The 54,939-nt window shown below is 69.6% G+C and carries 54 protein-coding genes and 1 pseudogene (1 of these 55 only partly in view); 25 read left to right on the top strand and 30 right to left on the bottom strand.

The genetic code is table 11. The annotated features are described in order from the left end of the window. The first annotated feature begins 62 nt into the window (after positions 1-62). The gene (locus G5B46_RS12045) at positions 63-2,036 is read left to right on the top strand and encodes an acetyl/propionyl/methylcrotonyl-CoA carboxylase subunit alpha (RefSeq protein WP_165258973.1); all 1,974 of its coding nucleotides are present in this window, start codon (positions 63-65) and stop codon (positions 2,034-2,036) included. Between the two features lie 101 nt (positions 2,037-2,137). Beyond that, the gene (locus tag G5B46_RS12050; RefSeq protein WP_165258974.1) at positions 2,138-2,506 is read left to right on the top strand and encodes a MerR family transcriptional regulator; all 369 of its coding nucleotides are present in this window, start codon (positions 2,138-2,140) and stop codon (positions 2,504-2,506) included. Between the two features lie 142 nt (positions 2,507-2,648). Here G5B46_RS12050 and G5B46_RS12055 read toward each other — a convergent pair whose 3' ends face one another. Continuing rightward, complete coding sequence (locus G5B46_RS12055) at positions 2,649-3,827, bottom strand: VWA domain-containing protein (protein ID WP_109100331.1); 1,179 nt, start codon at positions 3,825-3,827, stop codon at positions 2,649-2,651. 129 nt (positions 3,828-3,956) lie between these two features. On the opposite strand from G5B46_RS12055, the gene G5B46_RS12060 reads away from it, so the two are divergent. Further along, positions 3,957-5,408: an MFS transporter gene (locus G5B46_RS12060; RefSeq protein ID WP_346764909.1), complete on the top strand. Its 1,452-nt coding sequence runs from the start codon at positions 3,957-3,959 to the stop codon at positions 5,406-5,408. A gap of 164 nt (positions 5,409-5,572) precedes the next feature. On the opposite strand, the gene G5B46_RS12065 is transcribed toward G5B46_RS12060, so the two are convergent. From G5B46_RS12065 to G5B46_RS12095, 7 genes are all read right to left on the bottom strand, one after another. Continuing rightward, complete coding sequence (locus G5B46_RS12065; protein ID WP_165258975.1) at positions 5,573-6,634, bottom strand: Glu/Leu/Phe/Val dehydrogenase; 1,062 nt, start codon at positions 6,632-6,634, stop codon at positions 5,573-5,575. A 143-nt stretch (positions 6,635-6,777) separates the two neighbouring features. Next, positions 6,778-7,812: an alpha/beta hydrolase gene (locus G5B46_RS12070; protein WP_165258976.1), complete on the bottom strand. Its 1,035-nt coding sequence runs from the start codon at positions 7,810-7,812 to the stop codon at positions 6,778-6,780. After that, positions 7,809-8,393, bottom strand: a complete 585-nt coding sequence (locus G5B46_RS12075) for a uracil-DNA glycosylase family protein (RefSeq protein WP_165258977.1) — start codon at positions 8,391-8,393, stop codon at positions 7,809-7,811. The genes G5B46_RS12070 and G5B46_RS12075 overlap by 4 nt, the downstream gene beginning before the upstream one ends. 47 nt (positions 8,394-8,440) lie before the next feature. Continuing rightward, on the bottom strand, positions 8,441-9,550 hold the full coding sequence (locus G5B46_RS12080; protein WP_165258978.1) for a phage tail sheath family protein: 1,110 nt from the start codon (positions 9,548-9,550) through the stop codon (positions 8,441-8,443). Between the two features lie 60 nt (positions 9,551-9,610). Continuing rightward, positions 9,611-10,267, bottom strand: coding sequence for a glutathione S-transferase family protein (locus G5B46_RS12085; RefSeq protein ID WP_165258979.1), 657 nt, complete (start codon positions 10,265-10,267; stop codon positions 9,611-9,613). Between the two features lie 90 nt (positions 10,268-10,357). Further along, on the bottom strand, positions 10,358-10,660 hold the full coding sequence (locus G5B46_RS12090; protein ID WP_165258981.1) for a DUF3253 domain-containing protein: 303 nt from the start codon (positions 10,658-10,660) through the stop codon (positions 10,358-10,360). Further along, a complete protein-coding gene (locus G5B46_RS12095) occupies positions 10,657-11,505 on the bottom strand; it encodes a hypothetical protein (RefSeq protein WP_165258983.1) in 849 nt (282 codons plus the stop codon). The genes G5B46_RS12090 and G5B46_RS12095 overlap by 4 nt, the downstream gene beginning before the upstream one ends. A gap of 141 nt (positions 11,506-11,646) precedes the next feature. Here G5B46_RS12095 and G5B46_RS12100 point away from each other — a divergent pair, with 141 nt between their 5' ends. Further along, positions 11,647-12,108 carry a PaaI family thioesterase gene (locus G5B46_RS12100; RefSeq protein ID WP_165258984.1) on the top strand — a complete coding sequence of 154 codons (462 nt, stop codon included), beginning with the start codon at positions 11,647-11,649 and terminating at the stop codon, positions 12,106-12,108. A 12-nt stretch (positions 12,109-12,120) separates the two neighbouring features. On the opposite strand, the gene phaH is transcribed toward G5B46_RS12100, so the two are convergent. From phaH to rlmJ, 3 genes are all read right to left on the bottom strand, one after another. Next, positions 12,121-12,810 (bottom strand): phasin PhaH, encoded by a 690-nt coding sequence (gene phaH / locus G5B46_RS12105; protein ID WP_165258985.1) that lies wholly within the window; start codon positions 12,808-12,810, stop codon positions 12,121-12,123. 84 nt (positions 12,811-12,894) lie between these two features. Next, the gene (gene chrA / locus G5B46_RS12110) at positions 12,895-14,175 is read right to left on the bottom strand and encodes a chromate transporter (protein ID WP_165258986.1); all 1,281 of its coding nucleotides are present in this window, start codon (positions 14,173-14,175) and stop codon (positions 12,895-12,897) included. A gap of 4 nt (positions 14,176-14,179) precedes the next feature. Continuing rightward, complete coding sequence (rlmJ, locus tag G5B46_RS12115; protein WP_165258987.1) at positions 14,180-15,004, bottom strand: 23S rRNA (adenine(2030)-N(6))-methyltransferase RlmJ; 825 nt, start codon at positions 15,002-15,004, stop codon at positions 14,180-14,182. Positions 15,005-15,100: 96 nt separating this feature from the next. Here rlmJ and G5B46_RS12120 point away from each other — a divergent pair, with 96 nt between their 5' ends. Further along, a complete protein-coding gene (locus tag G5B46_RS12120; RefSeq protein WP_346764910.1) occupies positions 15,101-16,120 on the top strand; it encodes a DNA topoisomerase IB in 1,020 nt (339 codons plus the stop codon). Positions 16,121-16,144: 24 nt separating this feature from the next. Here G5B46_RS12120 and G5B46_RS12125 read toward each other — a convergent pair whose 3' ends face one another. Next, on the bottom strand, positions 16,145-17,125 hold the full coding sequence (locus G5B46_RS12125) for a YafY family protein (RefSeq protein WP_165258988.1): 981 nt from the start codon (positions 17,123-17,125) through the stop codon (positions 16,145-16,147). Positions 17,126-17,199: 74 nt separating this feature from the next. Between G5B46_RS12125 and G5B46_RS12130 the strand changes: the two genes are divergently transcribed. Next, entirely contained in the window at positions 17,200-17,544 is a 345-nt protein-coding gene (locus tag G5B46_RS12130) for a hypothetical protein (protein ID WP_165258989.1), read from the top strand. Positions 17,545-17,864: 320 nt separating this feature from the next. Beyond that, a complete protein-coding gene (locus G5B46_RS12135; protein WP_165258990.1) occupies positions 17,865-18,686 on the top strand; it encodes a flagellin in 822 nt (273 codons plus the stop codon). Positions 18,687-18,765: 79 nt separating this feature from the next. Here G5B46_RS12135 and G5B46_RS12140 read toward each other — a convergent pair whose 3' ends face one another. Then, entirely contained in the window at positions 18,766-19,317 is a 552-nt protein-coding gene (locus G5B46_RS12140; RefSeq protein WP_165258991.1) for a GNAT family N-acetyltransferase, read from the bottom strand. Positions 19,318-19,449: 132 nt separating this feature from the next. Between G5B46_RS12140 and G5B46_RS12145 the strand changes: the two genes are divergently transcribed. After that, on the top strand, positions 19,450-19,815 hold the full coding sequence (locus G5B46_RS12145; RefSeq protein ID WP_165258993.1) for a cytochrome c: 366 nt from the start codon (positions 19,450-19,452) through the stop codon (positions 19,813-19,815). A gap of 172 nt (positions 19,816-19,987) precedes the next feature. Here G5B46_RS12145 and G5B46_RS12150 read toward each other — a convergent pair whose 3' ends face one another. From G5B46_RS12150 to ftsQ, 10 genes are all read right to left on the bottom strand, one after another. Next, complete coding sequence (locus G5B46_RS12150; protein WP_165258994.1) at positions 19,988-20,977, bottom strand: hypothetical protein; 990 nt, start codon at positions 20,975-20,977, stop codon at positions 19,988-19,990. 74 nt (positions 20,978-21,051) lie between these two features. Further along, on the bottom strand, positions 21,052-21,426 hold the full coding sequence (locus G5B46_RS12155) for a Rieske (2Fe-2S) protein (RefSeq protein ID WP_165258995.1): 375 nt from the start codon (positions 21,424-21,426) through the stop codon (positions 21,052-21,054). Beyond that, the gene (locus G5B46_RS12160; RefSeq protein ID WP_165258997.1) at positions 21,423-22,427 is read right to left on the bottom strand and encodes a fumarylacetoacetate hydrolase family protein; all 1,005 of its coding nucleotides are present in this window, start codon (positions 22,425-22,427) and stop codon (positions 21,423-21,425) included. Before G5B46_RS12160 ends, G5B46_RS12155 begins: the two co-directional genes overlap by 4 nt. A 25-nt stretch (positions 22,428-22,452) precedes the next feature. Further along, the gene (gene hmgA / locus G5B46_RS12165) at positions 22,453-23,730 is read right to left on the bottom strand and encodes a homogentisate 1,2-dioxygenase (protein WP_165258998.1); all 1,278 of its coding nucleotides are present in this window, start codon (positions 23,728-23,730) and stop codon (positions 22,453-22,455) included. Positions 23,731-23,891: 161 nt separating this feature from the next. Beyond that, positions 23,892-24,953, bottom strand: coding sequence for a 4-hydroxyphenylpyruvate dioxygenase (hppD, locus tag G5B46_RS12170; RefSeq protein ID WP_165258999.1), 1,062 nt, complete (start codon positions 24,951-24,953; stop codon positions 23,892-23,894). A gap of 23 nt (positions 24,954-24,976) precedes the next feature. After that, on the bottom strand, positions 24,977-26,095 hold the full coding sequence (gene hisC, locus G5B46_RS12175; protein WP_165259001.1) for a histidinol-phosphate transaminase: 1,119 nt from the start codon (positions 26,093-26,095) through the stop codon (positions 24,977-24,979). 295 nt (positions 26,096-26,390) lie between these two features. Further along, a complete protein-coding gene (locus G5B46_RS12180) occupies positions 26,391-26,861 on the bottom strand; it encodes an Lrp/AsnC family transcriptional regulator (protein ID WP_165259002.1) in 471 nt (156 codons plus the stop codon). A 261-nt stretch (positions 26,862-27,122) separates the two neighbouring features. Then, positions 27,123-28,676 (bottom strand): cell division protein FtsZ, encoded by a 1,554-nt coding sequence (gene ftsZ / locus G5B46_RS12185; RefSeq protein WP_165259004.1) that lies wholly within the window; start codon positions 28,674-28,676, stop codon positions 27,123-27,125. A gap of 430 nt (positions 28,677-29,106) precedes the next feature. Beyond that, positions 29,107-30,432, bottom strand: coding sequence for a cell division protein FtsA (ftsA, locus tag G5B46_RS12190; protein WP_165259379.1), 1,326 nt, complete (start codon positions 30,430-30,432; stop codon positions 29,107-29,109). 33 nt (positions 30,433-30,465) lie between these two features. Further along, the gene (gene ftsQ, locus G5B46_RS12195; protein WP_165259006.1) at positions 30,466-31,371 is read right to left on the bottom strand and encodes a cell division protein FtsQ; all 906 of its coding nucleotides are present in this window, start codon (positions 31,369-31,371) and stop codon (positions 30,466-30,468) included. 397 nt (positions 31,372-31,768) lie between these two features. Here ftsQ and G5B46_RS24430 point away from each other — a divergent pair. Further along, positions 31,769-31,886 (top strand): annotated as a pseudogene (locus tag G5B46_RS24430) (hypothetical protein); the annotation flags it as partial. A gap of 45 nt (positions 31,887-31,931) precedes the next feature. Here the strand turns inward: G5B46_RS24430 and G5B46_RS12200 are convergent. Both G5B46_RS12200 and G5B46_RS12205 read right to left on the bottom strand, forming a co-directional pair. Continuing rightward, positions 31,932-33,338, bottom strand: a complete 1,407-nt coding sequence (locus G5B46_RS12200; protein WP_165259380.1) for a M20/M25/M40 family metallo-hydrolase — start codon at positions 33,336-33,338, stop codon at positions 31,932-31,934. Positions 33,339-33,444: 106 nt separating this feature from the next. Continuing rightward, positions 33,445-34,527 (bottom strand): serine hydrolase domain-containing protein, encoded by a 1,083-nt coding sequence (locus G5B46_RS12205; RefSeq protein ID WP_165259007.1) that lies wholly within the window; start codon positions 34,525-34,527, stop codon positions 33,445-33,447. Between the two features lie 149 nt (positions 34,528-34,676). Between G5B46_RS12205 and G5B46_RS12210 the strand changes: the two genes are divergently transcribed. From G5B46_RS12210 to spt, 10 genes are all read left to right on the top strand, one after another. Continuing rightward, complete coding sequence (locus G5B46_RS12210; protein WP_165259009.1) at positions 34,677-35,339, top strand: TetR/AcrR family transcriptional regulator; 663 nt, start codon at positions 34,677-34,679, stop codon at positions 35,337-35,339. 182 nt (positions 35,340-35,521) lie between these two features. Then, positions 35,522-36,796: a D-arabinono-1,4-lactone oxidase gene (locus G5B46_RS12215; RefSeq protein WP_165259010.1), complete on the top strand. Its 1,275-nt coding sequence runs from the start codon at positions 35,522-35,524 to the stop codon at positions 36,794-36,796. A 3-nt stretch (positions 36,797-36,799) separates the two neighbouring features. Further along, positions 36,800-37,948 (top strand): DSD1 family PLP-dependent enzyme, encoded by a 1,149-nt coding sequence (locus tag G5B46_RS12220; protein ID WP_165259012.1) that lies wholly within the window; start codon positions 36,800-36,802, stop codon positions 37,946-37,948. A gap of 87 nt (positions 37,949-38,035) precedes the next feature. Further along, positions 38,036-38,650 (top strand): LPS export ABC transporter periplasmic protein LptC, encoded by a 615-nt coding sequence (gene lptC, locus G5B46_RS12225; RefSeq protein ID WP_165259013.1) that lies wholly within the window; start codon positions 38,036-38,038, stop codon positions 38,648-38,650. Between the two features lie 10 nt (positions 38,651-38,660). Beyond that, the gene (locus G5B46_RS12230; RefSeq protein ID WP_165259015.1) at positions 38,661-39,821 is read left to right on the top strand and encodes a glycerophosphotransferase; all 1,161 of its coding nucleotides are present in this window, start codon (positions 38,661-38,663) and stop codon (positions 39,819-39,821) included. Beyond that, positions 39,818-41,218: a lipopolysaccharide biosynthesis protein gene (locus tag G5B46_RS12235; protein ID WP_165259016.1), complete on the top strand. Its 1,401-nt coding sequence runs from the start codon at positions 39,818-39,820 to the stop codon at positions 41,216-41,218. Before G5B46_RS12230 ends, G5B46_RS12235 begins: the two co-directional genes overlap by 4 nt. Continuing rightward, on the top strand, positions 41,215-42,927 hold the full coding sequence (locus G5B46_RS12240; RefSeq protein ID WP_240903455.1) for a fatty acyl-AMP ligase: 1,713 nt from the start codon (positions 41,215-41,217) through the stop codon (positions 42,925-42,927). The genes G5B46_RS12235 and G5B46_RS12240 overlap by 4 nt, the downstream gene beginning before the upstream one ends. A gap of 1 nt (position 42,928) precedes the next feature. Next, positions 42,929-43,885, top strand: coding sequence for an NAD-dependent epimerase/dehydratase family protein (locus tag G5B46_RS12245; RefSeq protein WP_346764911.1), 957 nt, complete (start codon positions 42,929-42,931; stop codon positions 43,883-43,885). A gap of 79 nt (positions 43,886-43,964) precedes the next feature. Continuing rightward, complete coding sequence (locus tag G5B46_RS12250) at positions 43,965-44,216, top strand: acyl carrier protein (RefSeq protein ID WP_101711242.1); 252 nt, start codon at positions 43,965-43,967, stop codon at positions 44,214-44,216. A 3-nt stretch (positions 44,217-44,219) separates the two neighbouring features. Further along, the gene (gene spt, locus G5B46_RS12255; protein WP_165259019.1) at positions 44,220-45,434 is read left to right on the top strand and encodes a serine palmitoyltransferase; all 1,215 of its coding nucleotides are present in this window, start codon (positions 44,220-44,222) and stop codon (positions 45,432-45,434) included. Between the two features lie 63 nt (positions 45,435-45,497). On the opposite strand, the gene G5B46_RS12260 is transcribed toward spt, so the two are convergent. From G5B46_RS12260 to G5B46_RS12275, 4 genes are read right to left on the bottom strand one after another with little or no spacing between them, the layout of a single operon-like run. Continuing rightward, positions 45,498-45,842 carry a hypothetical protein gene (locus tag G5B46_RS12260; protein ID WP_165259021.1) on the bottom strand — a complete coding sequence of 115 codons (345 nt, stop codon included), beginning with the start codon at positions 45,840-45,842 and terminating at the stop codon, positions 45,498-45,500. 60 nt (positions 45,843-45,902) lie between these two features. Continuing rightward, positions 45,903-46,829, bottom strand: coding sequence for a hypothetical protein (locus tag G5B46_RS12265; protein ID WP_165259022.1), 927 nt, complete (start codon positions 46,827-46,829; stop codon positions 45,903-45,905). Further along, a complete protein-coding gene (locus tag G5B46_RS12270; protein WP_165259024.1) occupies positions 46,826-47,737 on the bottom strand; it encodes a diacylglycerol kinase family protein in 912 nt (303 codons plus the stop codon). Before G5B46_RS12270 ends, G5B46_RS12265 begins: the two co-directional genes overlap by 4 nt. Then, positions 47,737-48,789, bottom strand: a complete 1,053-nt coding sequence (locus G5B46_RS12275; protein ID WP_165259382.1) for a CDP-alcohol phosphatidyltransferase family protein — start codon at positions 48,787-48,789, stop codon at positions 47,737-47,739. The genes G5B46_RS12270 and G5B46_RS12275 overlap by 1 nt, the downstream gene beginning before the upstream one ends. 150 nt (positions 48,790-48,939) lie before the next feature. Between G5B46_RS12275 and G5B46_RS12280 the strand changes: the two genes are divergently transcribed. Beyond that, complete coding sequence (locus G5B46_RS12280) at positions 48,940-49,827, top strand: metallophosphoesterase (protein ID WP_165259026.1); 888 nt, start codon at positions 48,940-48,942, stop codon at positions 49,825-49,827. 140 nt (positions 49,828-49,967) lie between these two features. On the opposite strand, the gene G5B46_RS12285 is transcribed toward G5B46_RS12280, so the two are convergent. Next, entirely contained in the window at positions 49,968-50,339 is a 372-nt protein-coding gene (locus G5B46_RS12285) for a DUF2141 domain-containing protein (protein WP_346764912.1), read from the bottom strand. A 188-nt stretch (positions 50,340-50,527) separates the two neighbouring features. Here G5B46_RS12285 and G5B46_RS12290 point away from each other — a divergent pair, with 188 nt between their 5' ends. The 5 genes in view from G5B46_RS12290 to G5B46_RS12310 are tightly spaced (at most 41 nt apart) and all read left to right on the top strand, a layout consistent with a single transcriptional unit that may run on beyond the window. After that, the gene (locus G5B46_RS12290) at positions 50,528-50,965 is read left to right on the top strand and encodes an HIT family protein (protein WP_165259030.1); all 438 of its coding nucleotides are present in this window, start codon (positions 50,528-50,530) and stop codon (positions 50,963-50,965) included. A 41-nt stretch (positions 50,966-51,006) separates the two neighbouring features. Then, positions 51,007-52,191, top strand: a complete 1,185-nt coding sequence (locus G5B46_RS12295; protein ID WP_165259383.1) for an LptF/LptG family permease — start codon at positions 51,007-51,009, stop codon at positions 52,189-52,191. Continuing rightward, a complete protein-coding gene (locus G5B46_RS12300; RefSeq protein ID WP_165259032.1) occupies positions 52,188-53,249 on the top strand; it encodes an LptF/LptG family permease in 1,062 nt (353 codons plus the stop codon). Before G5B46_RS12295 ends, G5B46_RS12300 begins: the two co-directional genes overlap by 4 nt. After that, positions 53,249-54,403: a ceramide synthase gene (bcerS, locus tag G5B46_RS12305; protein WP_165259034.1), complete on the top strand. Its 1,155-nt coding sequence runs from the start codon at positions 53,249-53,251 to the stop codon at positions 54,401-54,403. The genes G5B46_RS12300 and bcerS overlap by 1 nt, the downstream gene beginning before the upstream one ends. Further along, positions 54,404-54,939: the 5' portion of a nucleotidyltransferase family protein gene (locus tag G5B46_RS12310; protein WP_165259036.1), read on the top strand. It continues 226 nt past the right edge of the window; 536 of the gene's 762 nt are visible here — the first part of the coding sequence; its start codon is at positions 54,404-54,406; its stop codon lies beyond the right edge, outside the window. It abuts the gene before it with no gap.

A 54,939-nucleotide genomic window follows, 5' to 3' on the forward strand; every position in this document is an offset into this window, starting at 1 on the left:
CGCGATCGCCTCCCCCACAGGGGGAGGTTCCTCAAAGACCGAACCGCCAAGGACCGCCGCTGATGTTCAACAAGATCCTGATCGCCAACCGGGGCGAGATCGCGGTGCGGGTGATCAAGACGTGCCGACGGCTCGGGATCGCCACGGTGGTGGTCTATTCGGACGCCGACGCCGACAGCCTGGCGGTGGAGATGGCCGACGAGGCGGTGCACATCGGCGCCTCGCCGGCCGCGCAGAGCTATCTGGTGGCCGACAAGATCATCGCCGCCTGCAAGCAGACCGGCGCGCAAGCCGTGCACCCGGGCTTCGGCTTCCTGTCGGAGAAGGCCGAGTTCGCCCAACGCTGTGCGGATGAAGGGATCGTGTTCATCGGCCCCAACCCCGGCGCGATCTCGGCGATGGGCGACAAGATCGAGAGCAAGAAGTTCGCCGCCGCTGCGGGGGTCTCCTGCGTGCCGGGCCATATCGGCGAGATCGCCGATGTCGCCGAGGCCCTGAAGGTGTCGGAGACCATCGGCTATCCGGTGATGATCAAGGCCAGCGCCGGCGGCGGCGGCAAGGGCATCCGCGTGGCCTGGAGCCGCAAGGACGTCGAGGAGGGCTTCCCGGCCGTGCGGGCCGAGGCCGCCGGCGCCTTCGGCGACGACCGCATCTTCATCGAGAAGTTCATCGAGAGCCCGCGCCACATCGAGATCCAGGTGCTGGGCGACAAGCACGGCGCCGTCGTCCACCTGTTCGAGCGCGAATGCTCGATCCAGCGGCGAAACCAGAAGGTCATCGAGGAGGCGCCCAGCCCCTTGCTCGATCCAGAGACCCGCGCGGCCATGGGCGCCCAGGCCGTCGCTTTGGCCAAGGCCGTGAACTACGACAGCGCCGGCACCGTCGAGTTCGTGGCCGGCCAGGACAAGAGCTTCTACTTCCTGGAGATGAACACCCGCCTGCAGGTCGAGCACCCGGTCACCGAACTGATCACCGGCCTTGACCTGGTCGAGCAGATGATCCGCTCGGCCTATGGGGAGAAGATGGCTTTCGGCCAGGACGATCTCTCGATCAACGGCTGGGCCATCGAGAGCCGGATCTACGCCGAGGACCCCTACCGCAAGTTCCTGCCCAGCATCGGCCGCCTCGTCCGCTACGCCCCGCCCGAAGAGGGCGAGAAGGCTGGCTACGCCGTGCGCAACGACGCCGGCGTGCGCGAGGGCGACGAGATCTCGATGTACTACGACCCGATGATCTCCAAGCTCTGCACCTGGGCCCCGACCCGCACCGAGGCGGTGGCGGGCATGGCCCGGGCGCTGGAGGACTTCCACATCGAGGGCCTGGGCCACAACGTGCCGTTCCTGGCCGCGGTGATGGACCAGGACCGCTTCGTCTCCGGAAAGCTGGCCACCAGCTACATCAAGGACGAGTTCCCCGACGGCTTTGCCGGAACCGAGCCCACCGCCTTCCAGCAGGATCTCCTGACCGCCGTCGGCTGCGCCATGCAGCGCCTCCAGGCCCAGCGCCTGGGTCGCGCCCGGGCCGACTGGACGGTGGTGATCGGCCACGGCAAGCAGCGGGTGCATCTGTCGGGCGAGGGCCAGTCCCTGACCGTCGAGCTGCTCGACGAGGGCCGCACGCTGAACCTGGCCGACATCGCCTGGCGGCCGGGCCAGCCCACCTTCCGCGGCGTGCTGGACGGCCAGGCCTTCACCGCCGAGGTCGCACCGGCGCCCGAGGGCTTCACCATCCGCCACCGCGCCGCCAAGGCCCGGGTGCTGGTGCTGACCGCCCGCAGCGCCGAACTGCACGACAAGCTGCCCGCCAAGGCCCCGGCCGACACCTCCAAGCTGGTGCTCTCGCCGATGCCGGGCCTGGTGGTCTCCATGGACGTCGCGGTCGGGCAAGCTGTCCGCGAGGGCGAGGTCGTCTGCGTGCTCGAGGCCATGAAGATGCAGAACATCCTCCGCGCCGAGCGCGACGCCGTCGTCAAGACCGTCAACGCCAAGCCCGGCGATCCCGTCGCCGCCGACCAGGTCCTCGTGGAGTTCCAGTGAGCGTTCCCGACCTCGCCATCCCCGGTCCGCGGACAAAGGCGGCGCTCGCGCTGGCCGAACGCCGCCGCCGGGCCCAGACGACCGTTCGCAAGGGAGTTTCGATGCCTGCCGCCCAGACTGCCGTCGCCCATAACGCCCCGCGCTTCTCGGTGCGCGCGTCCGAACTGCCGATCGGCGACGTCGCCGAACAGCTGGGCCTGACCCTGCGGGCCATCCGCCACTATGAGGAGATGGGCCTGATCGCCTGCGGGCGCGGCCCCAAGAACGTCCGCACCCTCGGAACCTCGGCCCGGGCTCGCCTGGCGGCCATCGCCGACCTCAAGGCGCTGGGCCTGCCGATCTCGGAGATCGTCGATCTGCTGGGACCGGACGGGGCGTGCCCCGACCGCCTGAAGGCGCGGCTGCGGGCGCAGCTGGAGGCGCTGGACGCGCGGCGGACGGCGATAGCGGGGTATCTGTCGGGGCTGTGAAAACCCTCCCCCTGAAGGGGGAGGTGTCGGCGAAGCCGACGGAGGGGGATGTGGCCTGTGAGACAGCCGCCACATCGACCTCAGTAGGGACTTCCCCCTCCGGCCCTCCGGGCCACCTCCCCCTTCAGGGGGAGGGTCTGGGCTACCCCCGCACCAGCTCCCGCATCGCCTTGTCCAGCCCGTCGATGGTCAGCGGGAACATGCGGTCGTTCATCAGCTGCTTCATGACGCCGATCGACTGGGTGTAGTCCCAGTGGCGCTCGGGGGTGGGATTGAGCCAGACGCAGCTCTGGTAGATGTCGGTGACCCGGCTCATCCAGATCGCGCCGGGCTCCTCGTTCCAGTGCTCGACGCTGCCGCCCGGATAGGTGATCTCGTAGGGGCTCATGGTCGCGTCGCCGACGAAGATCACCTTGTAGTCAGCCGGGAACTTGTGGAGCACTTCCCAGGTGGCGACCTTCTCGGTGTGCCGGCGCTTGTTGTCCTTCCACACGCCTTCGTAGAGGCAGTTGTGGAAGTAGTAGAACTCCAGGTTCTTGAATTCCGTCTTGGCCGCCGAGAACAGCTCCTCGCAGAGCTTGATGTGGCCGTCCATCGAGCCGCCGATGTCGAAGAAGATCAGCACCTTGATGGCGTTGCGGCGCTCTGGGCGCAGCTGGATGTCGAGATAACCCTTCTCGGCCGTGCCGCGGATCGTGCCGGGCAGGTCCAGTTCCTCGGCCGCGCCCGTGCGGGCGAACTTGCGCAGGCGCCGCAGCGCCACCTTGATGTTGCGGGTGCCCAGCTCGACGCTGTCGTCGAGGTTCTTGTACTCGCGCTTGTCCCAGACCTTCACCGCGCGGCCGTGGCGGCCCTTGTCCTGGCCGATGCGCACGCCTTCGGGATTGTAGCCGTTGTTGCCGAACGGCGAGGTTCCGCCCGAACCGATCCACTTGTTGCCGCCCTGGTGGCGCTCCTTCTGCTCGGCCAGGCGTTCGCGCAGGGTCTCCATCAGCTTCTCGAAGCCGCCCAGGGCCTCGATCTGGGCCTTTTCCTCGTCGGTGAGGAACTTCTCGGTGAGGGCCTTCAGCCATTCCTCGGGAATATCGGCCGTGATCCCCTCGCCCACCGTCTCCAGCCCCTTGAAGACGTGGCCGAACACGCGGTCGAACTTGTCGAGGTTCTTCTCGTCCTTCACCAGGCTGGCGCGCGACAGGAAGTAGAAGTCGTCGATCGAGCGGTCGATAACGCCCTTGTCCAGCGCCTCCATGAGCAGGAGGTATTCGCGCAGGGACACCGGCACCTTGGCCTGGCGCAGCTCGGAGAAGAAGCGAAGGAACATCTGCGGGGGTCTCGAACGTCTGTTTGGCAGGATGAAGCCTTCCGCCTTCCGACGCAACGGTGACCGCTCCCGCGGTCGTGAACGCCGGAAGGTTGAAGCCTGACCGGTAGGGGCGTAACCCCCTCTCCCGTGTCCGACCTCGCCTCAGATCCCCGCCAGCCTCCCCTTGCCGAAACCGAGGCGATAGAGGCGCCGATCTCGCCCTGGACCACCCGCCTTGTCTCGCTCGCCGTCGCCAGCGCGCTCTTGATGGAGTTCATCGACTCCACGGCCCTGTCGACCGCCTTGCCGCGCCTGGCCCAGGCCTTCTCGGCCGACCCGATCCACCTGAAGCTGGCCCTGACTTCCTACATCCTGGCCCTGGCGGTCTTCACCCCGGCCAGCGGCTGGGCGGCCCAGCGCTATGGCGCGCGACGGGTGTTCCTGATCGCCATGCTGGTGTTCCTGGCCGGCTCGGCGCTGTGCGGCCTGTCGCAGAGCCTTGGCCAACTGGTCGCGGCCCGCATCGTCCAGGGGATCGGCGGGGCGATGATGACGCCGGTGGCGCGGCTGATCGTCGTGGGCTCGACGCCCAAGGACAAGCTGATCAGCGCCATGGGCTGGTTCACCATGCCGGCCATGGTCGGGCCTCTGATCGGCCCGCCGATCGCCGGCTTCGTGCTGTCGGTCGCCGACTGGCCGTGGATTTTCTACCTGAACCTGCCGATCGGCGTAGTCGGGGCGATCGCCGTGCGGCGCTTCGTGCCCAAGGGCGCGCCCGATCCGGAGGCCGGCCGCTTCGACACCCAAGGCTTCGTCATGAGCGCGATCGCCCTGTCGGGGCTGATCGGTCTGGCCGAGACAGCGGGTCTTTCCCTGCTGCCGCCGCTGGTGCAGGCGCTGCTGCTGGCCGTGTCGCTGGGCGCGGGCTGGCTCTACCTCAACCACTGCCGGGCCCAGGCCAAGCCGATCCTGGATCTCACCCTGCTGCGCTATCCGACCTTCCGCGCCAGCCTGGTCGGCGGCACCTTCGTTCGCCTAGGCATCGGCGCCAGTCCGTTCCTGATGCCGCTTCTGCTGCAGGTGGCGCTGGGCTGGAGCCCGCTGAAGGCCAGCGGCGTGACCATCGCCACGGGCCTGGGCGTGCTGGTCGCCCGCCCCTTCGCCGGCGCGCTGCTCAAGCGCTACGGCTTCCGCACGGCGCTGGCGGTGTTCGTGGCCGCGACGGCGCTGATGACCGCCGTGCCGGGCTTCTTCACGGCCTCGACCCCGATGTGGCTGATGATCGCTCTGCTGCTGGTGGGCGGCTTCGCCCGGTCGAGCCAGTTCATCGCCGCCAACACCATCGCCTATGCCGACGTGCCCCAGCCGCGCGTGGCCGCGGCCTCGACCCTGGCTGCGGTCAGCCAGCAGGTGGGCCTGGCCCTGGGCGTCAGCTTCGGTGGTTTGATGCTGCACCTGACGCGCGGCGCTGGCGGCCAGGCCCTGACGCCGCAAAGCTTCGTCTGGCCGTTCGTGGCGATCGGGGTGGTGACGCTGCTGGCCCTGCCGGTCTATCTGCGGCTGGACAAGGACGCGGGGGCGAGCATCAGCGGCAGATGATCCCTCTCCCCTTGCGGGAGAGGGTGGCCTGCAAGGCAGGTCGGGCGAGGGGCCGCACGAACGCAAAACGCCGCGACGGCGGTGAGGCTGTCGCGGCGTTCTATTTCTGAGAGACCCCTCATCCGTCGCCTATGGCGACACCTTCTCCCGCAAGGGGAGAAGGATCAGGGACGCGCCGCGGCGATGCGGGCGCGGGCGATCTCGTCGGCGACCAGGTTGGCCGGGCGCTTTTCGGCCAGCGACTGGTCGAGCACCTCGCCCAGGGTCAGGGCCAGACGGTCGAGCTTGGTCGCCACCCATTGCGGATCGAAGGCGCCGCCGGCTTCCAGGGCGCGAATCTCGGCGGCCACGTTGATGATGCCGCCGCCGTTGATGACGTAGTCGGGGGCGTAGAGGATGCCGCGGTCGAACACGGTCTGGCCGATCATGGCGTCGGCCAGCTGGTTGTTGGCGCCGCCGGCGATGACCTTGACCTTCAGGCGCGGCAGGGTCGCGGCCGAGATCGCCCCGCCCAGGGCGCAGGGCGCGAAGACGTCGGCTTCGACGTCGAAGATGGCGTCGGTCGGCACGATTTCGGCGCCCGTCTTGGCCGCCACTTCGTTCAGGGCCACCTGGTTGACGTCGGCGATGATCAGCTTGGCGCCGGCCGCGTGCAGCTTTTCGGCCAGGTAGGCGCCGACATGGCCGACGCCCTGGATGGCCACCTTCACGCCCGTCAGGTCACGGCCCAGCGCGCGCTCGACGCACAGGCGCACGCCGCGGAACACGCCCTCGGCGGTGACCGGCGAAGGATCGCCCGAGGCGGCCGCATGGCCTTCCAGGCCGGCGACGTAGCGGGTGGTCTTGCGGGTGCTCTCAAGGTCGGTCGGCGAAACGCCGACGTCCTCGGCGGTCCAGTAGCGGCCGCCCAGACTGTCGACCGCGCGGCCGAAGGCCTCGAACAGTTCCGGCGTCTTCTGGCTGCGGCTATCGCCGATGATCACGGCCTTGCCGCCGCCGAAGTCCAGATCGGCCATGGCGTTCTTGTACGACATGCCGCGCGACAGGCGCAGCGCGTCGGTCAGGGCCGCCTCGCTGCTGGCGTAGTCCCACATCCGGCAGCCGCCGGCGGCCGGGCCGCGCGCGGTGGAGTGGATGGCGATGATCGACTTGAGGCCGGTCTTTTCGTCGTAGAACGAGTGGACGCCTTCATGCCCTTCGAAATCGGGCAGATCGAACAAGGTCATTGCCGTGGGCCTCGCCTCAGCCTGGAAAACAGTGCGCCGGGGTGTACGCCGCCCCGAGCGCCGCCGCAAGGATCACTTCATCGGCTTTTTGTCACATAGGCCGATGATCATTCATACCGCACTGCAATATGCCGGACGTTCAACTAGCGTCCGGCCGGAACACCCTGAACTTTGACCACATTCGGCGCGGTCGGCGCGCCCGGGATCGGCGGCGCGCCAGACGGCAGGTCGGCCTGCGGATCCTTCAGGAACGCGGCCGCGTCGCGCCACACCACCTCCGCCTGCTTGTCGACCAGCAGCAGGTGGTAGCCGTTGGCGTAGAAGGCCGAACGATCGTCGGGCTTCAGGCGGCGGGCGGCCTGCTTGGTCGGCTCCTCGGGAATGATCTCGTCGCGCTCGCCATAGAAGTAGGCGACCGGAACCCGCACCTTGCCCAGCGACGCCCAGGCCCGCTCCATCAGCCCGACCAGGCCATAGAGGGTGTCGGACCGCGCGCCCCAGATCATCAGCGGGTCACGGCCCATGCGCCGCAGCTCTTCCATGTTGTCGGTCGGCAGCACCTTCTGCACCAGCCATTCCGGCGGCTTGACCACCCAGCTGCGGGCGGTGTGGGCGCTGATCCACAGGCTGGTCTTGTAGGGCAGAGGCTGGGCAGACCAGCCCCAGACGGCCGGGGCGAACAGCAGCAGAGAGTCGGCGGCCGGCGGATTGTCGGTCGCCATGGCGGCGATCGCGAGCCCCCCGCCCATGCTGACCCCGGCCAGCGAGACCTTGGCCTCGGGATGGGCCTCGCGGACCAGCGACACCAGGGTGCGGACGTCCTCGATCATCAGGTCGGTCGAGGCCCAGACGCCCCGGCGGGGCGAGCGGCCAAAGCCCCGCAGGTCCAGCGCGTAGGTGGCGATGCCCTGCCCCGCCCACCAGGCGGCGGCCAGGTGGTAGGCGTTGGAGTAGTCGTTCATGCCGTGCAGGCCGACGACGACGTGGGTGACGGTCCCGTCCTGCGGCAGCCAGCGCTTGAGCCCCAGCTTCGCGCCGTCGAAGGCGATCATCCAGTCGTCCTGCAGCCGCGCGCCGCGCAGGCCGAGCGGCGCGAGGGCGGGACGCTGGGTGATGGGGACGCAGGCGGCGGCGAGGCCGGCGGCCCCGACGGTGAAGAGAAGGCTCCGGCGGTTCATCGCGCCAGAATGCCCGCGACACGACGGCGAAGATAGGGCGTGACCTCGTCCTCGAACCATGGGTTGCGCTTGAGCCAGGCGGTGTTGCGCCACGAAGGGTGCGGCAGAGGCAGAACGCCATGGGCGACGTATTCGCTCCAGGCGGCCACGGTCTCGGTCATCGAGGGCTTCATGGCGTCGCCCAGCGCCCAGGCCTGGGCGTAGCCGCCGACCAGCAGGGTCAGCTCCACCTTGGGCAGGCGGTCCAGCAGGTCCCTGCGCCACAGGGCGGCGCAACGCGGCGGCGGCGGATAGTCGCCGCCCTTGGGATTGGTCCCCGGAAAGCAGAAGGCCATGGCCGCCACGCCGATCTCCGGCCGATCGTAGAAGGTGTCGCGGTCGACGCCCATCCACTGGCGCAGGCGGTTGCCGGAGGGGTCGTTGAACGGCAGGCCGGTCTCGTGCACCAGCCGTCCCGGCGCCTGGCCGCAGATCAAGAGGCGCGTCTCCTCGCCCACCCGCACCACCGGGCGCGGCTCGGGAATCTCGCCGACGCAGGCCCGGCAGGCGCGGATCTCGGAAAGCAGGGCGTCGAGCGACATGGCCGGCAGTTAGGACGCCGCCGGCCACGCGCCAAGAGGCGCCGTCGTCAGGACGCGGCGACCTCGACCAGGACCGACACCGGAACGAACTCGGCCGTGTGCTGCACGGCCAGCCCCATGTCCACGCGCAGCACGCCCTGGCCCATGTACTGGGCGTTGTTGCTCATGTCGCAGACGACGTAGAACGACTCCGCCGCCTTGGAGCCCATCAGGCCGCCCGCCTTCCAGATGTCGGTCAGGAAAGCCGACACCTGCGCGTGCGCCGTGGCGAACATCGCCGGCGACGGCGGCTCGGTCGACGCCCAGGCCAGGCCGCCCTCGACGCTGTCCTCGATATGGTCGACCAGCCGGCGGGCCGGCACGTAGCGGAAGGTGTCGCTGACGGACGAGAGGGTCCGCACGCCCCAGATGACGGCCTCGTGCCCCGGGAAGCTTCGCAGCGCGTTGAGCCCTCGCGCCGACAGCGCCGCATTGTCGCCGTCGGTCAGGAAGCGCTGGGGAATGCCGCTGGCGAAATCGGCGCGGATGCCGGCTGGCGCGGTCCAGACGCCGTCCTTGCGGTCGGTCCGGGCCCAGATGCCGGCGACGGCGCCCCCCGACGGGCGCGACCCGCTCTCGTCCTGCAGGCGCGAGGCGTAGCAGGCCATGCGCGAGCGCTGCGGTTCGGGAAAGTCGCCGAGCGCGTCGACGGTCATCTCGTCGATCTTGGCGGTCGCCCAGGCGGCCGGCGCTTCGAGGATCATCATCGCTTCGCGTTCGAGCACGAAGGCCGCGGCCGTCTGGCGGGCGAAGACCGGGACGTCGCCCTCTATCTGGTCGGGCGACAGGTAGAGGATGTTGAAGGGCGTCTTGTTCAGCGCAGCCAGGGCGCTGTCCAGCCCGGTCTCTGTGGTCGCGTCTCCGGGCAGGCGGACGACCACCGCCGCTTCGCCGCCGTTCGCGAAGAAGTCGGCCACGGCCAGCGTCAGGGGATAGGCCCGATCCGTCGGCCCGTAAGCGGCCTCGAAGGCCGCCTGACCTGCGACAGGCACGGCGACGCCCGCCGGGCCGCGGCCCGCCCGGCCGACGAAAGCCGTCACCGCCGTGGGCAGGCCCACGATCGGCTGAACCGGGGCGATCTCCTGGACGAACACGCCCGGGGTCTTCAGTTGCGACATCAAGGCTACTCCATACTCGAGGTCGCAACCTCCGATAGCCGCCCCCGGCTTGGCAAGACGTCAGGCGGCTTCTGGCGGAGCGAAGGCCGCCAGAAGGGCCTCCTCGCCGGCGATCAGAGCCGCATAGGCCGGCCGGGCCAGGATCGCGTCGGTGTAGGCCTTGGTGCGCGGCCAGCGCGACAGGTCCAGCTTCAGGTGACGCAGGTTGGCGAACGGGCTGGCCACGGCGAGGTCGGCCAGGGTCAGGCGGTCCTCCAGCAGGAAGCCGCCCGCGTCCGGCACGATGCTCTCCAGGTAGTCGAGCACCGGCGGCAGCTCCTCGGCCTCGGCCTTGGCGGCCACGGCCTCGTCGCCCGGCCGGCGCATGAAGCGCGGCGCGACGATGCGGTTAAAGAAGATCTTGCCGCCGGCCGCCACCAGGATGGTGTCGGCGTACTCCTCGAACCAGACCGCCCGGGCGCGGGCGCGCGGCTCGGCCGGGATCAGGTTCGGCTCCGGATGCAGGGCTTCCAGATAGGTGATGATCGCCGTGGAGTCCGAGATGCGGAAATCACCGTCCTGGAAGCCCGGGATCTTGCGGAACGGGCTGCACTCGGCGAACTCGGGATCGAGGGTTCCGGGCGGCGAGACCCGGTTCTCCAGCTTCAGGCCCTTCTCGGCTCCGAAAGCCAGCGTCTTGCGCACATAGGGCGACAGCGACGAACCGAAGACGATCATGAGCGAACCTCCCCTGATGTATTTGGGAGGCTCATAGTTCATCGAACAGGTTTCTTTTCAAGACCCACCTTTCGGCGGGTCTTGAGGCGATCAATCCTCGGCGTCGTCCGCGCCGTCTTCGACCACGTCCGGGAAGCTGGTCGGATCGCCTTCCATCGGCAGGCGCAGGCGATAGACGCCCCGGAACTTCTCGGGATTGGCCGGCTTGTTGTGGCGCAGGATGACGATCTTGCCTTCCTTGGCCAGTTCGACGGCGTCGGTGCGGATATGGCCCAGCAGGCGCTGCCAGCGCTCGGGCTGGATGGCCTTGGCCACCGACATCGGGTCGATGGACTTGCCGGCGGGCAGCCCGGCCAGCTGCGAGAGGATGGTGTCTTGGATCGGGGTCGTCATTTGCTCCGCTCTAGCACCGACCAGTTTCCATGGCGATAAAGGAAAACGTCCGTTGATATCACCTCGGGCTCGCCGGCGCTGCCCTGGACGAACCGCAGGAAGCGTGAAAGCCGCGCCGGATCGGACGTGTCGGCGATCAGCAGGACGTTGCGCTGCAGGAAGACGACGGCGGCTTCGTCCTTCACCTCAATCCCCTGCGCGGCCCAGCGCTCCGGCATCGAGACCAGGTTCAGCGCGAGGCTGGCGCTGTCGGTGACGAACCAGACCCCGGGCTCCAGGGTGTTGACCGTGAAGGGTCCAATCTTCTCGCCAGTATTCCTGCGCGCCGAGGCCCAAGCGTCGGCCGCCGGGACGCCGGCCTTGGCCAGTTCGTCCTGGGTGGCCAGGCGGAAACTCTCGCCCTCGTCGACCGCCAGCACTTCCAGAAAGTCGCCGACCAGCGGCCGCTGCTCGACCGAGACGCCGCCGCCCGAGCGCACATAGTCCTCGGGCCGGATCAGCACGACCAGCCGCGACGCCTCCAGCGGCAGCCGATCGGTTTTCTGGACGAGCAACCGCGTCAACTGACCGATGATCGCCTGCAGCTGGTCGGGCTTGTTGCGATAGCGGTCGTAGGCGTTGTCCAGAAACAGTGACAGCGCGTCCTCGGGGTCGTCCGTCGCGTTGACCTTCAGCGTGTCCTCGCCGACCAGATCGACCTTCAGCTTGGGATCGGCCTTCAGCAGCGCCGCGCGCATTTCCAGCTGAAACTCCGACATCGGCATGATCATCGGGGCCTGCTGCGCCCGAGCCGACATCCCCAGGGCCGACGTCCCCAGGATCATCGCCGTCAGACCGGCGATCACCACCCTAACCCACACAGCCTCACCCCCGCTCTTTGCACGGGAACCGTGCCCTGGTTCGAAGCCCGCGACCAGACGGCGACTTGCGCGAAGGCGCGCCCAAGGCCTAGCTGGGTGAAAACAGAAAGTACGGGAGCCCTGCGCATGGACGGCGGCAACGAGATCATCAGCGGCCCCAGGCTGATCGAGGACGGCGAGTGGGCCGGCTGGCGCACCTGGGCGGGGCTGGATCCGTTCGAGGACCAGACCGGGCCGTTCTATTTCCGCGAGGACGACAGCAAGGTGCGCTGCGCCTTCCGGGCCGAGCCACGCCACATGAACGGCGGCGGCTTCATGCACGGCGGCTGCATGCTGACCTTCGCCGACTTTTCCCTGTTCGCCATCGCCTGGCGCGAGCTCGACAACGCCAAGGCCGTCACCGTCTCGCTGAACGGCGATTTCGTCGGCCCGGCCAAGGCCGGCGATCTGGTGGAGGCGACCGGCGAGGTTGTCCGCGCCGGCGGCTCGATGATCTTCGTGCGCGGCCTGCTCTCGACCGGCGGCCAGCCGATGCTGACCTTCTCGGGCGTGATCAAGAAGATCTGGACGATGGGCGGGCCCGCGTAAGGCGGCGGGGCCTCAGGCCCCTTCCGCCAGCCGCTTGGCCTGGGCCACCCAGGCGTCGCGCTCGGCGCGGCCCTTGAGGCTTAGCAGCTTGTCGAAGCTGTCGAGCTCGTCGGCGCTCCAGGCGGCGATCTGGCTGAAGCGGGTGACGCCCAGGTCGGCCAGCGAGGCGGCGAGCTTGGGCCCGATGCCGACCAGCAGAGTCAGGTCGTCGGCCACGGCCTTGGCGGTCTCGACCACCGGCTCGGCGGCCTTCTCGACGATCTCGACCGGCTTGGCGACCACTTCTGCGACGGGTTCGGGAACGGTCTCGATCACGGCTTCGACCACCTCGACCGAGGCTTCGGCCACGGCCACCGGAACCTCGGCGGCGGCTTCGACGACCTCGGCGGTGGCCGTGGTCACGGTCTCGACGACCGGCTCGACCTCGGCCACCACGGCCTCGACCACCTTGACCGGCGTCTCGGCCAGCGCCGGCGCAGGCTCGTCGATCACCCCGCGCGACACCGGTTCGGGCGCGATGGCGATCAGGGCTTCAAGGTTGACCGCCTCGCGCCAGCGGTTGGACCACCACCACCAGGCCGCCCCGGCGGCGGCCGCGCCGCCGAACACCGCCCACAGGGGCGAGGCCGCGCCCATGAGCACGTTGGTGGAAGGCGTTTGGGAACTTTCGGAAGACGAGGGCGGGAAGGACGAGGAAACCATGGCCGTTCACTCCGTCGATCGAGATTGTGCGGCGCAGCATAGCATGGAACGCCGTTTCGCAAGCGCAAAAATGCTACCCTTGCGTCAGCCTCCGAGAAGCACCGAGCAGGCCACGCCCGCCAGCGACATCACGCCCACCAGCGCCAGGATCGGCAGCCGCAGGGCGAACGTCAGGCCGCAGGCGAGCGCCACCAGGCCCAGGGCGGCGGGATCGAGGCTGGCGAGGTCGGGCAGCATCGCCCGAAACGGCCCCCAGGCCGCCTCGTTCCCGCTCCGAAACAGCAAGTGAACGGCGAACCACAAGGCCAGGCTGGCGATCACCCCGACCACCGCCGCGCCCACCCAGGAAAGCGCCGCCGCCGCCCGGGCGTGACCGCGCAGCCGCTCGACGAAAGGCCCGCCGGCGAAGATCCACAGGAACGACGGCGCGAAGGTCGCCCAGGCCGCCATCAGCCCGCCCAGCACCGCCGCCGGCCAGGCGAACACCGGATCGGCGTCGCGCCAGGCGGCCAGGAAGCCGACGAACACGAACACCAGCACCAGCGGCCCCGGCGTCGTCTCAGCCAGGCCCAGGCCGTCCAGCATCTGGTTCGGCGTCAGCCAGCCAAGGTCGCCGGCGACCTGTCCCACATAGGCCAGGGCCGCGTAGGCGCCGCCAAAACTGACCACCGCCAGCCCGCTGAACACTCCGCCGATCTGGGCCAGGGCCGAGCGCGGCGCGACCATGAAGGCCAGGGCCAACGGCGCAAGCCACGCGGCCAGGCAGACCAGCGCCGCCCTCCCCGCCCTCTTGAGCGACGGCGCATCGGCGCCCGAAGCAACTTGCCCGCCGCGCGCGCCCCAGAGCCAGCCCGCCAGCCCCGCCACGACGATGACCAGCGGGAACGGCGCGATCGTGAAGGTCAGGGCCAGGAAGGCGAGGGTCGCCGCGACGGCGCCGGCCCGTCCTCGGGCCGCCCTCCCCGCCATCCGCAGCAGGGCCTGCAGCACCAGCGCCACGACGGCGGCCTTCAGCCCCAGCAGCACCGGCGCGGCCCAGCGCGCTTGCCCGTGCACGACATACAGCGCCGACAGGCCCAGCATGGCCGCAAGACCCGGCAGCACGAACAGCAGGCCCGCCGCCAATCCGCCGCGCACGCCGTGCAGCCGCCAGCCCAGCCAGGTGGCCAGCTGCTGCGCCTCGGGGCCCGGCAGCAGCATGCAGAAGCTCAAGGCGTGGGCGAAGCGGTCCTCGTCGACCCAGCCGCGCCGCTCGACCACCTCGCGGTGCAGCAGGGCGATCTGTCCCGCCGGTCCGCCGAAGCCCAGGCAGCCGACCTTCAGCCAGACGGCGCAGGCCTGCCTGAGGCTGGGCGCGCCGTCCACGTGGTCAGGCGCGCCAGACGCGGGCGGCCGCGCCGGGCTCGCCCAGCCGTTCGGCCAGGAAGCTCGTGATCTGCGAGACCTGCGGCTCGATCGCCGCCGGCGCGCCGACCAGCACCATGGCGCTGCCGTTCATCTTCATCGGGTCTCGCAGGGGCCGCAGGCGGAGCTCGGCGATTAGCGCGTCGTCGGTGACGTTTTCTAGCGCGCGCACAAAGGCGTCGAAGGTCTCCAGGTCCTTCAGCGGCGTCCAGATGGCCAGCACCGCGGTGGGATCGACCTTGCGCACGGCACGCACCGTGGCCACGCACTGGGCGTAGTCGTCGGGACGCTCGAACGGCGGGTCGATCAGCACGAAGGTGCGCCCGCCGCGTCCGGCGCGGGCCTCGGCCGTGGCGTAGCCATCGGCCTTCAGGGGTTGGGCGAAGGCGTAGGGCCCCAGCACCTTGCGAAGCTGGTCGAAGTCGTCGTCGCGCAGTTCGCAGGCGGTGTAGCGATCGCTGCGCCGCAGGCCGCGGGCGATCAACAGCGGCGAGCCGGGATAGAGCGGCGCGTCGGCAGCGCCGACGTTCAGCTCCTGCACCGCCTTCAGCAGCGGCGCGAACGGTTCGGGCGCGTCGCCTTCTGCCAGCAGGCGGCCGATGCCGGCGGCGCCTTCCTTCGACTTCTGGGCCATGTCGCCGCGCAGGTCGTAGGCGCCGGCGCCGGCATGGGTGTCGATCACCGCCAGCGGCGACTCGTCGGCGGTCAGGGCGCCCAGCAGGGCCAGCAGGATCGCGTGCTTCTGCAGGTCGGCGAAGTTGCCGGCGTGGAAGGCGTGGCGGTAGTTCATCGAAGCTCCCCGGAACGGACGAACCCTCTACCACGTTGGCCGGAATTAGGTTGGGAGCGAACGCATGGCCCGGCATTTTTCCGTCTTCGGCGCACGGTGAGCGCCTTGGCCCGCGACACCAGCGAGACGCCGGCCGCCGAAAAGACCCTGCTGGCCTATGTCAACGACCAGGAGCAGGGCCTGGCCCGGATCGGCAAGCCCGGCGCCTTTTCCTATGCCGACGCCGACGGCCGGACGGTGAAGGACGAGGCGACGCTTGCGCGCATCCACGCCCTCGTCATCCCACCGGCCTGGACCAGCGTCTGGATCTGCCCGGATCCCAACGGCCACATCCAGGCCGCCGGCCGCGACCAGAAGGGCCGCAAGCAGTATCGCTATCACCCCGACTGGCGGGCCGATCGCGACGCACGCAAGTACGAGCGCATGGCCGCCTTCGGGCGCGCCCTGCCCCGCCTGCGCAAGCGGGTCGAGGCCGATCTCTCCCGCCGCGGCCTGCCGCGCGAGAAGGTGCTGGCCGCCGTGGTGCGCCTCTTGGAGCTGACCCTGATCCGGGTGGGCAACGACGAGTACGCCAAGACCAACAAGAGCTTTGGCCTCACCACCCTGCAGAAGCGCCACCTGAAGCTGGCCGGCGGCGGGGCGGTGTTCGAGTTCAGGGGCAAAAGCGGCAAGACCCACCGCACGGGCTTTCGCGACCGGCGCCTGGCCCGCATCATTCGCGCCTGCCAGGACCTGCGCGGCCAGCGGCTGTTCCAGTATCTCGACGAGGACGGCCAGCGTCGTTCGATCGAGAGCCACGACGTCAACGACTATATCCGCGCCGTCGCCGGCGAGGACTTCTCGGCCAAGGACTTCCGCACCTGGTACGGCTCGCTGGCGGCGCTGGAGGCGCTGAGCTTGCAACCTCTCCCGGCCACGAAGACCGAGGCGAAGAAGGCCATGAACCTCTGTATCAAGGCGGTGGCGGGCCTGCTGGGCAACACCCCCGCTGTCTGCCGGGCGGCCTACATCCACCCCCGCGTGCTCGAGGCCTTTGAGACCAGCGCCCTGCCCCGGCGACGGCCGCGCTCGGCCAGGGCGCGGGAGTTGGCGCTGTTGAGGCTAGTGGCGGGCTGAGGCAAAACGGCGATGCGCCCGACGCTAGCGCCGATGCGCGGCCAGCGCCTTCTCCAGCTCCTGCACCATGATCGTCTTCAGGCTTTGCGGTGAGACGATCTCGATCGCGTCGCCCCAGGTGAACAGGTGCCAGGCCAGCTCCAGCATGCCGCTGGCCCGGAAAGCCACGGTCACGACGCCACCCGGCCCCTGCGTCACGATCTGGTTGGAATGGAAACGCCAGCGCAAGGCGTCCTCGGCCCGCTCGGCCTTGATCCGCAGGACCACGTCCTCGATGTCGCCGTGATAGATGCCGAAGCTTTCGTCGGCGAAGGCCTGCAGCGAGAAATCGGCCGGCGGCGAGGCCGGCGCGTTCAGCGCCTCGACGTCGCTCATGCGGTCCAGGCGGAAGGTGCGCGGGCGCGGGCTCTGCCCTTCGAGCGAGACCAGATAGTTGCTGCGGCCGAACAGGATGCCCAGCGGCGTCACCGTGCGCGTCCGCCCCGGCTGGCTGCCGCCGTCGTAGCGGAACGACAGGGCCGTCAGCCCCTTCACCGCCGAACGGATCTGCGCCAGCACGCCCTGATCCTCGAACGGGCGCGGGCCGGCGTGGACGGCGATGGTCTCGGCCTGGACCAGGGCCTCGACGTCGGGGGCCACGCGCCTGCGCGCAGACCCTTTCAGGGCCGACAGCAGCTTGCCTTCCAGGGCGTACAGCGCCGCCGCCCGCGCCTCGGCCCCGGCCGCGGCGTTGGAATCGGCCGCCGTGCGCAGCGCCGCCAGTTCCTCGGCGGTCGGGGTCTGGAACAGGCTGTCCAGGCCCGACGGAATGCGAAACCGGCGGGTCGGCGGATCCTCGATCGCCTCCATCTGCGGAAAGGCCGTCCAGACCGCATCGCGCATGCGCTCGGCGGTGCGCCGCCCCACCTCCATCACCTGGGCCATCTCGTCCAGGGTCAGCCCCTCGGCGGAACTGGCCAGCCGGCGGGCCAGGTCGAGGAGCTTCGTCGCCTTCTCATGTCTCATTCCGGATCATTACGACCGTTTTTGACGCAACGCACGTGGAAAAGAGGTCATCAAGATCGTTCGGAGAAACCGACATGAGCCGCCTCGCCTGCCAGCCCTGGCACGTCCGCCCGGTCAGCGCCGCGATGATCTCCGCCGTGCTCGGCTTCGCCGACATCCACCGCGACCTGGGCGGCGGGCGCACCCTGATGCGCCTCAGCCCCGAACGCGCGGCCCAGGCCGACGTGATCCTTCTGCTGGGCGGCGACGCCGAGCGGGCGACCGACGTCGGACTGGTCTGGAACGACCGGGAAGACCAGCTGGTGCGGGTGATCGACGATGCGGCCCTGCGCGAGAGCCGCCTGGCCGCCTGGGAAGAGGCCTTCGACCTTTTCGACGCCGACGATCACGCGCCGGAACCCGCTCGCCTGTGCGCATGACGCCTCCCGGCGCCGCCATGGCGAGAAAAACTTAAATTTTCGAACATCAGAGCCGGGCCGCCAGCCCGGCTTTCGCCGTCTTGGCCAAGGCTTCCCGAGACTAGACGGCGTGCCCGAGAGTCTACGGGAGTCACCCCGCCTTTCACCTCGATTCAGCCGAGGCGGCTGCACCAATCGAGGTTAACAAACATCTACAGTAAACGCGCCGGTAACCGCGACATTTTCACTCAATGTCAAGGAGATTACGAAACATTGCAGCAGGGCAAAAAGCCCTCCGGCCGTCAAAATGACGTCGGACACCTCAAGAAGGAGTCTTCGTAATGGCGCTGAACAGCATCAACACGAACTCGGGGGCGATGATCGCCCTGCAGAACCTGAACTCGACCAACAGCGAACTGCAGATCTCGCAACAGCGGATCAACACCGGCAAGAAGATCGGCTCCGCCAAGGACAACGGCGCGATCTGGGCCACCGCCAAGAACCAGTCGGCCACCTCGTCCTCGATCAACGCCGTGAAGGACTCGCTGCAACGCGGTCAGTCCACGATCGACGTCGCTCTGGCCGCCGGCGACACCGTCACCGACCTGCTCGGCAAGATGAAGGAAAAGGCCCTGGCCGCTTCCGACACCTCGCTGAACACCGCGTCGTTCAACGCGCTGAAGGCTGACTTCAACTCGCTGCGCGACCAGATCACCAAGGCCGTCTCGAACGCCAAGTTCAACGGCGCCAGCATCATCGACGGCAAGACCACCAAGCTGACCTATCTGGCCAACTCGGACGGCTCGGGCATCACCGTCAACTCCAAGACCCTGTCGCTGGCCGGCATCGGTCTGTCGACCACGACCACCTTCACGACCGCCGCCGCGGCCAAGACGATGATCACCACCATCGACACGGCCCTGCAGACGGCGACCAACAAGCTGGCCTCGCTGGGCACCAGCTCGACCGGCCTGGACACCCACCTGAACTTCGTCGGCAAGCTGCAAGACAGCCTCGACGCCGGCGTGGGCAACCTGGTCGACGCCGACCTGGCCAAGGAAAGCGCCAAGCTCCAAGCCCTGCAAACCAAGCAGCAGCTGGGCATCCAGGCGCTGTCGATCGCCAACCAGTCGTCGAGCTCGATCCTGAGCCTGTTCCGCTAAGCGGGACCCGGAGCGCGGCTCGTCCGCGCTTCGACGACCTGGACTATGAGGGGCGGGCCGCAAGGTCCGCCCTTTTTCGTCAGCGCGCCGGAGCCGGCCCCAGCGCCTTGCCCATCCGCGCCAGCGGCACCTCGTAGCCCTTGGAGGTCGGCGCGCTGAACGGCTCGATCAGGGCGTAGCCGCAGGCCTCGTACAACGGCACGCCGCCCATGGTGGCCGCCATCTCGGCCCGGGCGAACCCCTCGCCCGCCGCCGCCTGCTCGCAGGCCGCCAGGATCATCCGCCCCACGCCCTTCCGCACGTGATCGGGGTGGGTGTACATCGCCCGCACCCGCGCCGCGTCGCGCGCGGGATCCAGCATGGCCGCGTCCCGCCCCGCCGAATGATCGCCGCCGAACAGGGTGGCTCGCCGGCTCCAGCCGCCGCAGCCGGCGATCTCTCCCGCATCCTCGACGACGAAATAGGTGCCGTCGGCGATCAGCTGGCTGTCCAGGCCCATCACCTCGAACGAGGCCGCCACGCCCTCTGGCGGCAGGAACGGCGTCAGCAGTTCGGCGATCGCCGCGTTCATCAGCGCGGTCAGGGCGGGAATGTCTTCCGGCTTGGCCAGGCGCAGGGTCAGATCGGTCATGGGTCCGACATAGCCCCCTGCGGCGCGGGCGCAAGGTCCGGCGCCCTATCTCGACAGCCGTCGCCTCGGCTAACCTGCGCGGCGACGGAGCCGACGCCGTCGAGTCGACGACACCCTCCCCGGGGAGACCTGATGTACCGCAACACGATTTTCGCCGCCCTGGTCCTGACCGGGGCCGCCCTGCCGGCCGCCTCGGCGCTTGCCGCCCCGCCGCCCGGCCAGACGCTCTACGTCGACAACTGCGCCGCCTGCCACCAGGCCAACGGCAAGGGCGTGAAGGGCGCCTATCCGGCGCTGGCCGGCGCGCCGCTGGCGCAGGGCGACGCCAAGCCCCTCCTCTCCATCGTGCTGAACGGCAAGAACGAGATGCCCGGCTTCAGGGACGACCTCACCGACGCCGACCTGGCGGGCCTGCTGACCTATGTCCGCGCCTCATGGGGCAACAAGGGCACGGCCGTCACGCCGGCCGAGGTCGCCGCCGCACGCCGGAAAAAGTAGGCCTTCGAGGCCAAGGGCGACATTTTCGCAAAAAGATGGATGACAACGTTGTCACGCACGGCGAAAGCCGCTATATAGGTTCTGCCCTTCCTGGGCGTTTCCTCCCAATTCACTGGGCCGCCTTCTTCTCCTGGAGGGCGGCTTTTCTTTTGCCCGCAAGGCGGCCCCGCCGTCAGGGCAGGCCCAGCAACGGCTTCAGCGCGGCGGTCACGATCGGCACGGCCGCCTTCTCGGCCACGCCCAGCGCCCACTTGCCCGCCCCTTTCAGGGCCTTCAGCGCGCCGCCTTCGTCGCCGGCCTTGGCCGCCGCCTGCGCCGCCGCCACCGCGCCGATGGCCACATCCTCTTCGGCCGCGCCGCTCGCCTGGGCCTTCATCTCCGCGCGCAGCGTCTCGAGCTCCTTGGCCAGGGCCGCCAGATCGATGGGCGCTCCCTGCTGGATCTGGATGTCGCCTGTCGTCGCCCCCGCGCCGACCAGAACCGAGTTGGCGCCGGTCGAATAGGTATGCTGCTGCCTCTGGTCGACCATCAGCGAGATCTCCTTGACCACGAGGGACTGCGGCCGCCCGTCCCTCAGCATCTCCATCAGCCCGGCCTGGCCGCTCAGGCCGAGAATGCGATTGGTGAAGGCGTTGAGGTCGGCCAGGTCTCGCTTGACCTGCCCGGCCGCCTCCGAAGCGATCTCGCGCAGGGCGGGCAGATCAGCGGGGCCGCGCGTGTCGTCCAGAGCCTGCGAAAGCCGCCACAGCTCCTCGCGGATCATGCGGATGATGCCGCCCTCGCGATCCTCGATGAGATCGAACAGCGCCCTCCACTGACCGCCCGCGTCCTGGCCGACCAGGCCCAGCAGATCATCGAGATGAGCGTCGCGCAGCGTTCTGAGCCGGCTGCAGATCTCCTCGGCGTCGCGATAGTGGCTGGTTTCCAGGATGCGCTCGGCGCGCCTCTGGAAATCGCGGACCTCGCCTGTCTGGAGGGCGTCGTCGTGCGCGTACTTGACGTCGATCAGCAGGGCCAGGACATCGCGATAGGCCTGGTCGACGACATGGGCGACCTTGGTCAGGAAGGCCAGCACCCGCGCCGAGACCACCGGCGGCTGGCGCTGCGACACCTCGAGCGCGACGCCTTCGAGATCATCGACGATCCGCGAAAGTCCGGTCATGCCCTTCTCCCGATCCGGCGTTCACGAAACCACCGGGATCGGCGCAAATCAACCTGGACTTGCCATATGGGATTTTACGCGGTCAGCAAGCGCCCGTTCTCGACCCGCACCGGCCAGGACGTCAGGCGGGCGCCGGCGCAGGGGCCGCCCAGGCAGGCGCCGTCGTCGATGGCGAACACCGCCCCATGCCAGGAGCAGGCGATCATGCCGCCGTCCGGCGTCAGGTACTGGTCCAGCTGCTGCGCCAGCGGCAGGCCGGCGTGCGGGCAGCGGTCGACATAGCCGAACGCCGCCTGCCCCCGCCGCACCACGAAGCCGTGGAAACGGTTCTCGCCGATCTGCAGCACGTAGTTGCGCGCCGCCCCGTCGGCGATCAGGTCCAGCGGGCCGAGGTTGATCCCGGCCCGCGTCGACCACACGCGTCCAACCGCTGTGACTTCTTCCGTCAAACCCGCTCGACCGTCTGCTCGATGGCGCCGAAGATCGTGTGGCCCTTGGCGTCCTTCATCTCAATGCGCACGGTGTCGTCGCCCAGCAGGAACGGCGTCTTGGGCGCGCCGTGCAGGATGGTCTCGACCGTGCGCACTTCGGCCAGGCACGAATAGCCAAGCCCGCCTTCCGAAATCGGCTTGCCCGGGCCGCCGTCGGCGTCGCGATTGGAGACCGTGCCCGAGCCGACGATGGTGCCCGCGCTCAACGCCCGGGTCTTGGCCGCGTGGGCCACCAGGGTTCCGAAGTCGAAGGTCATGTCGACGCCGGCGTCGGCCTTGCCGAAATCCTTGCCGTTCAGCTCGATCAGCAGCGCGCCCGACAGCTTGCCGTCGTTCCAGCCCGGCAGCGCGTCGGGGCTGACCGCGACCGGCGAGAAGGCGCTGGCCGGCTTGGACTGCACGAAGCCGAAGCCCTTGGCGAGCTCGGCCGGGATCAGGTTGCGCAAGCTGACGTCGTTGCACAGCATCACCAGGCGGATGGCCGCCAGCGCTTCCTCGCGGCTCGCGCCCAGCGGCACGTCGCCGACGATCACCGCCACCTCGCCCTCCAGGTCGCAGCCCCAGGCCGCGTCGGCCAGCGGGATGGTGTCGCGGGGGGCCAGGAAGCCGTCCGACGCGCCCTGGTACATCAAGGGATCGGTCCAGAAGGTCTCGGGCATTTCCGCGCCGCGCGCCTGGCGCACCAGCTGCACGTGATTGACGTAGGCGCTGCCGTCCACCCACTGGTAGGCGCGCGGCAGGGGGCTGGCGGCGTCGTGCTCGTGGAAACGCTCCTTGGGCACGCCGCCGTGCTCGAGGCTCTCGGCCAGCCCGCGCAGCAAGGGCTCGCAGCGTTCCCAGTCGTCGAGCGCGGCCTGCAGCGTCGGCGCGATCGTCCCGGCGTCGGTGCACCAGGTCACGTCGTTCGACACCACGACCAGCCGGCCGTCGCGGCCGCCCTTCAGAGACGCGAGCTTCATTCGGCGCTTCCTCTTCTTGTTCTGGTTACGGCAGGCGGGCCTTGGGGAACCCGTCCCAGCACGCGTCATAGTCGGCCTGAAGCGCGCGATGCTCCAGCGCGAACTTCGTCGGGGCGATCACCCAGCGGCTCTCGAACATGAAGGCCAGGGTGTGGTCGATCTTGTGGGGGCCAAGCTCGGCCTCGGTGGCCTTGCGATGGCTGGCCACGTCCGGCCCATGATCGCTCATGCAGTTGTGCAAAGACGCGCCGCCAGGGGCGAAGCCGCCCTCCTTGGCGTCATAGGCGCCGTGCACCAGGCCCATGAACTCGCTCATCACGTTGCGGTGGAACCACGGCGGGCGGAAGGTGTGCTCGGCCACCATCCAGCGCGGCGGAAAGATCACGAAATCGACGTTCGCCGTCCCCGGCGTATCGCTGGGCGAGGTCAGCACCGTGAAGATCGACGGGTCCGGGTGGTCGTAGCTGACCGTGTTGATGGTGTTGAACCGCGCCAGGTCATAGCGGTAGGGCGCGAGATTGCCGTGCCAGGCGACGACGTCGAGCGGGCTGTGGTCCCATTGCGCGCTCCACAACTCTCCCTGGAACTTCTGGATCACCTGCGTCGGCGCATCGACGTCCTCGAAGGCCGCCACCGGCGTCTCGAAGTCGCGCGGATTGGCCAGGCCGTTGGAGCCGATCGGCCCCAGTTCGGGCAGGCGCAGGGCCGCGCCATAATTCTCGCAGACATAGCCGCGCGAGGGGCCGGCAACCTCGACCCGGAAGCGCACGCCGCGCGGGATCACCGCGATATGGCCAGGACCGGCCTTCAGCACGCCCATCTCGGTGACCAGGGTCAGCATGCCCTGCTGCGGCACGATCAGGAGCTCGCCATCGGCGTCGTAGAACACCCGGTCCTTCATGGACGCGTTGGCCAGGTACAGGTGCACGGCCATGCCGGCCTGGGCCGCCACGTCGCCGTTTCCGGCCAGGGTCATCAGGCCGTCGACGAAGTCGGTCGGCTCGGCGGGGATCTCGATCGGGTCCCAGCGCAGTCGGTTGGGGGTGACGGGCGCATCGAAGGCGCCGGCCAGGTTCGGCTGGGCGTAGGGCTTGTAAGGTCCGTGCCCGGCGCTGGGCCGCAGGCGGTAGAGCCAGCTTCTGCGGTTCTCGTGCCGGGGCGCGGTGAAGGCCGTGCCGGAGATTTGCTCGGCATAGAGGCCGAACGGCACGTGCTGCGGCGAGTTCTGCCCCACCGGCAGGGCGCCGGCCACGGCCTCGGTCGCGAAGTGAGCGCCAAAACCGGTCTGGTAGCGGAGGTCCATCGACGCCCCTCTCGAACTTTCTGATGCGACTAGATCGTCATCCCGGACGGCCTGCAAGGCCGATCCGGGACTCAGGGGCGGTGCGCACGGCCCCTGGGTCCCGGCTCTCCGCGCTGCGCGCTACGGCCGGGATGACGGGCTGAGGGGATCGGCGCGAACGCTTACGCGTCGACCGTGATCACGCCGCGGCGGATCTGGTCCAGCTCGATGCTCTCGAACAGGGCCTGGAAGTTGCCGTTGCCGAAGCCCTCGTTGCCCTTGCGCTGGATGATCTCGAAGAAGATCGGACCGAACAGGTTCTCGGTGAAGATCTGCAGCAGCAGGCCCTCGTCGCCGACATTGCCGTCGATCAGGATGCGGTTCTTGCGCAGGCGCTCCAGGTCCTCGCCGTGGCCGGGCACGCGCTTGTCGACCAGCTCGTAATAGGTCTCGATGGTGTCCTGCAGCTTCACGCCACGGGCGCGCAGGCGCTCGACCGTGCCGTAGATGTCGTCGGTCGTCAGGGCCAGGTGCTGGATGCCCTCGCCGTTGTACTGGCGGATGAACTCCTCGATCTGGCTCTTGTCGTCCTGGCTCTCGTTCAGCGGGATGCGGATGGCCTTGTCAGGCGCGATCATCGCCTGGCTGAACAGGCCCGTGGCCTGGCCCTTGATGTCGAAGTACTTCTGCTCCTCGAAGCCGAAGACCTGATTGTAGAAGGTCGACCAGGTGCGCATCTGGCCGCGCTTGACGTTGTGGGTCAGGTGGTCGAGCAAATCGAGGCCCACCGAATTGGCCGCTTCGGCCTCGGCAGCGCCGGGAACGGGCGTCCAGGCGTCGTAGATGCTCCCCTCGCCTTCGACGAGATAGAGCAAGCTGCCGCCGATGCCTTCCAGCACCTTGGCGCTCTCGCCCAGCACCGAGCGCGAGGCGTCGGCGGCCTTGGCGCCGCGCTTCAGCGCGTCTTCGAAAGCCTGCTGCGCGTTGTCGACGCGGAAGGCCATGCCGTTGGCCGACGGGCCGTGAGCCTCGCGGAAGTCGGCGACCTGGCCGTCGGCTTCCTCGTTGACCAGCAGGTTGATGCGGCCCTGCTTGTAGCGGGTCACGGCCTTGGTCGGATGGGTGCTGGCGGGCACGAAGCCCAGTTGCTCGATGATCGCCTTCATCGCCGCCGCATCGGGGCTGGTGAATTCGACGAACTCGAAGCCGTTCAGGCCGAGGGGGTTGTCGGTCGTGACGGGCATGGAAGCCTCCCTAGCACTTGTTCTTATGGGACCAGCGCGGCCGGCAGGCCGGCGATCAGGCGGTCGTTGTCGGCCGGCCGGCCGATGGTGATGCGCACCCAGCCGCCCTTCACGGGCGTCGGGCGGACGATGAGCCCTTCATGCAACAAACGCATGGCGGTGGCTTCGGGACCGGCGGGCGTGCGCAGGAAGACGAAATTGGCTTCCGAGCGCGTGTATTCGACGCCCATCTCGTCCAGCGCCGCCTCGACGCGGGCGCGTTCCGAAAGGGTCAGGGCGACCGTCGAGGCCAGGTGCTCGCGGTCTTCCCAGGCGGCGAGCGCCGCGGCCTGGCTGACGGCGGTGACGTTGAACGGCGGGCGCAGGCGGTCGAGATAGGCGATCAGTTCTTCGGACGAGGCGATCCCATAGCCCACCCGCATGCCGGCCAGGCCATAGGCCTTGGAGAAGGTGCGCGCGGCGATCCACGGGCCGCCCCAGGCCTCCAGCACGGCCAGCATGTCGTAGGCCTCGTAGTACTCGCGATAGGCCTCGTCGACGAACACCAGGGTGGTCTTCGGGGTCGCGGCCAGCACGGTCTCGACCGTGTCCTTGGAAAGCGCGTTGCCGGTCGGGTTGTTGGGCGTGCAGAGGATCAGAAGCTTGGGGCCCTTGGCGGCCGCGGCGGCCACGGCCGGAACGTCGAGGTCGAAATTGGCCAGGCGCGGCACGTCGACGATCGCCGCCTCGGCGCAGCGGGCGAAGATGTCGTAGGCCGGGAAGGTCGGCGAGGAGAGCAGGATCTCATCGCCCGGCGCCAACACGGCGCGGAACACGTAGTCGATCAGGGCTTCCGACCCCGGCGAGACCAGCAGGCGGTCCGAAGACACGCCCAGACGCTGGCCGATGGCCGCGCGCAGGGTCTCGCAATAGGGATCGGGATAGATCTGCGGCTCGGCCACGGCGGCCATCACCGCGTCGGCGACCTTGGGGCTGGCGCCCAGCAGGTTCTCGTTGCTGGCCAGCTTGGCGAAGTCCGACAGGCCCGTGCGGCGACCGGCCTCGGCCAGGGTCATGCCGGCCTTGTAGGCCACGACGCCGTCGAGCGCGGCGCGCATGGGCGTGGCGGCCTGAGCCTGGGGCTTGCGATCGAGAACCAGCATGACGGCCGCTCCGGGAGTCGGGGATACGGACGTCAGGATAGGTCAGGCCAGGAGACGCGTTGTGGCGATTATGACCAGAGTTAGGTTCACAACGGTCATTTTATGACCTGAAAGCCCGCCAGATCCCTCTCCCCTTGCGGGAGAGGGTGGCCTCCCGGAGGGAGGTCGGGTGAGGGGTCTCTCAGAACTCGAAGCTGCGTGCGGCGCTTCGACCAGGCGAGGCATGCAACGTCTGAGAGACCCCTCACCCGTCGGCCTTCGGCCGCCACCTTCTCCCAAAAGGGGAGAAGGGCCCCTACTCCAGATAATCCAGCGGCAGGGCCGTGGAGTCCTTGATCGTCTCCAGGACGAAGCTGGACTGTATGTCCTTCACCGCCGGCATCTTCAGCAGGCGCTTCATCGTGAACTCGGCATAGGCGTCGAGGTTGGGGGCCACCACCCGCAGCAGGTAGTCGTAGCTGCCGGTCATGGCGTGGCAGCCCACCACCAGAGGCTCACGCAGGATCGCCTCCTTGAAGGCCTCGGCGGCGGCCTCGTTGTGGCGATCGACGGCGACCTCGACATAGGCCAGCAGGTCCAGCCTCGCCTTGCGCCGATCCAGCACCGCCACATAGCCGCTGATCAGGCCCGCGGCTTCCAGCTGCTTGACCCGGCGCAGGCACGGACTGGGCGACAGGCCCACGCGCTCGGCCAACTCAACGTTCGTGACCCCGCTGTCGCGCTGCAGCACATCGAGGATCTTCTTGTCGGTGCGAGTGAGCTTCATCGTGACCGGAAAGGGTGGCTTTTCGGCAGTATATGACGATTTGGCTGCGCGATCCTCCCCCAGAAGGGGGAGGTGGCCCGAAGGGCCGGAAGGGGAAGTTATTGCTGAAATCCAGCAGTCACTTCCCCCTCAGTCGCTCCGCGACAGCTCCCCCTTCAGGGAGAGCATCTTGAACAGCAAAACGCCCGGGACCAGAGGGACCCGGGCGCTTCGACTTACGCGGTACGCTTACTGTTACGCTTACTGGTACTAACTCGGTGTTCAGTTGGCCAGGCGACGCAGGAACGACGGGATCTCGAGATCCTCGCCGTCGTCGGCCTGGGGCGGATCGATCGGCTGCAGTTGCGGACGGGCCGAACCGGTCTGGCGGGCCTGCGGCTGCGGGGCCGGCTCGTAGCGCTGCTGGCGACCGCCGCCGAACAGGCTCATCCAGCCGCCGCTCTTCTGCTGGCGGCGATCCTCGTAGTGATCGCTGTACAGCGGCTCGTCGTCGGCTTCGGCGACCATCGGGTCGACGATGCGGGTGACGCGCGGCGCGGGGGCCGGCTCATAGACCGGTTCCGGCTCGTAGGCGGCTTCCGGCTGGGCGTAGAGGTCGGCCTGGGCGTGCGGCTGCGGGGCCGGCTCGTAGGCCGGTTCCGGATAGGCCGTGGCGGTCGGGCGCTCGATCGGACGGGCCTCGTAGCGCGAACCCGGGCGGATTTCCGGCTGGGCCGGAGCCTGGGCGACCGGCTGCGGGGCCGGGGCGGGTTGCGGAGCCGGTTGCGGCGCGGGACGCGAGGTCTCAGCCAGCAGCGGCGCGGCGTGGGTGTTGCGAGCGGCCGGCTTGGGCTCGATCTGCTGGATCGAGGCGCCGTCCATGCCGGTGGCGACCACCGACACGCGGATCACGCCGTCCAGCGACGGGTCGAAGGCCGCGCCGAAGATGATGTTGGCTTCCGCGTCGACCTGGTCGGAGATCGCGTTGGCGGCCTCGTCCACTTCGAGCAGGGTCATGTCCATGCCGCCGGTCACGTTGACCAGCACGGCCTTGGCGCCCTTCAGCGACACTTCGTCGAGCAGCGGGTTGGCGATGGCGTTCTGAGCGGCCATCAGGGCGCGGTCTTCGCCGGTGCCCTCGCCGGTGCCCATCATCGCCTTGCCCATCTCGGTCATGACCGTGCGGACGTCGGCGAAGTCGAGGTTGATCAGGCCCGGCAGCACCATCAGGTCGGTGATCGAGCGGACGCCCGAGTGCAGCACCTGGTCGGCCATGCCGAAGGCTTCGGCGAAGGTCGTGCGTTCGTTGGCGACGCGGAACAGGTTCTGGTTCGGGATGACGATCAGGGTGTCGACGTAGCGCTGCAGCTCCTGGATGCCGGCGTCGGCCAGGCGCATGCGGTGACGGCCTTCGAAGTGGAAGGGCTTGGTCACCACGCCGACGGTCAGGATGCCGCGCTCACGGGCGCACTTGGCGATGATCGGGGCTGCGCCGGTGCCGGTGCCGCCGCCCATGCCGGCGGTGATGAACACCATGTGAGCGCCTTCCAGGTGCTCGCCGATCTCGGGGAAGCTCTCTTCGGCGGCGCTCATGCCCACTTCGGGGTGCGCGCCGGCGCCCAGGCCCTGCGTGATCTGCACGCCGAGCTGGATGCGACGGTCGGTCTTGGCGAACTGGAGCTGCTGGGCGTCCGTGTTGGCGACGACGAACTCAACACCTTCGAGGCCCGCCTCGATCATGTTGTTCACGGCGTTGCCGCCCGCGCCGCCAACGCCGAAGACCACGATGCGCGGCTTCAGCTCGGTGGTGCGCGGCGCCGAAAGAGAAATAGCCATGGGGACCCTCGCGTCCTTACGCCGAATTCGCCAAATCAACCGACCGCAAGTCGGTAACGCCTCGACGATCGGGTTAACAGAACAACCACCATCGTTAACTGGCGGTTAAAGCCATAATCTGAGTCGGCTGCAGGTCGATCCCGCTTACAGGGAAAAAAGCGAGTTATCCAAAGGAATTGCTTGGAACTCCTTGGTTTCCAAGCTGGGCCGGAACCCTCGTGCGGCGGAACGCCGCTGGCCTGTTTTTCGCGTCGAACCCCTCGGATTCGGGGGCGCGAAACTACACTGTTTGGCCATTCAGGCACTTAGAAAGTTAAGCGACAGGGTTAATTCACCCATCGGGCGAGCCGGGTGATTTGCCCCGCACATGCGAAAACGCCCCGCCCTTTCGGGCGAGGCGCTGGTCGTTTTCCCGCTTCGGGACGAACGCTTAGAGGTTGTCGCGCAGCCAGGCGGCAGCCTTGGCCACCGGCGAGGCGTTGGGGTCCATCGGACGCTTGCGCACCTGCCCGCCGCTGAGGGCCTTGGGCGAGACCACCTCGCGCGGGCCGAAGGCCGTGCGATGCAGGACCCCGGCGGCGGCGCAGAAGGCGGGTCCCGAGGCCGCGTCGGCCAGGTGGGGCACCCGGCGCGGACGGCCCAGACGCACCGGACGGTCGAACACTCGCACGGCCACTTCGCGCACGCCGGCCAGTTGGCTGGCGCCGCCGGTCAGCACGATGCCCGCGCCCGGCTCCACCGGCGCGCCCGAGGCCTTCAGGCGCTCGCGCAGCAGCTCCAGGGTCTCTTCGACGCGCGGCTGGATGATGCCCTTCAGCAGGGACCGGGGCGCGATCACCGGACCCGCGCCCGGATCATCGCCCCGCGGCGGGGCCTCGATCATCTCGCGGTCCTCGTTGGCCGAGGCGATGGCGCTGCCGTGCAGGGTCTTGATGCGTTCGGCGCCGGCGACCGAGGTCTGCAGGCCGCGGGCGATGTCCTGCGTGACGTGCCCGCCGCCGACGGCCAGGCTGTCGACGTGGCACAGGGCGCCGTTGTTGAACACGGCCACCGAGGTCGAGCCGCCGCCCATGTCGATGCAGACGGCGCCGAGATCCATCTCGTCCTCTTCCAAGGCCGCCAGGGCCGAGGCGAAGGGCGCTGCGACGATGCCTTCGAACGACAGGTGGGCGCGTTCGACGCAGTGGGCCAGGGTGTGGAAGATGTTCTCGTTGACCGAGACGACCAGCAGTTCCAGGCCCAGCGAGCGGCCGAACATGGCGCGCGGGTCGCGGATGCCCTTCTGGCCGTCGACCGACCAGGCGATCGGCAAGAGGTGGATCGGCTTGCGGCCCGGCAGGCGCACCTGGGCCAGCGCCGAGGAGATGGCGCGCGACAGGTCGCCGTCCGCAATCGGACGCGCGCCCAGCGAAACCTGGGTGTGGACGCGATGGCTGGCCAGCTGGCCGCCCGCGGTGCAGACGCTGACGCCCTGGACGCTGACACCGGCGACCGTCTCGGCGCGCTCCACGGCTTGCGCGATGGCCTGGGCGGCCTCGTCCAGATTGACGATCGCCCCGCCGCGCACGCCGCGCGACTGCACGTAGCCGACCCCGGCGGTCGTCAGAGTGCGGTTGTCGCGGTGGACGCCGTCCGCCTTCATAATGAAGCACGTGACTTTCGACGCCCCCAGGTCCACGGCCGCGACCGCGGGCTGACGCACGAGCGTCGCCTTCAGGCCGTCACGGGCCTGTCTCCGGTCCTCAAGTCGCGACATGGTCAGGGTCACCTCAGTCCATCGTTTCTGTTCTTACGCCCCGTTGGCCACGGGCTGCCCGGGCAGCACGGAGTCTCGGGGCCGGATCGCCACCATCTCGGGATCGCGCAGGTCGATGCGCGCGAAGCCGAGATCGAGGATGCGTTGCCGCTGGTCCAGTTGATCCAATTGAATCAACGCGGATTCTTCGTCAATGGCCGGCAGCTGGATCAGCGAGCCATCTTTCAATCGCAGGTCCCAGCGGCGGTCGTCGACGCGCACCAGCGCTTCGAGACGATCGCGCAGGCGCGGCCGGGCGTTGACCGCCGGCAGGATGTTCCCCGCGGCCTGGTCGGCGCCCTGCCCCACCACCAGCGGCAGGTGCGGGAAGCGCGCGGCGTCGGCCTCGCGGATGATGCGGCCCTCGGCGTCGATCACCTTCAGGCGCCCCGAGTGCTGCCACACGGCCAGGGCCGGGCGCTCCTCGACGGCGATCATCACGGTGTCGGGCAGCAGGCGGACCACCTTGGCCGACTTCACCCAGCCCACGCCTTCGACGCGGCTCTTCAGGTCCACCAGGTCCATGCCCAGCGTCGGCTGGTCCTGGTAGAGGCCGCTGGCCTTCAGGATGTCGGCCTGGGCCGTGGCCGAGGCGCCGGTGACGTGCACGGCCTTCAGCTTGAAGCCCAGGTTGGCGAACTCACCGTCGACGCCGTGCACCATGGCCTGGCCCAGGCGCTCGGCGCGGTGGCCGGTGGCCAGGGTGACGACGAGGGCGAGCGCCAGCGCGCCGCCAGCGACGCCCAGGGCCAGGGTCGGCGACACGCCGACACCGCCGCGCGCGGCATGCAGCTTCCCCGCCGGCTGTTGCGGAGCCGGTCGAGCCTTGTTCGGACTTGCGGGCGCTTCGGCCCGGGGGCGCGCTGGCTTGCGCGGTCCCCCCCGCACTGCCGCGGGCATAAGCGTCCTCCACCATCAGACACTAGAAAAACGGAACCCTTGAGCGCCTCTCCGATCCCGACCATCGTTCGACGACGGGGCGGGTCCGGGCAAAGCGCCTACGGAGGCGTAGAAAGGCCTGAAGGTCGTTAATGCCGGGATAACGAAGAGGCCGCCGCGTTACGGCTCGGCAACCAAGGCGTGCGCCATTTCGGGACAGCCGTTAACCCATCGCCGCCTTGCGCTGTCAGGGTTTGCAGCGCGTTTTCCCTGTCGCGCCGGGGCTTTGGGGCGCGATGATGCGGCGCCGCAAATCTGTGGATGAGCACATAAAGTATGAACGGCCGCGCTTCGCGACTTTTTGACTCACCCGAGGGTCGCGGCGACGCGCCGCACGCGCGGGGAGTGTTTCAGCTTCGCTCGTCATCCCGGCCGAAGCGAAGCGTAGAGCCGGGACCCAGGGGCCGCCGCTATGCGTCGGCGACCGCTGGGTGCCCAGCCCAACCGCAAAGCCCAGTCCCCTGGGTCCCGGATAGCCGCTGCGCGGCTTCCGGGATGACGATGAGAGGGAAGAGGAAAGGCTAGTGCCCCGCCTGCGCCGGCGCGGCCGCGCCCAGGGCGCGGAAGTCGATGTCGCTGTCGGCCACCAGATAGATGAAGCTCGTCCAGGCGGCGACGTTCTGGGCCAGCTGGATCGGATCCACCTTGTCCAGGGTGTCGTCGGCGGTGTGGTGGTAGTCGAAGTAGCGGCTGGCGTCCTGGTTGAGGTTCACCACCGGCACGCCCGCGCCCTCGATCCCGCCGATGTCGGCCCCGCCGTGGGCGGCCGGATTGCGGTCGAAATAGATCTTCAGCGGGCTGAGCGTCTGGATCGCCGCCTTCATGGCCGGGTGGCCTTCCGCCCCCTTGGGCAGCTGCAGGCTGTAGATGCGGTCGGCGCCCGTGTCGCTCTCGCCGGCCAGGACCAGCTTTTCGAGGCTGGACTTGTTGGCGGCCAAGAAGGCGTCGGACGAACCGCCGCTCTCCTCCGAGCCCCACATCACCACGCGAATGGTGCGCTTGGGGTGCTTGGGCAACTCGCCGATCAGCTTGGCCGCGGCCGTGGTGATGGCGATGCCGGCCGCGTCGTCGAAGGCGCCGGTGCCGACATCCCAGCTGTCGAGGTGGCCGCCGATGACGATCACCTCGTCGGGCTTTTCCGAGCCCTTGATGTCGGCCGAGATGTTCCAGGCCACGTCGCCGGCGTCGAGGGTCGAGGCCAGCTTCAGCTTGATGCGCAGCGGGCCCTTCTTGGCCAATCGCTCCAGTTGCTCGGCCTCCGGCACGCCCAGGGCGGCGGCGGGGATGGTGACGACGTCGGCGCCGTTCGTGGTCACGCCCGTGTGCGGCACGGTCGAGCTGGACGTCGAGACCGAGCGGATCAGCAGGGCCACGGCCCCGCGCTTGGCGGCCTCGACCGGACCGGCGCGGCGCGAGATGCCGGCGATCCCGTAGCCGGCGCCGTCCTGGGCGCGGACCATCGGCTGGGTGATGACGACGATCTTGCCCTTGATGGCGGCGGCCGGCGCGGCGACCATCTCGGCGTAGGTGGAGAACAGCGCCACCTCGGCCTCGATCCCCTCGGCCGGCGTCGGGATGGTGCGGCCCAGGCCCACGATCGACAGCTTCATCGGATAGGGCGCGACCAGTTCGGCGCTCTCTTCGCCGCGCGTCCACGACGGCTTGGCGAACTGGTCGACCTTGATGTTGGTGAAGCCCAGCGCCTTGAACTTGGCCACGCTCCAGTCCTTGGCGCGCTCCATGCCCGGCGAGCCGACGAGGCGCGGGCCGATGTTGGTGGTCAGGTCCTCGGTGATGTCCCAGGCCAGGCGATCGTTCAGGGCCTTGTCGCGCAGCGCCTCGGCGGTCTTGACGTCTTGTGCGTGAGCGGCGCCCGCCAGCAGGGCGGAGGCGGCGACGGCGGTCAGCAGGCTGCGGATCATGAGCAGGATTCTCCCCTAAGAGGCAGCTGTCATAGCACTGCTCTCCCGGTGGAGAACCCCGCACGGCGCCCACTTTTGTCAGCAGTCGGCAGGTGAAGCGAAATTCGCCCCGTCAGGCCCTGGGCGCTGCGCCCAGCAGCTTGTCGGCGAAGAGATCCAGCGCCTTCTGCGACAGGTCGGTGTTGTTGAGGATCACCACCGTGTCGCCGGTGTCGAGCCGGTGACCCAGCACCGAGCGGTAGCCGGCCGTGCGCCCGGTCTCCCACCCCGCCAGCCTGACCTGGCCGTCGATGGTCAGGCTGCGCACCCGGCCGCCCAGCGCATAGTCCTGCTCGGGCACGAGGATCGTCGTCATGGCCTTGCGCGAGGCGTCCGAAAGGAACGACGTGTCGAAGACGAGGTGCGCCGCGACCAGCAGGTCGTCGGCCGTGCTGAAATAGCCCCCGCCCGCCGCCATCACCGCCAGCCGGGCGTTCTCCCGCCGCGCCAGGGGCGGGCCCGCATAATAGGACGCCGCCACGCCGGCCTCGGCGTCGATGCGGCCCGCGCGGGTGTGGCTCATCTTCAGCGGCCCGGTGACCAGTTCCTCGACCACCGCCTGGAACGGCCTGCCCGTCGCCGCCTCGACGATGGCGGTGACCATGAACCAGTTGGTCAGGGCGTAGTCGAACCTGCTCCCCGGCGGAAACAGAGGATCGCCCTGGCAGAACAGGCTCACCGCCTGCGCCGCCGACACCTCGCGCTTGAGCACCTCCGGATCGGCCTTGAGCGCGGGCATGAAGCCGTTGGGAACGCCGCTGGTGTTGGACAGCAGGTGCGTCAGGGTCACCGTCTTGCCGGTGTCGGGCCGCTGGTCGGGCAACCAAGTCGCGATCGGCGCGTCGAGCGAGAGCTTGCCCTGCTCTACCAGGCGCAGCACCGCGATCGTGGTCAGCCATTTCGAGATCGAGGCGATCGCATAGACCGTGTCGCGGGTCGCCGGCTTTTGCGCCTCGATGTCGGCCATGCCGAAGGCGCGCGCGTAGGAGGCCCTGCCCTTGCGCCCGATCATCACCACGCCCTGGAACTTCTGCTCGGCGACGAAGGCGTCGACCACGGGATTGTCGGCGCCCAGCGTGGCCGGCGCGGCCAGGGACAGGCCGGGCGCGGCGCACAGCGCGCCTGCGGCGGCGAACAGGCCGCGTCGGTCGATCATCGGAAAACTCCCCACAAACCGCCGCCCCCAGCGATGGCCGCGACCCTGGCGCAGGCCCGCGGCCAAGTCCCGTTAAGCTTTGGCAATGGGCGAACATTGGCATTCGACGAGAAGCGCTCTAGGTCTGGAGGCGACTTCAGGAGACCCCGATGCCCAAGCCGACGGTCGAACCGGCCGCCGACATCCCGCTCGACGCCAAGCTGCGGCCGACCCAGGCCCGCGCCCAGGACACCTACGAGGTGGTGCTGGCCACCGCCGGCGAGCTCCTGATCGAGTCCGGCTTCGAACAGCTGACCACCAACGCCATCTGCAAGCGCGCCGGCCTGACCCCGCCCGCGCTCTACCGCTACTTCCCCAACAAGTACGCGATCCTCAAGGAGCTGGGCGACCGGCTGATGCGGCTGCAGGACGAGGCCGTGTTCGCCTGGATGGAGGCCGGCGGCCTGGAGGGCGAGACCGCGTCCGAGCGCGTGGCCAAGACCGCCGCCCTGCTGACCGACGTCATCGAAATGACTCGCCGCTTTCCCGGCGGCGCGGCCATCGGCCGGGCTCTGCGGGCCGTGCCGATGCTGCAGCAGTTGCGCTTCGCCTCGCGCGACATGGTCGCCGGGCAGTTCGGCGAGGTGCTGACCGCACGCTTCCCGTCGGTCTCGCCGACGCGGATCCGCACCGCCACGCGCATGATGGTGGAACTGACCTACGCCGCCACCGAGATGGCCGTCGAGGAGCCCGGCCAGGACGCGACCGCCCTGGCCGAAGAGATTGGCCGCCTGTTCGACTGCTATTTCGAGACGTTCGACGCTCAGTTGTGACCCCCTCCGGCCCTCCGCCCCCCCAGAGGGGGAGGATCTGGAAGCGCCACGCTTTAGAGGAAGCTCCCCCTCTGGGGGAGCTGTCGCGAAGCGACTGAGGGGGATTTCCGCCCCCGCATAACACCGACTTGCAATAACGATAGTTTTTACTATCGTCAGTCCATCGCAGCGGGGGAGCGCCGATGGAGGGCTGGAAGAACTGGTCGGGCAGCGTCGTGGCGACGCCCAGCAGGATAGCCCGGCCCCGCACGGTCGACGAACTGTCGCGCCTGGTCGCCGAGGCCGACAAGGTCCGCGTCGTCGGCGCCGGCCACTCCTTCATGCCGCTGTGCGAGACGAGCGGCCTGCTGCTGGACCTGTCTGACCTGGAAGGCGCGGTCGAGATCGCGCCCGACCGCAAGACCGTCTGGGCGCCCGCCGGCTGGAGCCTCAAGCGCCTGACCGCCGCCCTGTGGGCCGAGGGCCTGTCGCTGATCAATCAGGGCGACATCAATCCCCAGTCCCTGGCCGGCGCCACGGCCACCGGCACTCACGGCACCGGCGCGGAGCTCGGCAGCCTGTCGACCCAGGCCTGCGGCTTTCGACTGATGACCGCCGACGGCCGGCTGGTCGAATGCGGCCCAGACCTCGAGCCCGAGCTCTACCAGGCCCAGCGCGTCTCGCTGGGCCTGCTGGGCGTGGCCGTCGCCATCCGCATCAACGTCGTCCCCGCCTACCACCTGGAAGAACGCGTCAGCCGCATGCCGCTGGCCCAGGTCATCGAGTGCTTCGACGACCTGGCCGCCACCACGCGCCACATGGAGTTCTGGGTCTTTCCCTACAGCGACGACGTCATCTTCAAGACCCTGCATCCCGTTCCGGCCGACGCCGCCGACCAGACCCTGGGCAAGAGCGGCGAAGGCGACGAGGACACCTTCCGAACGATCTGCGACCTGTGCGCCGCCCTGCCCGTCCTGACCGCGCCGCTGCAGAAGCTGATGATGAAGGTCGCCGGCAAGCCCGCCCGCCGCGCCGGCCCGGCCTTCGAGGTCTTCCCCTCCGAGCGCAACGTCCGCTTCGAGGAGATGGAGTACGAGATGCCGCGCGCCGCCGGCCTGCCCACGCTGCAGACGGCCATGGCCCACATCCGCAAGCGCCGCCTGCCCATCACCTTCCCGTTCGAGTTCCGCCTCGTGGCCGGCGACGACATCTGGATGAGCCCGTTCAACATCGGCGCGGGCGCCTCGATCTCGTTCCACCAGTACGCCAAGATGCCCTGGCGACCGGCCTTCGCCGAAATGGAGGCCGTGCTGGCCGACAGCGGCGGTCGACCGCACTGGGCCAAGCGCCATACCCTGACCCTCGCGGACGTCCACCGCCTCTATCCCCGCGCCGGCGACTTCCTGCGGGTGCGCCAGGCCTGGGATCCGACCGCCAAGTTCGCCAACGCCCACCTGAGCCAGCTGTTCGGAATCTGATCCATGACCGACATCGCCCTGCACGCCGGCCTCGTCGGCCAGCCCGGTTCCCGCGACCTGCTGAACACCCCGGTCCTGGTGGTCGACCGGACGGCCCTTGAGGCCAACATCGCGACCATGGCCGCCTTCGCCGCGGGCAAGGGCCTGAAGCTTCGCCCGCACGCCAAGACCCACAAGAGCGCCGACATCGCCCGCCTGCAGCTGGCGGCCGGCGCCGCAGGCCTGTGCTGCGCCAAGATCGGCGAGGCCGAGGCCCTGGCCGCGCAAGGGGTCTCGACCGGCCTGCTGATCACCTCGCCGGTGGTCTCGGCGCCCGCCGTCGCCCGCCTGGCCGCGCTGAACCTGGCGACCGAAGGCCTGAAGGTCGTCGTCGATCATCCGGCCAACGTCGCCGCCCTGGGCGCGGCGACCAGCGCGAGCGGCAAGCCGCTGGAGGTGCTGATCGATCTCGACCCCGGCATCCACCGTACGGGCGTGGCCTCGCCGCAGGCCGCCGTCTCCCTGTTCGAGGCGATCAAGGGCGAGTCCGCCCTGACCTATGCAGGCCTGCAATGCTATTGCGGCGTGCAGCAGCACATCGAGGCCTTCGACGTCCGCAAGACGGCGCTTGAGGATCGCGGGGCCTACATCCGCGAAGTCATCGACGCCCTGACCGCCGCCGGCGGGGCGCCGCCGATCGTCAGCGGCTCGGGCACCGGCTCGCACCGCATCGACGCCGAGCTTTCGATCTTCACCGAGCTGCAGGTCGGCTCCTACGTGTTCATGGACGACCAGTACCTGGCCTGCGACCTGGCCGGCGAAGGCGCGGACGCCAGCCCCTACCGGCGCTCGCTGTTCATCGACGCCCGCGTGGTCAGCGCCAACAGCCCGGGCATGGTCACGGTCGACGCCGGCTTCAAGGCGATGTCGACCGATGCCGATCCGCCCCAGGTCGTGGCCGGCGCCCCTGAAGGCTCGCGCTACTTCTTCATGGGCGACGAGCACGGCGCGCTGGTTCCGTCGTCCGGCTCGCCTCCGCCGCTCGGCGCGCGGGTGACGCTGGCCGCGCCGCACTGCGACCCGACCGTGAACCTCTACGACGCCTATCACGTGGTCGAGGGCGACACCCTGGTCGCCGTCTGGCCGGTGACGGCGCGGGGGCGGTCGCGGTAACAGCCCGCCCTCGTCTTCAGAAAAACCGCTTTGGCGTCGGGCGCGTTGAAGACTATCCATGGCGTCCGTTCTGGAACGTCCGCCCGCATGACCACCGCCGCCCTTTCCGTCGCCCCCGCCAAGAAGCCTCGCCGCAACCGGCGTCGGCGCTCGGCGCGCTGGGCGCGCGCGGGCCTGCTGGTGCTGGCGGTCGGCATTTCGGGCGTGGTGATCGGTCAGACGACCTTCCGCATGCTCGACGCCCGCAACGCCGCCCGGGCCCAGACCGCCGCGCCGCTGGCGATGGACAATCCGCGCTTCACCGGCGCCATGCGCGACGGCCGCGCCTTCCTGATCACCGCCCGCCGCGCCGAGCGCGACGCGGCCGATCCCAACAAGGTCAAGCTGGTCGAGCCAACGCTGGTGCGCGGCTACGGCGCGCCCGACGCCAGCAAGGTGACCTCCAAGGACGGGATCTACCAGGAGGCCCAGAACCTGCTGGTGCTGACCAAGGACGTGAAGATCGACAACGGCCAGGGCTATCAGTTCGCCTCGCAGGAAGCCCGCATCGACACCAAGACCGGCGAGGTCGTCGGCGGCGCCCCGGTCTCCGGCGCCGGTCCGCGCGGCAATGTCAGCGCCGACAGCTACAGCGTCAGCGACAAGGGCGATCGCGTGGTCTTCAAGGGCCGTGTCCGCACCCGCGTCCAGCCCACCAACTAGGCCACGACCGATGAACGGCCTCGGCCTCCTGGACCAGCAACGGGCCCGCGCGACGCGCGTGTGCTTTCTCTACATCGCCCAGCCTCACCAGGTCTGGCACAGCCTGTCGATCGCCGTGGCCATGGCCCGGACCTGGCCGGATGTGCGCGTCGAGATCGCCGCGACCTCGGCCGGGCATCTCGACTACATCCAGGGCATGCTCGACGGCCTGGGCGGCGCGCCGATCACCCTGCGCCTGCTGCCGCCGGCCTGGCTGCGGCGGATGTCCAAGGCAGCGCCCCCGCCCAAGGCCCTGATGCTGGCGCTGAACGCCGGCCGACTGTCGACCTACGACGCCGTGGTCACGCCCGAACGCACCACCGCCCTGCTGCGCAAGCTGGGCGTGCGCCGCACCGCCCTGGTCTACACCCAGCACGGCGCCGGTGATCGCGGCGGGCCGTTCGAACCGCGCCTGCGGGTGTTCGACCTGGTCATGGCCGCCGGCCCCAAGCAGCGCGACCGGATGATCGACGAGGGCTGGGTCCGCCCCGAGGCCTGCGCCATGGTCGGCTATCCCAAGTTCGACCTCGTCGACGCCCTGCCGCCCAGCGCCGTCCCGGCCTTCGCCAAGTCCCTGCCGACGGTGGTCTACAACCCCCACTTCCACGAGACCCTGGGCTCGTGGAGCGCCTTCGGCCTTTCGGTGCTGGAGCAGTTCGCCGCCGACGAGCGGTTCAACCTGATCTTCGCCCCGCACGTGCGCCTGTTCGAGACCGCCTCGGAGGCCGACCGCCGCGCCGTCGCCCGCTTCGAGGGCCACCCCCGCATCCACGTCGACCTGGGCGGCCCGGCCGCCTTCGACATGACCTACACGCGCTCGGCCGACCTCTATCTCGGCGACGTCTCCAGCCAGGTCTACGAGTTCCTGCGCACGCCCAAGCCCTGCCTGTTCCTCAACCCCAGCCACGCCGACTGGAAGGGCGACGAGAGCTTCCATCACTGGCTGTACGGGCCGGTGCGCGAGACCGCCGACGGGATCTGCGACGCGATCGCCGCCGCCTTCGCCGGCCATGGCGATTTCCTGGAAGCCCAGCAGGCGGGCGTGGCCGAGACCTTCGACATCACCTCGGTCGCCTCGTCGGAGCGCGCCGCCCGCGCCATCATCAACCGCCTGGCCGTCCTCGACCGATGAGCGCGGCCCCCAAGGATGCGGGCAAGGTCAACCCGCTGGCCAGGATGCTGGCCAATGTCGGGGCCCTGCTCAGCGGGCGCGGGCTGAACGCCGTCGTCGGCCTGGCCTACATCGCCGTCACCACCCGCAGCCTCGGCATCGAGGCCTTCGGCTTCCTGACGCTGATCAACGCCTTCGCCCAGGCGCTGGGCGAGATGGCCAAGTTCCAGTCCTGGCAGACCGTCGTGCAGTACGGGGCCAAACCGCTGATGGACGGCGATCGCAAGACCTTCCAGCAGGTGATGCGGTTCGCCCTGGTGCTCGACGGCATCGGCGCGGTCGCGGGCGTCGCCATCGGCGTGGGCGGCAGCCTGCTGTTCAGCCACTACATGGGCTGGCCCGACCACCTGGCGCCGGAGGCCGCGCTGTACTGCCTGTCGATCGGGGTCATGACCTCGGCCACGGGCGTTGGCCTGCTGCGCCTGTTCGACCGCTTCCGCATGCTGGCCGCCGAGCAGGTGGTCTCGTCCGTCGTGCGCCTGATCGGCTGCGTGATCGCCGCGTCGATGGATGCGCCCATCGAGATGTTCCTGCTGGCCTGGGCGGCCGGCACCATCGCCTCGTTCCTCTACGTGGCCGCCATCGCGGTCTGGAGCCTGCTGCAGCGCGGCCTGCTGGACGGCTTCAGCCTGGTGGGGCCGCTGGGCGCGGGCCTGCCGGGCGTGTGGCGCTTCGCCTGGGCCACCAATTTCAGCAGCACCATCGAGGTCGGCTTCACCCACGTCCTGACCCTGGCGATCGGCGCACTGGTCGGCCCCGCCCCGGCCGCCATGTGGCGTGTCGGACGCCAGGTGGCCGACGGCATGGCCAAGCCCGCCCGCCTGATGCTGCCCGCCCTGCATCCCGAATTCGCCCGCCTGCGCGCGCAGAAGGACGATGCGGCCATGCTGCGCCTGGCCCGCCAGATCGCCCTGATCGGCGGCGGCGTGGCCGGCGTGCTGCTGGCAGTGTGCCTACTGGCCGGCCCCTGGCTGCTGACCGTGATTATGGGCCCCGAGTACGCCTCGGCCGCCGGCATCATGAGCTGGCAGGTCGCCGCCGCCGCGATCGGCATCATGGCCCTGCCGATCGAGCCGATGCTGGTGTCGATGCACGCCGCCGGCGCGGCCCTGCGCGTGCGCATCGTCGTCATCGCCATCTACTTCGCCGCCCTCGTCCCCCTGCTGCAGATCTTCGACCTGACCGGCGCCGGCGCGGCCCTGGTCCTGGCCTCGACCTGCATGGCGATCGGCATGTTCATCACCCTCCGGTCGCGTCTCGCAGCGGAAGCCGCCGCCGAGCGCGAGGACAAAAGCGCCGCCGCGCGCGAACAGACTTGCGCGGAACCCCTGAACGAGCGCAAAGGCGATCCGCAATGAATACGCCCACCGCTTCCGGCAGGACCGTCCGTCTCGCCGACTTCCCGACCCTGACCGCCGCCCTGGATTTCGCCGCGACCGGCGAGACCGGGATCAACCTGCATTCGCTGCGCGGCGAGCTGGTCGAGGCCCTGACCTACGCCGCCCTGCGCGAGCAGGCGCAAGGCCTGGCCCGTCGCCTGCTGGCGGCCGGCGCCAAGGTCGGCGAGAGCGTCGCCCTGATCGCCGAAACCGATGGCGACTTCGTGCGCGCCTTCTTCGCCTGCCAGTACGCCGGCCTGGTTCCCGCGCCCCTGCCGCTGCCCGCACCGCTGGGCGGCCGCGAGGCCTATGTCGAGCAGATCGGCCGCATGTGCGCCTCGGCCCATGCGAAGATCCTGATCGGCCCGGCCGGCATGGCCGAGTGGCTCAAGCAGATCGGCGACGCGGCGGGCCTGGCCTTCGCCGCCCCGCTGGCCGACCTGCCGGAAGACGCCGGCGCGGCGCTGCCGCAGATCACGCCCGAAGATCCCTGCTACCTGCAGTTCTCGTCGGGCAGCACCCGCTTTCCGACCGGCGTGCTGGTGACCCACAAGGCCCTGATGGCCAACGCCGTGGCCATCACGCGCGACGGCCTGCAGGTGAAGGCGCAAGACCGCGCCGTCTCGTGGCTGCCGCTCTATCACGACATGGGCCTGATCGGCTTCCTGCTCAGCCCGCTGACCAGCCAGATGAGCGTCGACCTGCTGCCCACCGGCGCCTTCGTGCGCCGGCCGCTGCTGTGGCTCGACCTGATCAGCCGCAACGGCGGCACGATCGCCTACAGCCCCACCTTCGGCTACGAGCTGTGCGCCCGTCGCGCCGAGGCCGCCTCGATCGACCACCTGGACCTTTCGCGCTGGCGCAGCGCCGGCCTGGGCGGCGACATGATCCGCACCGCGCCGGTCGAGGCCTTCGCCGAACGCTTCGCCGCCGTCGGCTTCTCGGAAAAGGCCTATGTCGCCAGCTACGGCATGGCCGAGGCGACCCTGGCCCTCTCCATGGCCCCGCTGGGCCAGGGCCTGAAGCTGGAAGTCCTCGACATCGAGCGCCTCGAGCGCGACGACCTGGCCGTCACGGTCGGCGCCGACGCGCCACGCGCCCGGGCCTTCGCCCGCTGCGGCCCGGCCCTGCCCCACCACCAGCTGGAAGTGCGCGACGCCGACGGCAAGCCGGTTGCCGAGCGCCAGGTCGGCCGCATCTTCGCGCGCGGCCCCAGCCTGATGGGCGGCTATTTCGAACAGCCCGAAGAGACCGCCCGCGTGCTCGACGCCGACGGCTGGCTCGACACCGGCGACCTCGGCTTCCTGGTCGAGGGCGAGATCGTCATCACCGGCCGCGCCAAGGACCTGATCATCCTCAACGGCCGCAACATCTGGCCGCAGGACCTGGAATGGACCGCCGAGCGCGAGGTCCCCGGCCTGCGCAGCGGCGACGTGGCCGCCTTCTCGGTTCCCGGCGACGCGGCCGAAGAAGAGATCGTCACCATCCTGGTCCAGGCCCGCGGCGGCGACGCCGACAGCCGCGCGGCCCTGGTCGAGACCGTGGCCGGCGTCCTGCGCTCGCGCCATGGCGTCGAGACCCAGGTCAAGCTGGTCGGGGCTCACGCCCTGCCCCAGACCTCGTCGGGCAAGCTCAGCCGTTCCAAGGCCAAGGCCGCCTACCTGGCCGGCGCCTACGAGCGCGCCTGAGGTGGAAGACGCCGGGCCGAGGACCATCGCCGTCACCGGCGCCACCGGCTTCCTCGGCCAGCACCTCGTCCGCGCCATCGCTGAACGGGGCCTCCTGCCCCGCATCCTGTCGCGCCGCGACCCGATCTCGCCGTTCTGGCGCGGGATCGAGCCGCAGGTCGTGCTGGGCGACCTGTCCAGCGCCGCTGTGCTGGCGCGCCTGTGCGACGGCGCCGACGTGGTCGTCCACCTGGCCGGCCTGATCAAGGCCGCCGACCGGCCCGCCTTCGACAAGGTCAACGTCGACGGCGCCCAGGCCGTGGCCAAGGCCGCGAGCGACGCCGGCGCCCGCTTTGCGCTGATCTCCAGCCTCGCCGCCCGCGAACCCCAGCTTTCCGACTACGCCGCCAGCAAGCGCGCCGGCGAGGAAGCGGTGCTGGCGGTCGCGCCCGACGCGCTGATCGTGCGCCCGCCGGCCATCTACGGTCCCGGCGACCGCGAGACCGTCGGCCTGTTCGCCGCCGCGCAGGCCAGCCGCGTCCTGCCGGTGCTGTCGCCCGCCTCGCGGGTGGCGATGATCGAGGTGCGCGACGCCGCCGCCCAGATCCTGGACCTTGTCGTCGGCGGTCGAACGGGCCTGGCCTCGATCTGCGACGCCCGGCCCGACGGCTATGCCTGGACCGAGATCATGGGCGCGGCCGCCGCCGCCGTCGGCGCGCCGCCGCCTCGCCTTCTGCGCGTGCCTGAGGGGCTCATTCGCCTGGCCGGAACCCTCGCCGATGGGGCGAGTAAGATTTCAAAGCAACCATCGGTGTTCGGTTCGGGCAAGGCGCGCGAACTGTCGCACCCCGATTGGGCGTTTTCGGACGATCCATCCCTTGCGTCGTCGCCGAGTCGTCACGATGTTGCCCGCGGCTTCGGCGAAACCGTCGACTGGTATCGGTCGGCTGGCTGGTTGTCGAAAAAATACAGCGACTAGTTCAATTGTGGCAGATATCTGACAGAGACACTGTTACGGTGCGGTCACAGTGCTTTGACGGGGGCGTCTGGCGTTTGGCATGGATACAGTGACAGATCTGAGTTTGCGTGAGATCGGGCTGGCGACGAGCAAGGTGCTCGGCCGGACGGTCGAGGTGACGAACGACACCCACATCGGCCGCGACCTGGCTGTGGATTCCCTCGCCCTGATGAACATCGTGATGGAACTCGAAGACGCCTTCGACATCTCCATTCCGCTCGATCGCCTCGCCGCGGTGGAAACCGCCGGCGACCTCTCCAAACTGATCAACGATCTCCGAACCAAGGCTTGACCGATGGGTCTGTTCGACAAGCACCTGGCCTATCGCGACGCGTACAAGGCCATCCAGCAAGCGGGCGCCGACCCGTTCACCGTCCGCTTCGACGCCGTGGTCTCGCCGACCGAGGGCATCGTCGAGGGGCGTCCCACGATCCTGCTGGGCACCAACAACTATCTGGGTCTGACCTTTGACGAGAAGGCGATCGCCGCCTCGGTCAAGGCCGTCCAGGAACGCGGCACCGGCACCACCGGTTCCCGCATCGCCAACGGCAGCTTCGAGGCCCACGTGGCCCTGGAGACAGCGCTGGCCAAGTTCTACGGCCGCAAGCACGCCATGGTGTTCACCACCGGCTACCAGGCCAACCTGGGCGTCCTGTCGACCCTGGTCGGCCGCGGCGACCACCTGATCCTCGACGCCGACAGCCACGCCTCGATCTACGACGGCTCGCGCCTGGGCCACGCCGAGGTCATCCGCTTCCGCCACAACGACCCCGAGGACCTGGCCAAGCGCCTGCGCCGCCTCAAGGACGTCCCCGGCGAGCGCCTGATCGTCGTCGAAGGCATCTACTCGATGATCGGCGACACCGCGCCGCTCAAGGAAATCGCCGCCGTTAAGCGCGAGATGGGCGGCTACCTGCTGGTCGACGAGGCCCACTCGATGGGCGTGCTCGGCGCAACCGGCCGCGGCCTCGCCGAAGCCGCCGGCGTGGAAGACGACGTCGACTTCATCGTCGGCACCTTCTCCAAGAGCCTGGGCGCCATCGGCGGCTTCTGCGTGTCGAACCTCGACGACTTCGACGTCATGCGCGTGATCTGCCGTCCGTACATGTTCACCGCCTCGCTGCCGCCGGCCGTGGTCGCCTCGACCCTGGTGGCGCTGGAGCAGATGATCGCCAAGCCGCACCTGCGCGAGCAGCTCAACAGCAACGCCTGCCGCCTCTATGACGGCCTGACCGCGCTGGGCTTCGTCACCGGCCCGGCCGCCAGCCCGATCGTCGCGGCCACCATGCCCGACGTCGAGCGCGCCATCGCCATGTGGAACGGCCTGCTGCAGTCTGGCGTCTACCTCAACCTCGCCCTGCCGCCGGCCACGCCCGACAGCCGCCCGCTGCTGCGCGCCAGCATCAGCGCCGCCCACACCCACGAGCAGATCGACCAGGTCCTCAAGGTGTTCGCCGAAGTCGGCACGGCGCTCGGCGTCATCGACGGCCAGCAGCGCGCCTTCGCTTAAGGGCAGGCGCACCGCTGAAAAGACGAAGCCCCGGCCGCGAGGTCCGGGGCTTTTTCTTGCTCCCTACCCAAGTTCGGGCCGCGGATCGGATCCACCGCGCAACCCGACGAAGGGCGGGTCGAAATAGGCCTCGAGGGGAAAGCGCTCGCCTTCCATCGACAGGACACCGCCGCGCTGCACGAAGCCTTCCAGCAAGCTGCCCGCCAGGCGCAGGGCCAGGCACAAGGCCTGGAGGGAATCCTGACCGACCGCCGGTCTCAGATCTTCGTGGAGCGGCGCCAGTGATAGGTCGCAGGCCCAGGCTTCGTACCTGGCGTGACGGTACGGCGCGCCGATCTCGATATTGATGACGAACGGGTCGCCGCCCGGGGCTTTTGCGTCGATCGCGAGGTTGGCGATGAAAGACAAGTGACAGCTCCAGCAACCAGGCAGCGAAGCTTTCACATCACTCGCTCGCCAGCAACCGTCTCAGCGAAGCCCCTGCCGCCGCCACTTCCACAGCGCCAGCAGGATGCCTGGCGCAGCCAGCACCGGATGGCGCTCGCGCCAGGGGGTCAGTTCGACCTTGAAGCCGGTGTGGCGCTCGATCTTCCAGGCGGCGTAGCGGGCCGCGCCCTGGAAGGTGAAGGCGGCCTTGATCAGGCGGGCCACGTTCAGCGACTTGCCGAGGTTTCGCCGCAGCCGCCAGGCGGCCTTCAGGCGCTTGCGCTCGATGGCCGACATCTGCGGCGCCGGGCGCCCCTCGCCGTCGAAGCGGCCGTCGTCGGCCCAGCAGGCCGGCAGCAGGCGCTGATAGTGCGCGGGGTCGAAGGCCAGGATCGAGGCCTCGCGGCCGGCCTTCTCGACCCGGAACTCGGCGGCGTAGGTCTCCTGGAACAGCGCCGTCCAATAGGCCTCGGGCGGTCCCTCCTCGGGGCCCAGGGCCGTGGCGAAGCGGGCGGCGGTGCGGGCGGCGCGGCGCACGGCCTCGACCACCGCCTCGCGCGCGGCAGCGTCGGCGGCCCACACCAGGCCCGAGGGCTGAACGAAGCGGGTCCACAGCGTGGTGTCGATCCCCCGGCCCTTCACGGCCTGCGAGAAGCGCGACAGGGTCATCGAGGCGACCTTGGCCCGCAGGGTCATCCCCCCATGGCCTAGATCGTGCTCCAGCTCGTGATAGCTGACGTCCGGCCACAGGATGCGGGTGCCCACGCCCCTCAGGCCGCGCGGCGGCCGCTCGGTGAGCACGTAGAAGTCCAGCACGCCCGACAGGTCGCCCGTACGCAGGATCGAGCCGTAGAACAGCACCGCCTGGGCGGTCGGAAACAGGCCCGTCAGGTGCTCGGCGAAGGCGCGGATCGGCGCCGGGATCGGCTGGGCGAGCTCGGCCTCGACCAGCGGCCGGACCGCGCTCATCCGACCACGAACCGCAGCGGCGCGCCCAGGGCCAGCGCCAGCTTGCCGCCCTCGAACACCTCGCCGTCGAGCACGAAATCGAACTGGCCCGAGGCGTAGAGCGCCGCCGGATCACGCCGGCGATAGCCGCGCGCCTCGAGGATCGGCTTTTCCTTGCCCGACACCACCGTGGGCACCATGCGCAGCAGGCGCTTGGGGGGAGCGTCGACGTCGAGCACCTTCAGCCCCTCGCGCGGCGGACCGAAGGGCTTGAGATTGAACGGCAGGCGCTTCAGCGCCGTGGCCAGCAGGACGAAGCGTTCGCCTTCGGGCTGGACCTCGCCATCCATGGCCACCTTCACGGCCACGCCCTGGCGCCATTGATCGCGTGCGCCGCCGAACAGCGCGCCCAGCGTGGCGCCGGCCAGGGTCACGGCCACCGACAGGCTCTGGAACACGCCCATGCGGTTGACGCGCTTGGACAGGGCGGTGGCCCGCACCAGGGCGCCCAGGCCGAAGAAGAAGCCCCGCAGCGGCGGGCGGCCGTCGGCGAAGCGCACTTCGAGCGGGGCCCGGATCTTGATGCGCGGTTCGGCCTGGGCCGCGGCGGCCAGGGCCTCCTCCAGCCGCCAGTCGCGCGGCGCGCCCAGGTCGATGGCCAGCACGTTGGTCTTGCCCGACGGCAGGATCGCCAGCATCGGCATGTCGTCGCCGAAGGTGGACGGCGTCAGGCCCAGCACGTCGCGCACCGTGCCGTCGCCGCCGTCGATGACCAAAAGGTCGATCCTCTCGTCGGCGAAGCGGGCCAGTTCCTCGCCCAGCGCCTCGCGCGTCGCCGGCTCGACCACGCGCACGCCTTCAGGCGTGGGCGCATGCACCCGCCCCTGGTTGGCGTGGCTGCGCGGGTTCCGAACGACGCCGACGCGCATCACCGCGACAGCCAGGACTGGATCGAGCCCTTGGGGGCCAGCGCGCCCTGCACGATCTGCAGGGCGTGGACGAGGAAGCAGATCGCCGTCCAGGCCGCCACCAGCACGAAACCGATGTCGGGTCGGCCGACCAGCACGCTGCCGGTCAGCAGGATGAGGTTCGGGTTGCGACGGGCGGTGATCAGCCGGAAGAAGCTGTCGAACGGCCGCCAGGCGTGCATCTCCAGCTTGAAGAGGGCCAGGAAGATCCCCTCCTCCACCCGCTGGGCCACATAGCCGCCGACGACGATGGCCAGCAGCAACGGCGCATACGGCATCGACAGGCCGACGGCGAACACGCCGACATACCAGGCCCACCACCAGAACGGCGGGTGCACCAAGTCGATGCCGTGGTCGAAGACGTTGCCCCACTTGGACGAGGTCAGGGTCACCCGGGCCAGCTTGCCGTCGACCGTGTCGAGGAAGGTCATGATCCAGGCGCAGACCAGGCCCCAGCCGAACTGGCCCCGCCAGAACAGCACGAAGGCGGCGATGGTCAGCAGGAAGCCGATGAAGGTCACCTGGTTGGGTGTCATCTTCGCCAAGGCGCACCAGCGGGTGACGATCCGCGCCGGGGTCGGCCAGATGTACTTGGTCACCAGGTCGGTGACGCCCTTGTACGAGCCCTGGAACAGGCGCTTTTCGACCGCGCGCACGCTGTCCCTGGTCAGGCGCTCCAGCACCGGCGGCTCGCGCTTGCGCAGAGCGCTGTTGTAGGCCGAGCCGAGCTCCAGGGCCGTCAGGCGCGTGAACCGGGGATCGACGCTCGACGGGTCGCCGCCGGCCGCCAGGGCGGCCACCGCCGCGTCCGCAGCCTCGGCCGGGGCGTTCACCGCCGTCGCGACGCCGGCGTCGTCGACCAGCACCGCCCAGGGGCGACCGGCCAGGGCCTTGATCAGCGACTCGTCGAACACCCAGCCGGCGTGCACGGCGACCGTGTCGCCGCCCTCGCCCGCCTGCTCGGAAACGCCGATCCGGCGATAGATGCGCGACAGCCGCTCGCCCGAGGTCATGCCCCAGATGCGCGCCTCGCTGTCGCCCACCGTCACGGCGCGCGAAGCGACTGGATTGATTTCACCGGTCACCGGTACTTAAACCCCTTGAAAGCCGAGGCGATTGATAAGCAGCTTCGCCGAAATTCGCCACAATCGCGCCGGTCCCTCTTGTCGATATTCCGCCTCGCCCACCTTTCGGACCCTCACCTGCCGCCGCCGCCGGGCGCGTTCGGCTGGCGCGACCTGGCGTCCAAGCGCCTGCTGAGCCGGATCGCCTGGCGCCGAAAGCACAAGATCCACCGTCCCGAGGTGCTGGAAGCCCTGGTCGCCGACCTGAAGGCCCACGCCCCCGACCATGTGGCGATTACCGGCGATCTCACCAACTTCGCCTCGGACGTCGAGATCGCCGCCGCCCGCCGCTGGCTCGAAAGCCTTGGTCCGGCCGAGACCATCACCGTCAGCCCCGGCAACCACGACGCCCTGGTCGGCCAGACCGCCCAGGCCCGCTTCGCGCCCTGGACCGCCTGGCTGGGCGACGACGAGGAGGCCGCCTTCCCGCAGGTGCGGCTGCGCGGCCCGGTGGCGCTGATCAACCTGTGCTCGGCCGTGCCCACGGCGCCGCACCTGGCCACCGGCCGGCTGGGCGCCGATCAGCTGGAGAAGCTCGACGCCCTTCTGGCCGATCCGGCCCTGGCCGACCGCTTCAAGGTGGTGCTGCTGCATCATCCGCCCAACGCCGGCGCCGTGTCGGGCCGCAAGTCGCTGGACGACCAGGGCCAGCTGCGCGCCGTGCTCGCCCGGCGCGGCGCCGACCTGGTGCTGCACGGCCACGCCCACGAGTCGCTGACGGCGACGGTGCCCGGCCCCGACGGCCGCGCGATCCCGGTGCTGGGCGTGCCCTCGGCCTCGGCCTGGATCGGCGGCCATTCGCCGGCCCGCTGGCACGCGCTGGAGATCGAGCCGCGCGAGGGCGGCTATTCGCTGCGCGTTATCGCGCGCGGGCTGGATCCGCAGACCGGCGGCATCCGCGAACTGGGGCGGTATTCTCTGCTGTAGACCCTCCCCCTGAAGGGGGAGGTGTCGGCGAAGCCGACGGAGGGGGAGGTGACTGCGGAAGCAGCCCCTGAAAAGCCGAAGTGACTTCCCCCTCCGGCCCTCCGGGCCACCTCCCCCTTCGGGGGGGAGGATCTCACCCCCTACTTCCCGTAGCGCATGCGCACCCGGATCGTGTTCTCCCCCGATTTGACGCTGAACCGCGCCGAATCGAACGACGGCACGCCGAACCGCGACGGCGCGTCGTTCGAGAAGCCGTAGCCCTCGGTCGGCAGGCCCACGCCGTTGCGGTCGAAATCGTGGTTGCCGTTGGCGTCGTGGTAGACGGCCACGGCGTAGATGTCGGCCTTGGGCAGGTTGAAGCAGGCCTCGGTCGTCGGCGCGCTGGCCGGCACCCGCAGGCGCAGCAGCTTGCCGCGCGGCGCCAGGAAACGGCTGGGATCCGACGGATAGACCGTGACCGTCACCTCGCCCGTCTCGGACTTCAGGCGACCAACCTCCACGGTCAGCCGCACGCCTGTGTCCCTGCCTACGCAATCCTGCTTCGCCGCCGCCGGCGCCGCCATCCCCAGCAAGCCCAGCAGCGTCCCTAGCGCTGCAAGGCCTGGAAGAACGGTTCGTGCTTCCATGTAAAAGGCCGTGTCCCTATTGTCGCCCCGACGCGATCAGCGCCCGCAGACTCGCCTGAAGTATCGGTTGCCGCATGCCCAATCCCACAGCCCTCGCATTCGGCTACCCACGCTCGAAAGTGGCCGAGACCGACCACTGGTTGGTCCTTGTACGTCCCAAGCAGCCGACTTTCGGGTCTCTCGTCCTGGTATGCAAGGAACCCGTGCAGGCCTTTTCCGATCTCAGCCCCGCGGCCTTCGCCGACATGCAGGTCGCCGTGGCCGGGATCGAACGCGTCCTGAAGGCCAAGGTCGCCTACGAGAAGATCAACTATCTGATGCTGATGATGGTCGACCGCGACGTGCATTTCCACGTCCTGCCCCGGTACGAAGGCGCGCGCGAGCACGAGGGAACGCCCTTCCCTGACACCGGTTGGCCCGCCGCCCCCGCCCTCGGCTCGGCCGTCGCGCTGGATGACGAGGCCGTCGCGCGCCTGGCCGGGGATTTCGCCGCCGAGTGGTCCGCCGCGTGAGCAAGCTGAAGAAGAAGTTCGACGTGCGGCGCATCACGGCCATGGGCCTGATCGACCGCTACCTGCTGCGCCTGCTGGGCTGGCCGCTGGCCGGGTGCCTGGGCCTGACCGTCGTCGCCCTGCTGCTGGAGCGGGTGCTGCGACTGCTGGACCTGCTGTCGCAGAGCGCCGCCCGCTTCGACTACGTCACCCAGCTGGCCCTGAACCTGTTGCCGCACTATCTGGGCCTGGCCCTGCCGGTGGCGTTCTTCGTGGCGCTGTTCATCGTCATCAGCAAGCTGTCCGACGGCTCGGAGATCGACGCCCTGCTGGCCGGCGGCCAGTCGCTGGAGCGGGTCGCCGCGCCCTTCGTCTGCATCGGCCTGGCGCTTAGCGTGTTCAGCATCGCGGTGTTCGGCTACGTCCAGCCCTACAGCCGCTACGCCTATCGCGCGGTGATGCACGCGGCCGTCAACGCCGGCTGGAACGGCCGCCTGTCGGGCGGGGCGTTCATCGACGACGACGGCTCGCTGATGACCGCCGACAGCGCCGACCTCGCCGGCCAGAGCCTGACCCGGGTGTTCATCCGCCGCCCCGACGCGGCCGGCCACGAAGAGCTGATCACCGCCGCCAGCGCCACCCTGCAGGTCTCGGCCGACGGCAAGACCGTGACCATGCGCCTGAAGTCGGGCCGCCGCATCGGCAGCGACGCGCGCGGCAACTACCGCAGCCTGGCCTTCGACGACCTGACCACCGAGGCGCCGCTGAAGGCCGCCGCCAGCCTGCTGCGCGCCCGCGGCGGCGACGAGCGCGAACTGACCCTGGGCGAACTGCTGCACCAGGCCAGGTCGCCCAATCCCGTCGTGCCCAAGGCCACGCTGATGGCCGAGTTCTACGGCCGCATCGCCCGAGCCGCCTTCCTGCCGTTCCTGCCGCTGCTCGCCTTCCCGCTGGGCCTGGCCGCCAAGCGCGGCAACCGCGCGCCCGGCCTGCTGCTGGCCGGGGTGCTGCTGCTGGCCTTCCAGCACAGCCTGCTGCTGGGCCAGAGCCTGGCCGAGTCCGGGCGCATCGCCCCGCTTCCGGCCGTCGGCGCGCCGTTCCTGGTCTTCACCGGCCTTGCGGTCTGGCTGTTCGTCGGCAGCCGCACGCGCCCCGGCGACACGCCGATCTCGCGCCTGGTGCTGGCCATGAGCGCCTGGTTCCGCCGCGCCCTTAAGCCGTTCCAGCGCAAGGAGCGCGCCGCATGAAGCTGCAGCTCTACGTCCTGCGCACGGTCGCCACGCGCGTGCTCGGCGCCGTCCTGATCCTGATGGCGATCCTGCAGATCCTAGACCTGCTGGAAGTCACCACCGACATTCTCGACCGGGGCCTGGGCGTCGGCGGGGTGTTCTACTACGCCGCCCTGCGCGCGCCGGCCCTGTTCCAGCAGGTCGCGCCGCTGGCGGTGCTGGCCGGCGGTCTGTTCGCCTTCTCGCAGCTGGCCCGCGAGAATGCTGTCGTGGCCATGCGCGCGGCCGGCATCTCGGGCTATCGCATCGTGGCGATGGCCGTGCCTGTCGCGATCGCCGTGCTGGCGCTCGACGCCCTCTGCGCACAGGTGGTCGCGCCGCGCACCGATCCGACGCTCAGCGCCTGGTGGGCCGCCACCACCCCGGTCGCCGACCGCAAGGCCCCCGCCTCGCGCACCTTCCGGGCCGGCGAGGACCTGGTCACCGCCAAGGAGGCCAGCCCCAACGGCGCGCGCCTGACCGACCTGACCATCTATCGCCGCGACAAGACCGGCGCCCTGACCGAACGCGTCGTCGCGCCCGTGGCGCAGTTCCAGGCCGGCGCCTGGCGGCTGCAGAGCCCGGTCACTACCCGCTATCTCGGCGACCGGGTCGAGCCGATGACCGCCGCCTCGGCGACCTGGCCCACCGCCCTGCGGCCGGCCGACGTGCAGGCCCTGTTCGCCGACGCCCCCGCGCCTTCGGCCGCCTCGGCTCGCCGGGCGCTGGAGAACGGCGGCTCGGACCGCCCGCAGAGCTTCTACGCCACCCGCCTGCAGACGGCCTTCTCCGGCCCGATCGCCGCGCTCGTGATGCTGCTGCTCAGCGCGCCCGTCGCCTGGGCCAACTTCCGCAGCGGCCAGGGCGCGGTGCTGCTCACCTCGGGCCTGGCCGCCGGCCTCGTCTACCTGGTCGCCGACGGCCTGCTGTCGGCCCTGGGCGAATCCGGCGCCCTGTCGCCGATCCTGGCCGCCTGGGCCGCCCCCGTCGTCTTCGCCGCCCTCGCCGTGCGCGCCTTCGTATCCCTGGAGGGATGATGCCTTTCGATTCCGCGGCCGAGGCGATCTCGGTCCTGCCCGTCCGCACGCCTGAAGAGCTCAAGCGCTTCATCGCCCTGCCCGCCCGCCTGAACGCCAAGGATCCGAACTGGATCACCCCGCTCTTCCTGGAGCGGACCGAGGCCTTGTCGCCCAAGACCAACCCGTTCTTCCAGCACGCCGAAGTTCAGCTGTTCCTGGCCGTGCGCGGCGGCCGCGACGTCGGCCGGATCAGCGCCCAGATCGACCAGCTGACCCCACAGAACACGCCCGGACGCCTGGACGGCCACTTCGGCCTGATCGCCGCCGAGGATGATGCCGAGGTCTTCGCCGCCCTGCTGCGCGCGGCCGAGGCCTGGCTGCGCGAACGCGGCCGCACCCACGTGCTGGGTCCGTTCAACCTGTCGATCAACGAAGAGGTCGGCCTGCTGGTCGACGGCTTCGACACCCCGCCGATGGTGATGATGGGCCACGATCCGGCCTATGCCGGCGGCCGCGTCGAGCAGCAGGGCTACGCCAAGGTCAAGGACGTCTACGCCTACTTCGCTCCCATGCAGGCCGACCTGCCGCCGGCCGTGCGCCGTCGCGCCGAGCGTCCGCCGGCCGAGGGCGTCGTGCTGCGCCAACTCGACATGAGCCGCTACGACGAGGAGGTGGTCACCCTGACCGAGATCCTCAACGACGCCTGGAAGGACAACTGGGGCTTCACCCCCACTACCGAGGCCGAGACCGCCCAGCTGGCCAAGGCCCTAAAGGCCGTGATCGACAAGCGCCTGACCTGGTTCGCCGAGATCGACGGCGAGGCCGCCGGCTTCCTGGTGTTCCTGCCCAACGTCAACGAGGCCATCCGCGACCTTGGCGGCAAGCTGCTGCCGTTCGGCTGGGCCAAGCTCTTGTGGCGGCTGAAGGTCAAGCGCGTGAAGTCAGCCCGCATTCCGCTGATGGGCGTCAAGCGCAAGTTCTCCGAGAGCATCCGCGGCCGCATGCTGCCGTTCCAGATGATGCACGCGGGCCGCACCTCGGCCATCGCGCTGGGCTACGAGCGCTTCGAGATCTCGTGGGTGCTGGAAGAGAACATGCCCATGCGCCGCATCGCCGAGTCCCTGGGCGCCCAGATCTACAAGACCTATCGCGTCTACGAGAAGGCGCTCTAGGTGACCCTCCCCTTCAAGGCCCTGGTCCTGGCCGGGTCGCGGCCGGGCGAGATCGACAGCGCCGCGACCTATGCCGGCGTCTCGCACAAGGGCCTGATCACGCTGCAGGGCCGCACGCTGCTCGACCGCGTGCTGGGCGCCGTGCAGGCGGCGGGCGCGGAGGCGATTGGCGTCTCGACCTCCGACGCCGCCATCGTCTCGGCGCTGCCCGACGGCGTCGCGGCCATCGCCGCCTCGACCGAGGGCCCCAGCCAGAGCGTACGCGAGGGCGCGAACGCCCTGGGCTTTCCCCTGCTGATCACCACCGTCGACCACGCGCTGCTGAAGCCCGAGTGGATCACCCAGTTCCTGGCCGACGCGCCGGCCGACACCGACGTGGCCCTGATGCTGGCTCCGGAGGAACGCGTGCGCGCCGCCGCCCCGGACACCAAGCGCACCTATCTGAAATTCCGCGACGGCCGCTTCTCGGGCTGCAACCTCTTCCTCTTCCGCTCGGAAGCCGCCCTGCCCGCGATCGCCCTGTGGCGACGGGTCGA

This window comes from Caulobacter sp. 602-2 (assembly GCF_011043625.1).
Lineage (GTDB): Bacteria > Pseudomonadota > Alphaproteobacteria > Caulobacterales > Caulobacteraceae > Caulobacter.

What these genes read in the sequence shown, in the direction of transcription:
- G5B46_RS12045 (WP_165258973.1), top strand. Translation starts at nt 63, where the DNA reads ATGTTCAACAAGATCCTGATCGCCAACCGGGGCGAGATCGCGGTGCGG.
- G5B46_RS12050 (WP_165258974.1), top strand. Translation starts at nt 2,138, where the DNA reads ATGCCTGCCGCCCAGACTGCCGTCGCCCATAACGCCCCGCGCTTCTCG.
- G5B46_RS12055 (WP_109100331.1), bottom strand. Translation starts at nt 3,827, where the DNA reads ATGTTCCTTCGCTTCTTCTCCGAGCTGCGCCAGGCCAAGGTGCCGGTG.
- G5B46_RS12065 (WP_165258975.1), bottom strand. Translation starts at nt 6,634, where the DNA reads ATGACCTTGTTCGATCTGCCCGATTTCGAAGGGCATGAAGGCGTCCAC.
- G5B46_RS12070 (WP_165258976.1), bottom strand. Translation starts at nt 7,812, where the DNA reads ATGAACCGCCGGAGCCTTCTCTTCACCGTCGGGGCCGCCGGCCTCGCC.
- G5B46_RS12075 (WP_165258977.1), bottom strand. Translation starts at nt 8,393, where the DNA reads ATGTCGCTCGACGCCCTGCTTTCCGAGATCCGCGCCTGCCGGGCCTGC.
- G5B46_RS12080 (WP_165258978.1), bottom strand. Translation starts at nt 9,550, where the DNA reads ATGTCGCAACTGAAGACCCCGGGCGTGTTCGTCCAGGAGATCGCCCCG.
- G5B46_RS12085 (WP_165258979.1), bottom strand. Translation starts at nt 10,267, where the DNA reads ATGATCGTCTTCGGTTCGTCGCTGTCGCCCTATGTGCGCAAGACGCTG.
- G5B46_RS12090 (WP_165258981.1), bottom strand. Translation starts at nt 10,660, where the DNA reads ATGACGACCCCGATCCAAGACACCATCCTCTCGCAGCTGGCCGGGCTG.
- G5B46_RS12100 (WP_165258984.1), top strand. Translation starts at nt 11,647, where the DNA reads ATGGACGGCGGCAACGAGATCATCAGCGGCCCCAGGCTGATCGAGGAC.
- phaH (WP_165258985.1), bottom strand. Translation starts at nt 12,810, where the DNA reads ATGGTTTCCTCGTCCTTCCCGCCCTCGTCTTCCGAAAGTTCCCAAACG.
- rlmJ (WP_165258987.1), bottom strand. Translation starts at nt 15,004, where the DNA reads ATGAACTACCGCCACGCCTTCCACGCCGGCAACTTCGCCGACCTGCAG.
- G5B46_RS12125 (WP_165258988.1), bottom strand. Translation starts at nt 17,125, where the DNA reads ATGAGACATGAGAAGGCGACGAAGCTCCTCGACCTGGCCCGCCGGCTG.
- G5B46_RS12130 (WP_165258989.1), top strand. Translation starts at nt 17,200, where the DNA reads ATGAGCCGCCTCGCCTGCCAGCCCTGGCACGTCCGCCCGGTCAGCGCC.
- G5B46_RS12135 (WP_165258990.1), top strand. Translation starts at nt 17,865, where the DNA reads ATGGCGCTGAACAGCATCAACACGAACTCGGGGGCGATGATCGCCCTG.
- G5B46_RS12140 (WP_165258991.1), bottom strand. Translation starts at nt 19,317, where the DNA reads ATGACCGATCTGACCCTGCGCCTGGCCAAGCCGGAAGACATTCCCGCC.
- G5B46_RS12145 (WP_165258993.1), top strand. Translation starts at nt 19,450, where the DNA reads ATGTACCGCAACACGATTTTCGCCGCCCTGGTCCTGACCGGGGCCGCC.
- G5B46_RS12150 (WP_165258994.1), bottom strand. Translation starts at nt 20,977, where the DNA reads ATGACCGGACTTTCGCGGATCGTCGATGATCTCGAAGGCGTCGCGCTC.
- G5B46_RS12160 (WP_165258997.1), bottom strand. Translation starts at nt 22,427, where the DNA reads ATGAAGCTCGCGTCTCTGAAGGGCGGCCGCGACGGCCGGCTGGTCGTG.
- hmgA (WP_165258998.1), bottom strand. Translation starts at nt 23,730, where the DNA reads ATGGACCTCCGCTACCAGACCGGTTTTGGCGCTCACTTCGCGACCGAG.
- hppD (WP_165258999.1), bottom strand. Translation starts at nt 24,953, where the DNA reads ATGCCCGTCACGACCGACAACCCCCTCGGCCTGAACGGCTTCGAGTTC.
- hisC (WP_165259001.1), bottom strand. Translation starts at nt 26,095, where the DNA reads ATGCTGGTTCTCGATCGCAAGCCCCAGGCTCAGGCCGCCACGCCCATG.
- G5B46_RS12180 (WP_165259002.1), bottom strand. Translation starts at nt 26,861, where the DNA reads ATGAAGCTCACTCGCACCGACAAGAAGATCCTCGATGTGCTGCAGCGC.
- ftsZ (WP_165259004.1), bottom strand. Translation starts at nt 28,676, where the DNA reads ATGGCTATTTCTCTTTCGGCGCCGCGCACCACCGAGCTGAAGCCGCGC.
- ftsA (WP_165259379.1), bottom strand. Translation starts at nt 30,432, where the DNA reads ATGTCGCGACTTGAGGACCGGAGACAGGCCCGTGACGGCCTGAAGGCG.
- ftsQ (WP_165259006.1), bottom strand. Translation starts at nt 31,371, where the DNA reads ATGCCCGCGGCAGTGCGGGGGGGACCGCGCAAGCCAGCGCGCCCCCGG.
- G5B46_RS12205 (WP_165259007.1), bottom strand. Translation starts at nt 34,527, where the DNA reads ATGATCGACCGACGCGGCCTGTTCGCCGCCGCAGGCGCGCTGTGCGCC.
- G5B46_RS12210 (WP_165259009.1), top strand. Translation starts at nt 34,677, where the DNA reads ATGCCCAAGCCGACGGTCGAACCGGCCGCCGACATCCCGCTCGACGCC.
- G5B46_RS12215 (WP_165259010.1), top strand. Translation starts at nt 35,522, where the DNA reads ATGGAGGGCTGGAAGAACTGGTCGGGCAGCGTCGTGGCGACGCCCAGC.
- G5B46_RS12220 (WP_165259012.1), top strand. Translation starts at nt 36,800, where the DNA reads ATGACCGACATCGCCCTGCACGCCGGCCTCGTCGGCCAGCCCGGTTCC.
- lptC (WP_165259013.1), top strand. Translation starts at nt 38,036, where the DNA reads ATGACCACCGCCGCCCTTTCCGTCGCCCCCGCCAAGAAGCCTCGCCGC.
- G5B46_RS12230 (WP_165259015.1), top strand. Translation starts at nt 38,661, where the DNA reads ATGAACGGCCTCGGCCTCCTGGACCAGCAACGGGCCCGCGCGACGCGC.
- G5B46_RS12235 (WP_165259016.1), top strand. Translation starts at nt 39,818, where the DNA reads ATGAGCGCGGCCCCCAAGGATGCGGGCAAGGTCAACCCGCTGGCCAGG.
- G5B46_RS12240 (WP_240903455.1), top strand. Translation starts at nt 41,215, where the DNA reads ATGAATACGCCCACCGCTTCCGGCAGGACCGTCCGTCTCGCCGACTTC.
- G5B46_RS12250 (WP_101711242.1), top strand. Translation starts at nt 43,965, where the DNA reads ATGGATACAGTGACAGATCTGAGTTTGCGTGAGATCGGGCTGGCGACG.
- spt (WP_165259019.1), top strand. Translation starts at nt 44,220, where the DNA reads ATGGGTCTGTTCGACAAGCACCTGGCCTATCGCGACGCGTACAAGGCC.
- G5B46_RS12265 (WP_165259022.1), bottom strand. Translation starts at nt 46,829, where the DNA reads ATGAGCGCGGTCCGGCCGCTGGTCGAGGCCGAGCTCGCCCAGCCGATC.
- G5B46_RS12270 (WP_165259024.1), bottom strand. Translation starts at nt 47,737, where the DNA reads ATGCGCGTCGGCGTCGTTCGGAACCCGCGCAGCCACGCCAACCAGGGG.
- G5B46_RS12275 (WP_165259382.1), bottom strand. Translation starts at nt 48,789, where the DNA reads ATGACCTCGGGCGAGCGGCTGTCGCGCATCTATCGCCGGATCGGCGTT.
- G5B46_RS12290 (WP_165259030.1), top strand. Translation starts at nt 50,528, where the DNA reads ATGCCCAATCCCACAGCCCTCGCATTCGGCTACCCACGCTCGAAAGTG.
- G5B46_RS12295 (WP_165259383.1), top strand. Translation starts at nt 51,007, where the DNA reads ATGGGCCTGATCGACCGCTACCTGCTGCGCCTGCTGGGCTGGCCGCTG.
- G5B46_RS12300 (WP_165259032.1), top strand. Translation starts at nt 52,188, where the DNA reads ATGAAGCTGCAGCTCTACGTCCTGCGCACGGTCGCCACGCGCGTGCTC.
- bcerS (WP_165259034.1), top strand. Translation starts at nt 53,249, where the DNA reads ATGCCTTTCGATTCCGCGGCCGAGGCGATCTCGGTCCTGCCCGTCCGC.